Source organism: Micromonospora sp. LA-10, from assembly GCF_051853095.1.
Taxonomy (GTDB): domain Bacteria; phylum Actinomycetota; class Actinomycetes; order Mycobacteriales; family Micromonosporaceae; genus Micromonospora; species Micromonospora echinospora_A.
The window spans coordinates 5,402,373-5,458,964 of sequence record NZ_CP195710.1 but is presented as its reverse complement, the minus strand read 5'-3'; the positions used below and the strand labels follow the sequence as shown (position 1 = coordinate 5,458,964).

General features: G+C 73.7%; 52 protein-coding genes (1 of these 52 cut by a window edge). 29 read left to right on the top strand and 23 right to left on the bottom strand.

The window, feature by feature from the left end; genetic code table 11:
• Positions 1 to 349: 349 nt before the first annotated feature.
• Together ACSDG8_RS25785 and ACSDG8_RS25780 are read right to left on the bottom strand one after the other, a co-directional pair.
• Positions 350 to 583 carry a hypothetical protein gene (locus ACSDG8_RS25785; RefSeq protein WP_210897104.1) on the bottom strand — a complete coding sequence of 78 codons (234 nt, stop codon included), beginning with the start codon at positions 581 to 583 and terminating at the stop codon, positions 350 to 352.
• Positions 584 to 799: 216 nt separating this feature from the next.
• Positions 800 to 2,200: an NYN domain-containing protein gene (locus tag ACSDG8_RS25780; RefSeq protein ID WP_210897106.1), complete on the bottom strand. Its 1,401-nt coding sequence runs from the start codon at positions 2,198 to 2,200 to the stop codon at positions 800 to 802.
• Positions 2,201 to 2,327: 127 nt separating this feature from the next.
• On the opposite strand from ACSDG8_RS25780, the gene ACSDG8_RS25775 reads away from it, so the two are divergent.
• The 5 genes from ACSDG8_RS25775 to ACSDG8_RS25755 all read left to right on the top strand — a co-directional run bounded on the left by ACSDG8_RS25775 (position 2,328) and on the right by ACSDG8_RS25755 (position 7,797).
• Entirely contained in the window at positions 2,328 to 4,085 is a 1,758-nt protein-coding gene (locus tag ACSDG8_RS25775; protein WP_210897108.1) for a DEDD exonuclease domain-containing protein, read from the top strand.
• A gap of 129 nt (positions 4,086 to 4,214) precedes the next feature.
• Positions 4,215 to 6,002: a RelA/SpoT family protein gene (locus tag ACSDG8_RS25770; protein ID WP_210897110.1), complete on the top strand. Its 1,788-nt coding sequence runs from the start codon at positions 4,215 to 4,217 to the stop codon at positions 6,000 to 6,002.
• Between the two features lie 49 nt (positions 6,003 to 6,051).
• The gene (locus ACSDG8_RS25765; protein ID WP_210897112.1) at positions 6,052 to 6,579 is read left to right on the top strand and encodes an NUDIX hydrolase; all 528 of its coding nucleotides are present in this window, start codon (positions 6,052 to 6,054) and stop codon (positions 6,577 to 6,579) included.
• The gene (locus ACSDG8_RS25760; RefSeq protein WP_307856191.1) at positions 6,576 to 7,457 is read left to right on the top strand and encodes a nucleotidyltransferase family protein; all 882 of its coding nucleotides are present in this window, start codon (positions 6,576 to 6,578) and stop codon (positions 7,455 to 7,457) included. Before ACSDG8_RS25765 ends, ACSDG8_RS25760 begins: the two co-directional genes overlap by 4 nt.
• Positions 7,458 to 7,509: 52 nt before the next feature.
• Positions 7,510 to 7,797 carry an Lrp/AsnC family transcriptional regulator gene (locus tag ACSDG8_RS25755; RefSeq protein WP_043329379.1) on the top strand — a complete coding sequence of 96 codons (288 nt, stop codon included), beginning with the start codon at positions 7,510 to 7,512 and terminating at the stop codon, positions 7,795 to 7,797.
• 61 nt (positions 7,798 to 7,858) lie between these two features.
• Here the strand turns inward: ACSDG8_RS25755 and ACSDG8_RS25750 are convergent, their stop codons facing one another.
• The 5 genes from ACSDG8_RS25750 to ctaE all read right to left on the bottom strand — a co-directional run bounded on the left by ACSDG8_RS25750 (position 7,859) and on the right by ctaE (position 13,024).
• Positions 7,859 to 8,524 carry a DUF4142 domain-containing protein gene (locus ACSDG8_RS25750; RefSeq protein WP_210897114.1) on the bottom strand — a complete coding sequence of 222 codons (666 nt, stop codon included), beginning with the start codon at positions 8,522 to 8,524 and terminating at the stop codon, positions 7,859 to 7,861.
• 210 nt (positions 8,525 to 8,734) lie between these two features.
• Positions 8,735 to 10,366, bottom strand: coding sequence for a cytochrome bc1 complex cytochrome b subunit (gene qcrB / locus ACSDG8_RS25745; RefSeq protein WP_210897116.1), 1,632 nt, complete (start codon positions 10,364 to 10,366; stop codon positions 8,735 to 8,737).
• On the bottom strand, positions 10,363 to 11,451 hold the full coding sequence (gene qcrA, locus ACSDG8_RS25740) for a cytochrome bc1 complex Rieske iron-sulfur subunit (RefSeq protein WP_210897118.1): 1,089 nt from the start codon (positions 11,449 to 11,451) through the stop codon (positions 10,363 to 10,365). The genes qcrB and qcrA overlap by 4 nt, the downstream gene beginning before the upstream one ends.
• A 67-nt stretch (positions 11,452 to 11,518) precedes the next feature.
• Positions 11,519 to 12,352 (bottom strand): cytochrome bc1 complex diheme cytochrome c subunit, encoded by an 834-nt coding sequence (gene qcrC, locus ACSDG8_RS25735; protein ID WP_210897120.1) that lies wholly within the window; start codon positions 12,350 to 12,352, stop codon positions 11,519 to 11,521.
• A gap of 72 nt (positions 12,353 to 12,424) precedes the next feature.
• The gene (gene ctaE / locus ACSDG8_RS25730) at positions 12,425 to 13,024 is read right to left on the bottom strand and encodes an aa3-type cytochrome oxidase subunit III (RefSeq protein WP_030500142.1); all 600 of its coding nucleotides are present in this window, start codon (positions 13,022 to 13,024) and stop codon (positions 12,425 to 12,427) included.
• Between the two features lie 108 nt (positions 13,025 to 13,132).
• Between ctaE and ACSDG8_RS25725 the strand changes: the two genes are divergently transcribed.
• From ACSDG8_RS25725 to ACSDG8_RS25710, 4 genes are all read left to right on the top strand, one after another.
• Positions 13,133 to 14,086 (top strand): cytochrome c oxidase assembly protein, encoded by a 954-nt coding sequence (locus ACSDG8_RS25725; protein ID WP_210897122.1) that lies wholly within the window; start codon positions 13,133 to 13,135, stop codon positions 14,084 to 14,086.
• Between the two features lie 104 nt (positions 14,087 to 14,190).
• Positions 14,191 to 14,589 (top strand): hypothetical protein, encoded by a 399-nt coding sequence (locus ACSDG8_RS25720; RefSeq protein WP_210897124.1) that lies wholly within the window; start codon positions 14,191 to 14,193, stop codon positions 14,587 to 14,589.
• Between the two features lie 80 nt (positions 14,590 to 14,669).
• Positions 14,670 to 15,716 (top strand): anthranilate phosphoribosyltransferase, encoded by a 1,047-nt coding sequence (gene trpD / locus ACSDG8_RS25715; RefSeq protein ID WP_210897126.1) that lies wholly within the window; start codon positions 14,670 to 14,672, stop codon positions 15,714 to 15,716.
• Positions 15,717 to 15,847: 131 nt separating this feature from the next.
• Entirely contained in the window at positions 15,848 to 16,054 is a 207-nt protein-coding gene (locus tag ACSDG8_RS25710; protein ID WP_210897128.1) for a hypothetical protein, read from the top strand.
• 1,111 nt (positions 16,055 to 17,165) lie between these two features.
• Here ACSDG8_RS25710 and ACSDG8_RS25705 read toward each other — a convergent pair.
• Entirely contained in the window at positions 17,166 to 17,594 is a 429-nt protein-coding gene (locus ACSDG8_RS25705) for a cytochrome c oxidase subunit 4 (RefSeq protein WP_184686981.1), read from the bottom strand.
• A 10-nt stretch (positions 17,595 to 17,604) separates the two neighbouring features.
• Entirely contained in the window at positions 17,605 to 18,576 is a 972-nt protein-coding gene (gene ctaC / locus ACSDG8_RS25700) for an aa3-type cytochrome oxidase subunit II (RefSeq protein WP_210897130.1), read from the bottom strand.
• 171 nt (positions 18,577 to 18,747) lie between these two features.
• Here ctaC and ACSDG8_RS25695 point away from each other — a divergent pair, with 171 nt between their 5' ends.
• Entirely contained in the window at positions 18,748 to 19,899 is a 1,152-nt protein-coding gene (locus ACSDG8_RS25695; RefSeq protein WP_210897132.1) for a cysteine desulfurase family protein, read from the top strand.
• The gene (locus ACSDG8_RS25690) at positions 19,896 to 20,123 is read left to right on the top strand and encodes a sulfurtransferase TusA family protein (protein ID WP_210897134.1); all 228 of its coding nucleotides are present in this window, start codon (positions 19,896 to 19,898) and stop codon (positions 20,121 to 20,123) included. Before ACSDG8_RS25695 ends, ACSDG8_RS25690 begins: the two co-directional genes overlap by 4 nt.
• A gap of 65 nt (positions 20,124 to 20,188) precedes the next feature.
• On the opposite strand, the gene ACSDG8_RS25685 is transcribed toward ACSDG8_RS25690, so the two are convergent.
• The 4 genes from ACSDG8_RS25685 to ACSDG8_RS25670 form a co-directional block, all read right to left on the bottom strand.
• The gene (locus ACSDG8_RS25685; protein WP_210897136.1) at positions 20,189 to 20,740 is read right to left on the bottom strand and encodes an AAA family ATPase; all 552 of its coding nucleotides are present in this window, start codon (positions 20,738 to 20,740) and stop codon (positions 20,189 to 20,191) included.
• A complete protein-coding gene (locus ACSDG8_RS25680; RefSeq protein ID WP_210897138.1) occupies positions 20,737 to 21,711 on the bottom strand; it encodes a carbohydrate kinase family protein in 975 nt (324 codons plus the stop codon). The genes ACSDG8_RS25685 and ACSDG8_RS25680 overlap by 4 nt, the downstream gene beginning before the upstream one ends.
• Before the next feature lie 180 nt (positions 21,712 to 21,891).
• On the bottom strand, positions 21,892 to 22,260 hold the full coding sequence (erpA, locus tag ACSDG8_RS25675) for an iron-sulfur cluster insertion protein ErpA (RefSeq protein ID WP_210897140.1): 369 nt from the start codon (positions 22,258 to 22,260) through the stop codon (positions 21,892 to 21,894).
• A 139-nt stretch (positions 22,261 to 22,399) separates the two neighbouring features.
• Positions 22,400 to 23,560, bottom strand: a complete 1,161-nt coding sequence (locus tag ACSDG8_RS25670) for a glycerate kinase family protein (RefSeq protein WP_210897142.1) — start codon at positions 23,558 to 23,560, stop codon at positions 22,400 to 22,402.
• 43 nt (positions 23,561 to 23,603) lie between these two features.
• Here ACSDG8_RS25670 and nadA point away from each other — a divergent pair, with 43 nt between their 5' ends.
• The 3 genes from nadA (at position 23,604) to ACSDG8_RS25655 (ending at position 27,026) form a co-directional block, all read left to right on the top strand.
• A complete protein-coding gene (gene nadA, locus ACSDG8_RS25665) occupies positions 23,604 to 24,779 on the top strand; it encodes a quinolinate synthase NadA (RefSeq protein ID WP_210897144.1) in 1,176 nt (391 codons plus the stop codon).
• Positions 24,780 to 24,992: 213 nt separating this feature from the next.
• Positions 24,993 to 26,348 carry a UDP-N-acetylglucosamine 1-carboxyvinyltransferase gene (gene murA, locus ACSDG8_RS25660; protein WP_174530815.1) on the top strand — a complete coding sequence of 452 codons (1,356 nt, stop codon included), beginning with the start codon at positions 24,993 to 24,995 and terminating at the stop codon, positions 26,346 to 26,348.
• A gap of 69 nt (positions 26,349 to 26,417) precedes the next feature.
• Positions 26,418 to 27,026, top strand: coding sequence for a DUF3043 domain-containing protein (locus tag ACSDG8_RS25655; RefSeq protein WP_210897146.1), 609 nt, complete (start codon positions 26,418 to 26,420; stop codon positions 27,024 to 27,026).
• A gap of 94 nt (positions 27,027 to 27,120) precedes the next feature.
• Here ACSDG8_RS25655 and ACSDG8_RS25650 read toward each other — a convergent pair whose 3' ends face one another.
• Positions 27,121 to 27,429 carry an AzlD domain-containing protein gene (locus ACSDG8_RS25650; protein WP_210897148.1) on the bottom strand — a complete coding sequence of 103 codons (309 nt, stop codon included), beginning with the start codon at positions 27,427 to 27,429 and terminating at the stop codon, positions 27,121 to 27,123.
• Positions 27,423 to 28,184: an AzlC family ABC transporter permease gene (locus ACSDG8_RS25645; protein ID WP_210897150.1), complete on the bottom strand. Its 762-nt coding sequence runs from the start codon at positions 28,182 to 28,184 to the stop codon at positions 27,423 to 27,425. Before ACSDG8_RS25645 ends, ACSDG8_RS25650 begins: the two co-directional genes overlap by 7 nt.
• Positions 28,185 to 28,251: 67 nt before the next feature.
• Between ACSDG8_RS25645 and ACSDG8_RS25640 the strand changes: the two genes are divergently transcribed.
• The gene (locus tag ACSDG8_RS25640; RefSeq protein WP_116507606.1) at positions 28,252 to 28,812 is read left to right on the top strand and encodes a helix-turn-helix domain-containing protein; all 561 of its coding nucleotides are present in this window, start codon (positions 28,252 to 28,254) and stop codon (positions 28,810 to 28,812) included.
• On the opposite strand, the gene ACSDG8_RS25635 is transcribed toward ACSDG8_RS25640, so the two are convergent.
• The 3 genes from ACSDG8_RS25635 to ACSDG8_RS25625 are packed head-to-tail and all read right to left on the bottom strand — an operon-like array spanning position 28,796 to position 31,450.
• Positions 28,796 to 29,773, bottom strand: coding sequence for an ABC transporter ATP-binding protein (locus ACSDG8_RS25635; RefSeq protein WP_210897152.1), 978 nt, complete (start codon positions 29,771 to 29,773; stop codon positions 28,796 to 28,798). The genes ACSDG8_RS25640 and ACSDG8_RS25635 overlap by 17 nt on opposite strands.
• Positions 29,770 to 30,570, bottom strand: a complete 801-nt coding sequence (locus ACSDG8_RS25630) for an ABC transporter permease (protein WP_210897267.1) — start codon at positions 30,568 to 30,570, stop codon at positions 29,770 to 29,772. Before ACSDG8_RS25630 ends, ACSDG8_RS25635 begins: the two co-directional genes overlap by 4 nt.
• A 28-nt stretch (positions 30,571 to 30,598) precedes the next feature.
• On the bottom strand, positions 30,599 to 31,450 hold the full coding sequence (locus ACSDG8_RS25625) for an ABC transporter permease (protein ID WP_210897154.1): 852 nt from the start codon (positions 31,448 to 31,450) through the stop codon (positions 30,599 to 30,601).
• A 3,656-nt stretch (positions 31,451 to 35,106) separates the two neighbouring features.
• Between ACSDG8_RS25625 and ACSDG8_RS25620 the strand changes: the two genes are divergently transcribed.
• Both ACSDG8_RS25620 and ACSDG8_RS25615 read left to right on the top strand, forming a co-directional pair.
• Positions 35,107 to 37,665 carry a WG repeat-containing protein gene (locus ACSDG8_RS25620; RefSeq protein WP_439427298.1) on the top strand — a complete coding sequence of 853 codons (2,559 nt, stop codon included), beginning with the start codon at positions 35,107 to 35,109 and terminating at the stop codon, positions 37,663 to 37,665.
• Between the two features lie 109 nt (positions 37,666 to 37,774).
• Positions 37,775 to 38,773 (top strand): aldo/keto reductase family protein, encoded by a 999-nt coding sequence (locus ACSDG8_RS25615; RefSeq protein ID WP_210897156.1) that lies wholly within the window; start codon positions 37,775 to 37,777, stop codon positions 38,771 to 38,773.
• Between the two features lie 51 nt (positions 38,774 to 38,824).
• Here the strand turns inward: ACSDG8_RS25615 and ACSDG8_RS25610 are convergent, their stop codons facing one another.
• Both ACSDG8_RS25610 and ACSDG8_RS25605 read right to left on the bottom strand, forming a co-directional pair.
• Complete coding sequence (locus ACSDG8_RS25610; protein ID WP_210897158.1) at positions 38,825 to 39,619, bottom strand: site-2 protease family protein; 795 nt, start codon at positions 39,617 to 39,619, stop codon at positions 38,825 to 38,827.
• Positions 39,616 to 39,816 (bottom strand): hypothetical protein, encoded by a 201-nt coding sequence (locus tag ACSDG8_RS25605; RefSeq protein ID WP_073831474.1) that lies wholly within the window; start codon positions 39,814 to 39,816, stop codon positions 39,616 to 39,618. Before ACSDG8_RS25605 ends, ACSDG8_RS25610 begins: the two co-directional genes overlap by 4 nt.
• Positions 39,817 to 39,991: 175 nt before the next feature.
• On the opposite strand from ACSDG8_RS25605, the gene ACSDG8_RS25600 reads away from it, so the two are divergent.
• The 4 genes from ACSDG8_RS25600 (at position 39,992) to ACSDG8_RS25585 (ending at position 44,333) form a co-directional block, all read left to right on the top strand.
• Positions 39,992 to 40,201 (top strand): hypothetical protein, encoded by a 210-nt coding sequence (locus ACSDG8_RS25600; protein ID WP_030500114.1) that lies wholly within the window; start codon positions 39,992 to 39,994, stop codon positions 40,199 to 40,201.
• Between the two features lie 48 nt (positions 40,202 to 40,249).
• Entirely contained in the window at positions 40,250 to 42,217 is a 1,968-nt protein-coding gene (locus tag ACSDG8_RS25595) for a bifunctional adenosylcobinamide kinase/adenosylcobinamide-phosphate guanylyltransferase (RefSeq protein ID WP_210897160.1), read from the top strand.
• Entirely contained in the window at positions 42,207 to 42,980 is a 774-nt protein-coding gene (gene cobS / locus ACSDG8_RS25590; RefSeq protein ID WP_210897162.1) for an adenosylcobinamide-GDP ribazoletransferase, read from the top strand. Before ACSDG8_RS25595 ends, cobS begins: the two co-directional genes overlap by 11 nt.
• A gap of 63 nt (positions 42,981 to 43,043) precedes the next feature.
• Positions 43,044 to 44,333 carry a DUF2314 domain-containing protein gene (locus ACSDG8_RS25585; protein ID WP_210897164.1) on the top strand — a complete coding sequence of 430 codons (1,290 nt, stop codon included), beginning with the start codon at positions 43,044 to 43,046 and terminating at the stop codon, positions 44,331 to 44,333.
• A 10-nt stretch (positions 44,334 to 44,343) separates the two neighbouring features.
• On the opposite strand, the gene gcvT is transcribed toward ACSDG8_RS25585, so the two are convergent.
• Positions 44,344 to 45,468 carry a glycine cleavage system aminomethyltransferase GcvT gene (gene gcvT, locus ACSDG8_RS25580; RefSeq protein ID WP_210897166.1) on the bottom strand — a complete coding sequence of 375 codons (1,125 nt, stop codon included), beginning with the start codon at positions 45,466 to 45,468 and terminating at the stop codon, positions 44,344 to 44,346.
• Positions 45,469 to 45,634: 166 nt separating this feature from the next.
• Between gcvT and ACSDG8_RS25575 the strand changes: the two genes are divergently transcribed.
• Positions 45,635 to 47,203, top strand: coding sequence for a leucyl aminopeptidase (locus ACSDG8_RS25575; RefSeq protein ID WP_210897168.1), 1,569 nt, complete (start codon positions 45,635 to 45,637; stop codon positions 47,201 to 47,203).
• Positions 47,204 to 47,267: 64 nt separating this feature from the next.
• Here the strand turns inward: ACSDG8_RS25575 and ACSDG8_RS25570 are convergent, their stop codons facing one another.
• Positions 47,268 to 47,597: a hypothetical protein gene (locus ACSDG8_RS25570; protein WP_013287729.1), complete on the bottom strand. Its 330-nt coding sequence runs from the start codon at positions 47,595 to 47,597 to the stop codon at positions 47,268 to 47,270.
• A gap of 179 nt (positions 47,598 to 47,776) precedes the next feature.
• Between ACSDG8_RS25570 and lpdA the strand changes: the two genes are divergently transcribed.
• Both lpdA and sucB read left to right on the top strand, forming a co-directional pair.
• Positions 47,777 to 49,168, top strand: coding sequence for a dihydrolipoyl dehydrogenase (gene lpdA, locus ACSDG8_RS25565; protein ID WP_210897170.1), 1,392 nt, complete (start codon positions 47,777 to 47,779; stop codon positions 49,166 to 49,168).
• 65 nt (positions 49,169 to 49,233) lie between these two features.
• Positions 49,234 to 51,081, top strand: coding sequence for a 2-oxoglutarate dehydrogenase, E2 component, dihydrolipoamide succinyltransferase (sucB, locus tag ACSDG8_RS25560; RefSeq protein ID WP_210897172.1), 1,848 nt, complete (start codon positions 49,234 to 49,236; stop codon positions 51,079 to 51,081).
• A 62-nt stretch (positions 51,082 to 51,143) separates the two neighbouring features.
• Here sucB and ACSDG8_RS25555 read toward each other — a convergent pair whose 3' ends face one another.
• Complete coding sequence (locus ACSDG8_RS25555; protein WP_210897173.1) at positions 51,144 to 52,079, bottom strand: SDR family NAD(P)-dependent oxidoreductase; 936 nt, start codon at positions 52,077 to 52,079, stop codon at positions 51,144 to 51,146.
• 148 nt (positions 52,080 to 52,227) lie between these two features.
• Between ACSDG8_RS25555 and ACSDG8_RS25550 the strand changes: the two genes are divergently transcribed.
• The 5 genes from ACSDG8_RS25550 to ACSDG8_RS25530 all read left to right on the top strand — a co-directional run.
• Positions 52,228 to 52,794, top strand: coding sequence for a TetR/AcrR family transcriptional regulator (locus ACSDG8_RS25550; protein WP_210897175.1), 567 nt, complete (start codon positions 52,228 to 52,230; stop codon positions 52,792 to 52,794).
• 44 nt (positions 52,795 to 52,838) lie between these two features.
• A complete protein-coding gene (locus ACSDG8_RS25545; RefSeq protein WP_210897178.1) occupies positions 52,839 to 54,164 on the top strand; it encodes a low temperature requirement protein A in 1,326 nt (441 codons plus the stop codon).
• Positions 54,165 to 54,301: 137 nt separating this feature from the next.
• Positions 54,302 to 55,249 carry an LLM class flavin-dependent oxidoreductase gene (locus ACSDG8_RS25540; RefSeq protein WP_439427297.1) on the top strand — a complete coding sequence of 316 codons (948 nt, stop codon included), beginning with the start codon at positions 54,302 to 54,304 and terminating at the stop codon, positions 55,247 to 55,249.
• Between the two features lie 11 nt (positions 55,250 to 55,260).
• Positions 55,261 to 56,271, top strand: a complete 1,011-nt coding sequence (locus ACSDG8_RS25535; protein ID WP_210897182.1) for an aldo/keto reductase — start codon at positions 55,261 to 55,263, stop codon at positions 56,269 to 56,271.
• A gap of 117 nt (positions 56,272 to 56,388) precedes the next feature.
• Positions 56,389 to 56,592 carry the beginning of a TIGR01777 family oxidoreductase gene (locus ACSDG8_RS25530; protein ID WP_210897184.1) on the top strand. The gene runs 696 nt beyond the window's last position, so only the first 204 of its 900 coding nucleotides appear in the window; it begins with the start codon at positions 56,389 to 56,391; its stop codon lies beyond the right edge, outside the window.

The following is a 56,592-nucleotide window of genomic DNA, read 5'->3' as shown; positions in this document are numbered from 1 at the left end:
CCGCCTCGCCGTCGTGCCCGGTCCGCGTCATGCCGTCCCCTCCCGCCGTGACCGCTCATCCTATTGCCCGGCGCGCGCTCGGGCCGGCGTGCCCGAGGACCGTCCCTACCGCGCGGCCCGGCATCTGCTCCGGCCCAGCTAGGGCACGGCTCCCGGCCCGGTCCACGGGACGCGGCGTCGCTCGGGCACAGCTACCGCACGGCTTCCGGCCCGGTCCACGCGGCCCGGTGCCGCTGAGGCCCAGCCACGGCACGGCCCCGGCCCGGTCCACGCGACCCGGCGTCGCTCACGGCACAGCTACGGCACGGCCCCGGCCCGGTCCCCGGGCAGCGGACAGGCGGCGGGAACGTCAGGCGATCCGGCGGCGGCCGGTGCGGCGGGGTGCCGGCGCCCGTCTCGGAGCCGGCGCCACGGCGGGCGCGGGTGGCAGCACCTCGACCTCGAACCCGGCCCGCGCGAACACCTCGATCGCCCGGTGCTCGGCCGGGCCCAGGTCGGCCGGGTCGGAGTCGAGCAGTGCGGTCACCAGGCAGCCGGAGCAGCCGGCGCCGCGGTTGCCGCAGGTGTCGCAGTCGATGAGCATCAACGCCTCCTGACGGGTCGCCGGTGGCGCTCGGGGAAGGGGCCACCACCGTCGGTCACCAGAACGCTAACGCTCGGGTACGACAGAACCGGACAACGAGGCAGCACCCGCCGCGAACCCGAACCAGTACGCCGAAGTGGCGCGATCAGCACGCGCCCGACCCCGCCACCTCCCCGACCTGCAGTCGATCAAGCAAGGAACGCGACGCGGCGAAGGTCAGGAACGCGCCAGGCGCCGCAGCAGCGAGTCGGCGCCCAGCGGGTACGCGCCGTGCCGGCGTACCCCGTCGGCGACCTCGCGGTCGGAGGAGACCACCACCACCGGCCGCCCGGCCGGCTCGGCGCGGACCAGCCGGCGGATCAGCTCGTCGGCGGTCTCGCCCTTGCGGGAGAACAGCACCCGCACGCCGCGCGGCGCCGGGGGCAGGCCGTGCATCCGCTCCGCGCCGTCGAAGACCACTGTGACCTCGTCCCCGGTCTGCGCGGCGATCCCGCCCAGCCCGGTGATCAGCCGCTTGCGCTGCTGCTCCAGCGACATCTCGCCGAAGCCGCGCTTGGTGACGTTGTAGCCGTCCACCACCAGGTGCGCCCGGGGCAGCGCGAGGAGTTGGTCGAGGCGGGCCGGGTCGTCGGTGTCGCGGGCCCGCGTCGACGGCCCGGCCGCCGCGGCGCCCGGCTGCTCGGCGAACGCGTCGGCGACGAAGTCGGCCGGTAGCTTGTCCACCGGGTCGAGCGCCAGTTCCCGGCGCAGCCCCACGGCGGCCTGACCGATGGTCTCCAGCAGCAGCCACAGCCGCGCGTCGTCGACCGAGCGGGCCTCCTTGGCGCTGGCCCGGGCCACGCCGGCGGCGGCCTCCGCCTCGGCCAGCCGGGCCCGGGCGCGGCGCAGCTCGGCGTCCGCGTCGGCGGCGGCGCGGGCCGCCCGGCCGCGCTCGGTGGCGAGCAGTTCGGTGGCCTTGCGCTCGCGGGCCTGGGTCTCCCGCAGGGTACGTGTCAACTGGCGGGCCTCCTCGCGGAGCTGACCCAGCTCCTCCCGGACCCGGGCCAGCTCGTCGCGCAGCTTCTCCGCCTCCACCCGGGCCACCGCCCGGTCGTGCTCGGCGCGGGCGGCCCGCTGCTCGGCCTCGCGGACCAGTTCGGCCACGACCGCGCTGTCGGCCTCGGCGCGTACCGCCTCGCCGCTGGCCTCGATCAGTTCCCGCCAGCCGCGGGGCCGGGCCAGGTAGGCCAGGGCGGCCACCTCGACCGGGTCGGCGGCGGCCGGGGCGGTGCCCTCCACCACAGCCGCGCCGAGGTCGCCGGCGTCGGCCAGCACCCGGGCGGTGATCCGCTGCCGGAACAGCGGGTCGGCGGTGAGCTGGGCGGCGATCGCGGGCGCGCCGAGGCGGGCGCGGCGGTTCGGGGCGAACTTGGCGACTCGCCGCAGCGGCACCGGCACCTCGTCGGCGGGCAGGCCGGGCAGCACGGCGGCGGTGAGCGTCACGATCCGCTGCCGGACCGGCTCGGGCAGGGTCGGCTCGGGCTCGACCGGGGTCGGGGCGTCCTCACCTGCACCGGGCACGCCGACCACCGGCTCCTCCGCGGAGGAGTGGTCGTCGTGCGGCTCGGTAAGGGGCATGAGGCAAGTCTCCCACCCCGAACGGGCCCACCGCCCGGTGAGTGAGCCGATCTCTCATCGTACCCCCGTGGTATCTCCTGGGGCCGCAGTGACGGGAGTGTCGGACCGTGCCGCTAGCGTCCCGCGGGTGACACGAGCGGAGTTCGTCCAGGAGTCGCTGGCCGGCCTGGACACTGCGGCGGGCAGCGGGGTGGACCCGGCGCTGCCGCTCTACGCGACCACCTTCGTGGTGGTCGACCTGGAGACCACCGGCGGCGCGCCGGACGGCGGCGGGATCACCGAGATCGGCGCGGTGAAGGTGCGCGGCGGCGAGGAGCTGGGCGTGCTCGCCACGCTGGTCAACCCGGGCGTGCCGATCCCGCCGTTCATCACCGTGCTGACCGGCATCACCCAGGCCATGCTGCTGCCCGCCCCGCCGATCGAGCAGGTGCTGCCGAGCTTCCTGGAGTTCGTCACCGACGCTGTGCTGGTGGCCCACAACGCGCCGTACGACGTGGGGTTCCTCAAGGCGGCCTGCGCGAAGCACGGCTACCGCTGGCCCAACCCCCGGGTGCTGGACACGGCCGCGCTGGCCCGGCGGGTGCTCACCCGCGACGAGGTGCCCAACCGCAAGCTGGGCACGCTCGCCGCCTACTTCCGCACCGCGACCCAGCCCACGCACCGGGCGCTGGACGACGCCAAGGCCACCGTCGACGTGCTGCACGGGCTGATCGGCCGCCTCGGCGGGCACCGGGTCGACACCGTCGGCGAGGCGATCGAGTTCGCCCGCGCGGTCACCCCCACCCAGCGCCGCAAGCGGCACCTCGCCGACGGGCTGCCCAAGGTGCCGGGCGTCTACATCTTCCGGGCCGCCGACGACCGGCCGCTCTACGTCGGCACGTCCGGCGACATCGCCACCCGGGTGCGCAGCTACTTCACCGCCGCGGAGAAGCGGGCCCGGATCTCCGAGATGCTCGCCGCCGCCGAGCGCGTGGAGGCGGTCGAGTGCGCCCACTCGCTGGAGGCGGAGGTCCGCGAGCTGCGGCTGATCGCGGCGCACGCGCCGCCGTACAACCGCCGGTCGAAGTATCCGGAGCGCCAGGTGTGGCTGAAGCTCACCGACGAGGCGTACCCCCGGTTGTCGATCGTGCGCGACATCGCGCCGACCGACACGGCCTACCTGGGGCCGTTCCGGTCCCGGCAGGCCGCCGAGCTGGCCGCCGCCGGTTTCCACGACGCGGTGCCGCTGCGCCAGTGCACCCACCGGCTGTCCCGGCGCACGACCATGCCCGCGTGCGCGCTGGCCGAGCTGGGTCGCTGCCCGGCGCCCTGCGAGCACAAGATCACCCCGGAGGAGTACGACGACGCAGCGGCGACGCCGTTTCGCACCGCCACCCGCGACGACCCCGGTGTGGTGGTGGACGCGCTGCTCGACCGCATCGAGGTGCTGTCGGCCGCCCAGCGCTACGAGGAGGCGGCCGTGGTCCGCGGCCGGCTGGTGGCGGTGCTGCGCGCGGCGGTCCGGATGCAGCGGCTGGCCGCGCTGACCGGCATCGAAGAGCTGGCCGCCGCCCGCCCGGCGGCCCGGGGCGGCTGGGAGCTGGCGCTGGTCCGGCACGGCCGGCTCGCGGGGGCGGGGGTGTCCCCGCCGGGTGTCCACCCGCGACCGACGATCGCCGCGATCCGGGCCACCGCCGAGACGGTGCTGCCCGGGCACGGGCCGGTGCCGTCCGCGACCGCCGAGGAGACCGAGCGGATCCTGTCCTGGTTGGAGCGACCGGAGACCCGCCTGGTCGAGACGACCGCCGGATGGGCCTCGCCGGTGGCCGGGGCGGGGCGTTTCCGTGACCTGCTGGCGAAGGCGGAGAGCGGCGGATCGCACAAAGTCTCGACCGAACGCTCATGACCAACTGACCGATCGGACTACCTCGGCTCCCTTAGTCTGTTAAAGGAGTGCAGACCTGCCCGATTCGCGGGCTCTGCTCCCGGCCGCCGGTTCCCGGCGGCCGAGGGCCGGGGTGAGGAGGTGTCCCAGGTGGACGTCGACGCCGGACACGGCGCCGCCCTGGGTGGCGCGCTTCCAGCCCAGGGCGAACTACCGCTCACCCGCCGCCTGCGTTCCCTGCTCACCTGGCCGACCGCCGACGGTGACCCGGTCACCACACTGGTCCGCGCCCACCGGGGCATCCACGCGAGCGCCGACGCCTCGGTGCTGCGCCGCGCCTACACGATCGCCGAGAACATGCACCGCGGTCAGTTCCGCAAGAGCGGTGAGCCGTACATCACGCACCCGCTTGCGGTGGCGCAGATCTGCGCCGACCTCGGCATGGACACCATCACGCTGGTCGCCGCGCTGCTGCACGACACGGTGGAGGACACCCGCTACACGCTTCAGGCGCTCCAGGAGGACTTCGGCCGCGAGGTCGCCCACCTGGTCGACGGGGTGACGAAGTTCGACAAGGCGTTCTACGGCAAGGCCGCCGAGGCGGAGACCGTCCGCAAGATGATCGTGGCGGCCGGCAAGGACGTCCGGGTCCTGGTGATCAAGCTGGCCGACCGGCTGCACAACATGCGCACGCTCGGGGTCCGCTCGGCCGCCTCCCGGGAGCGGATCGCCCGCAAGACCCAGGAGGTCCTGGTCCCGCTCTGCGACCGGCTCGGCATCCAGACGCTCAAACGCGAGCTGGACGACGTGGTCCTGCTGCACCTGCGGCCGGAGGAGCACGCCCGGATCGCCCGCTTCGTGCACGACCGGCCCGGCTGGGACGCCTACCTCGCCGACGTGGTGGCCCGCACCCGAGTCGCGCTGCGCCGCAACCGGGTCGACGCCGACGTCTCGCCCCGCCCGCGCCACCTCTACTCGATCTGGAAGGACACCGTCGCCGGCGGCCACGCGGCTCCGTACGACCTGCCGCGTATCGCGATCGTGGTGGACGGTCCGGCGACCGACTGTTACGCCGCGCTGGGCGCCGTGCACGGGCTCTGGCGGCCGGTGCCGGGCCGGTTCAAGGACTTCATCGCCTCCCCGAAGAACAACCTCTACCGCTCCCTGCACACGAGCGTCTGCGGCCCGCAGGACCGCACGGTCGAGGTGCTGATCCGCACCACCGAGATGCACCGCTCCGCGGAGTACGGCGTGGCCGCCCACTACCGCTTCCCCCGGGCCGCGGGCCGGGCCGTCGACCGGGCGGACGAGCTGGCCTGGCTGCGCCGGGTGCTCGACTGGGAGCAGGAGACGGTCGACCCGACCCAGTTCATGGAGTCGCTGCGCTGCGACCTGTCCGAGGCGCAGATCCAGGTCGTCGCCGACGGGCGGCAGGTGGTGCTGCCGGCCGGGGCCACCCCGGTCGACCTCGCGTACGAGCTGGGCACCGAGCGCGGCGACCACTGCCTGGCGGCCCGGATCAACGGCCGGCTCGCCCCGCTCTCCTCCGAACTGGAGGAGGGCGACGTGGTGGAGATCTACACCGAGCGCGACACGGAGAGCGGCTTCGAGGCCGACACGGCTCCGCGCGGCCCGCGCCGGGAGTGGCTGGGCTTCGTCAAGTCCCCGCACGCCCAGATGCAGATCAACCGCTGGTTCGCCGAGCACACCGAGCCGGGCATCTCGATCGCCGACAAGGTACGCCTGGGCCGGGCCTCCATCGGCCTGGCGCTGCGCAAGCACAGCCGGGGTCTGGCCAGCGACCTGCCGCTGCTGCGGCTGTCCGAGGAACTGGGCTACCCCGACCTGGAGACGATGCTGGTGGCGGTCTTCGACCGCATCGTCGAGCCGGACACCGTGGTCCAGCAGTTGATCGACCTGGTCGACCACCGGCAGTAGGCGAAGCCGGTTCGCCCGCGTCCGCTCCGCGGCCACTAGCCTGGACCACATGATCCCCCGCGCGCGTGCCACCGGACGGGCCATCGGCTACCAGATCTTCTACCGGCTTCCGGTTCCGCTGCGGCGGCGGCTGGTGCGGCTGGTCGTGCCGAAGTACATCGTCGGCGCGGTCACGCTGGTCCGGGACGCGGAGGCCACCGGCGCGGGCCGGATCCTGCTGCTGCGCCAGCCGCCCGGCTACAGCTGGACGCTGCCCGCCGGGCTGCTGCAACGCGGCGAGGCCCCGGTGGTCGGCGCCGCCCGCGAGCTGTACGAGGAGTCCGGCGTCCGCCTGTCCCCCGACGCGCTGCGCCCGGCGGTGCCGAACGCGGTGGTGCACGCCAAGGGCTGGGTGGACGTGGTCTTCGAGGCGGAAGTGCCGGCGTCGAGCACCGAACTGAAGGTCGACGGCGCCGAGGTCTTCGAGGCCGCCTTCCACCCGCTGGACGACCTGCCCCGGCTCAGCCGCGCCACCGCCAACCTGCTGGGCTACTACGGCATCGGCCCGCGCGCCGGCGAGACCCCGCCGGCCGCGTGAGCACCCCGGTCCCGTACGCGGGCGCCCCGGCGGCGGGGGTCGAGGTGTGCGCGGTGGTGCTGGCCGCCGGCGAGGGCACCCGGCTGCGCCCGCTCACCGAGCGGGTGCCGAAGGCGCTCTGCCCGGTCGGCAACGTTCCGCTGCTGGACCGGGCGCTGGCCCGGCTGGCCGGACTCGGCCTGGCCGGTCCGGAACGGGTCGCGGTGAACGCCTGCTACCTGGGTGACCAGGTGGTCGCGCGGGTGGGCGACCGGGTCCACCTGTCGGTCGAGCCGGACGCCCCGCTGGGCACCGCCGGTGGTGTGGGCCGGCTGCGCGACTGGATCGCCGGCCGGGGCGTGCTGGTCGGCAACGCCGACGCGTACCTGGCCGATCCCCTGGCCCCGCCCGGGCCGGACATCGCCGCGCTGCTGGACGGCTGGGACGGGCACGGCGTACGCCTGCTCGGCCGGCCCGCCGACGACCCGGACGCCCCCGGGACCTTCGACGGCCACGAGTTCGTGGGTTTCTCGCTGCTGCCCTGGCGGCTGGTCCGCGACCTGCCGGCCACGTTCGGCGACCTGGTCCGGGCGGTGTGGCGGCCCGCGGAGGCGGCCGGCGCGCTGACGGTGGTGCCCTACCGGGGCACGTTCTACGACACCGGCACCCCGGCCGACTACCTGGACGCCAACCTGCACGCCGCCGGCCCGGACGGGCTGGTGGACCCGTCGGCGACAGTGACCGGCCGGGTCACGGCGTCGGTGGTGGGGGCGGGCGCGCGCGTGCACGGCGACGCCGACCGGTCCGTGGTGTGGCCGGGCGCGCGCGTCGCGGCCGGGGAACGCCTCCACCGGGTGATCCGGGCCGGGGGCGACCTGACCGTCCCGGCGGCGCGCTGAGGGCCGCTGGCTCTAGCATGGGCCTCGTCGCCGACGAACGGAGAACCGTCCCGTGATCACCGCGATCGTGCTGATCGACTGCGCCACCGACTCCATCCCCGAGGTGGCCGAGACCCTGGCCAACCTGCCCGGCGTCAGCGAGGTCTACTCGGTGGCCGGGCACGTCGACCTGATCGCCATGGTCCGCGTCCGGGAGTTCGAGCAGATCGCGCAGGTCATCGCCGGCAGCATCTCGAAGGTGCCGGGTGTGCTGAACACCGAGTCGCACATCGCCTTCCGCGCCTACTCCCAGCACGACCTGGAGGAGGCGTTCGCGATCGGGCTCGCGAGCGCCGACTGACACGAGCCGGTGACCGGCCCGCCCTGGTGGGCGGACCGGTCACCGTCGACCGTGCGGTACGTCAGCTCTGGCTGGGCACCGGGGTTTCCGTGGTGCCCGGAGCGGGCTCCTCGGTCTCGGTGCCGCCCGGAGCCGGCGACTCGGTGCCCGGGGACGTGGTGCCGCCCGGGCTGGGCGTGCCGCTGGCACTGGTCTGCGGAACCGGGACACCCAGCGTCTGGGCCAGGGCCACCAGCGCGTCGTAGTGCGCCTGCAGGACCGGCAGCGCGTCCTGCGCGATCTGCACCACCGACTGCTCCGAGCCCTGCGAGATCTCGGTCTGGGTGGCCTGGATGGCCTGGACGTGGCCGGCGAGCTGCGCGGTCACCCAGGCCTTGTCGAACTCGGCCCCGTTGAGGTTGTTCAACTTGTCGAGGACCTTCTGCTGGTCGGTGGTCGGGTCGGCCGGCAGCTGCACGTTGAGCTGCTGGGCGGTCGACTGCACCGTCTGGTCCAGCTGAGTGTGGTCCGTGACGAACATCTTGCCCAGGTCCTTGACCTGCTGGTTCTGGCCCTTCTGCTGGGCCAGGTTACCGGCGGTGATCTCGAACAGGTTGACCTGGTGCACCGCCTGCAGGTACTGCGTGTCCTGCGTCGACGGCTGCGCCGCGGCCTGCGCCGCGGCGGCGGGCGCCAGCCCCACGACCACCAGCGCGGCCATCAGGCCCAGGCGTTTGATTCCCAGCATCTTTCCTCCCCCATGAGACGTCGGACCGCACGGATACCCGGCTGACCGGGGTTATTCCTGCGATTCCACCCGTCCGTGTCGGGGGGCGGCGGGGACCGGTGCACCGCGCGCCGGGCGCCGGGCGGGCACAACCGGACGACAGGTGCGGAAGACGGCAGTGGCGCCCGCCGGATGATCCGGCGGGCGCCACTGTCAGTCGTACCGGGAAGGTCAGCGACGGCTCTCGCCGCTGCCGATCTCCTCCCGCTCCGGCCGGTCCTCGACCGGCGGGTGCCCCGGCGAGACCGGCGCCTCGGCCGGCTTCTCGATCGGGTAGAAGAAGCCCCGGATCGCCGGGCCGAGGGCACCGAGCCGGTTCATCTTCTTCGGCACCACCCAGCCAACGTAGTCCAGCGCCGGCGGGTGACCGTCGTGCCCCTCGGCCGAGGTGAGCGGCTGGTGGACCTCGACGAACCGGCCGTCGGGCAGCCGCTTGATGATGCCGGTCTCCACGCCGTGGGCCAGCACCTCCCGGTCGTGCTGCTGCAGACCCAGGCAGATCCGGTACGTGATGTAGTACGCGATCGGCGGCAGGATCAGCAGGCCGATCCGGCCCGCCCAGGTCATCGCGTTCAGGCTGATGTGGAACTTGTCGGCGATGACGTCGTTGGCGCCGGAGAGCGTCAGCACGATGTAGAAGGCCAGCGCCATGGCGCCCACGGCGGTCCGGGCCGGAACGTCCCGGGGCCGCTGGAGCAGGTTGTGGTGCTTGTAGTCCTTGAGGCGGCGCGCCTCCAGGAACGGGTACATCGTCGACAGGCCCACCAGGATGCCGGGTAGGACCACTGTCGGCCAGAACAGCGGTGGGATGACGTACCCGTTGCCGATCGGGATGTGGATCTCCCAGCCCGGCATGAGTCGGGTCGAGCCGTCCAGGAACATGACGTACCAGTCGGGCTGGCTGGCCGCCGAGACCACCCACGCCTCGTACGGGCCGAACAGCCAGATCGGGTTGATCTGGAACATGCCGCCCATCAGCGCGATCACGCCGAAGACGACCATGAAGAAGCCGCCCTGCTTGAGCGCGTAGCGCGGGAACATCCGCTCGCCGACCACGTTCTCGTTGGTCCGGCCGGGGCCGGGCCACTGGGTGTGCTTCTGCTTGAACACCAGGCCGAGGTGCACGCTGATCAGCGCCACCAGCAGACCCGGGACGAGCAGCACGTGGGCGATGAAGAAGCGGCTGATGATGATGGTGCCGGGGAACTCCCCGCCGAAGATCGACGAGCTGACCCAGGAACCGATCACCGGGATCGACAGGATGATCGCGGAGGCGATCCGCAGACCGGTGCCGGACAGGCCGTCGTCCGGCAGCGAGTAACCGGTGAAGCCGGCCAGGAAGCCGACCCAGAACAGCAGCGAGCCGATGATCCAGTTGGTCTCACGCGGCTTGCGGAACGCGCCGGTGAAGAACACCCGCAGCATGTGCACCACGATCGCGGCCATGAACAGCAGCGCCGCCCAGTGGTGCATCTGCCGCATGATCAGGCCACCCCGGACATCGAACGAGATGTCCAGGCTGGAGGCGTACGCGGCCGACATCGGGGTGCCCCGCAGCGGCGCATAGCTGCCGTTGTAGATGACCTCGGTCATCGTCGGCTCGAAGAAGAACGTCAGGAAGACGCCGGTCAGCAGCAGGACGATGAACGAGAAGAGCGCGATCTCGCCCAGCAGGAACGACCAGTGGTCGGGGAAGACCTTGTTCAGCAGCTTGCGCAGGGGCGTGGCCACCTGGAAGCGGTCGTCCACCGCCCGCGCGCTCTTGGCCGGCAGCGCGGCGGCATCAAACTTTCGGCGCTTCATGGCCGCTCCCAGAAGTCGGGACCGATGGTCTCGGTGTAGTCGGACTTCGCCACGAAGAAGCCCTCCTCGTCCACCTCGATCGGCAGCTGCGGCAGCGGCCGGTTCGCCGGGCCGAAGATCGGCTTGGCGTTGTCGGTGATGAGGAACTGGGACTGGTGGCAGGGGCAGAGCAGGCGGTTGGTCTGCTGCTCGTAGAGGCTGGCCGGGCAGCCGGCGTGCGTACAGATCTTGGAGTACGCGACGTAGTTGCCCCACATGTAGTCGCCGTGGCCCTTGCGCTCGTTCGCGGCGCGCGACTTCTGCGCGTCGTCCTCCCGCAGGTGGATGAGCAGGGTGGGCGAGTCGGCGTGCTTGTTGCTGACGCCGCCGTCGATGCCCGGGAACACGGTGAGCTGGCCACCGACGCTGACGTCGGCGGGGCGGATCGGACGGCCGTCCTCACGGATCAGCCGGATCTTCTTGCCGCCCTCGCCCGGCTGGAAGCCGGTGGTGAACATCTGGTTGTTCTTGTGCGGCTGCTCGATCAGGCCACCGATCAGCGGCGCGGCGGCCACCGCGCCAACCGGCGCGAGACCGGCGAGCAGCGAGATGCCGAGCAGCGGCCGGCGGCGTACGCCCATCTCGTCGGCCAGGTAGAGCATGGTCTCACCGGTGATCTTGCGACCGTCCGGGTCGTCGACCTGATCGTGCCGGTCCTGGATCGACACCTCCTTGGGCAGCAGCTTCTTGCCCCAGGTCAGGATGCCGAAGCCGATGCCGAGCAGCGCCAGGCCGAGCGTCACGCCGAGCAGCGGCGTGTAGAGCTTGTCGCCGCCGCGACCCGGCTCCCACTGCCACGGCCACCAGATGTAGACCACCAGGAAGGCGGTCGCGAAGACGCCGGTCAGCAGGAACATCAGGGCGACGGTACGGGTCAGCCGGCGCTCGGCCTTGCTGCCCGGGACCACCTGCGGCTCGTAGTGGACGATCTCGATGTCGTCCCGCCGGGCGCCCTCCTGAACGACCTCGAACCGGGAGAGCCGGGGGTCGTTCACGTCGAGCGGCTCCGGGCCACGCTGGGCCTGGTGCTCGGTGTGGGTGCTCATGCCGTCACCTCGCTACGGGTGACGCCGGGGGTCGGCGCCACAGCACTGGAACCATTGATCCGTCCGGTCACGACTTGCCCGCAATCCACAGGCTCGCGAAGACCAGCGCGACGATACCGACCAGGAAGATCGCGATGCCCTCGGTCGACGGGCCGTAGCGGCCCAGGTTGAAACCGCCCGGGTCGCCGTCGTGCTTCAGCGTCTCCTGGATGTAGGCGATGATGTCCGCCTTCTCCTCGGGCGTGATCTGGTTGTCACCGAACACCGGCATGTTCTGCGGGCCGCTCAGCATCGCGGCGTAGATCTGCCGGTCGCTGGCCGGCGCGAGGCTCGGCGCGTACTTGCCGGAGGACAGCGCGCCGCCGCCACCGCCGAAGGCGTGGCACTGCGAGCAGTTGATCCGGAACAGCTCGCCACCGGTGGCCAGGTTGGCGCCCTCACGCAGGTTGCCGTTGGGCACCTCCGGACCGCCACCGAGCTCCTGGATGTACTGCCCGAGCTGGCGCACCTGCTCGTCGGTGAACTGCGGCGGCTTGCGCATGGCCTGGGCCTCCTGCCGGGCCATCGGCATGCGACCGCTGCTCACCTGGAACTCCACCGAGGAGGACCCGACGCCGATCAGGCTCGGACCACGGCCCTCGACGCCCTGGGCGTTGCGACCGTGACAGGTCACACAGCTCACGTCGAACAGCGCCTTACCCTCGTTGCCTGCGGCGGTCAACGGCGGGTTGTCCTGCGCCTGCACGCCGGGGGCGAAGACGGTGTAGGCACCGCCGGCCAGCATCAGCGCGGCGAACAGCCGGACCGCGGCGCCCAGCCGGCGGCGGCCCCTGCTGCGCGCTACGGGCCGCCCGCGCAGCCGCGCGAGCAGACCGCGTCGGCGGTCGTTGTCAGAAGTCATGACCTGTGTCCTTAACCGGTTGGACCTTGTCTCAGGGGACGGAGCAGCGGCGCGGTTCGTGACGCGCCAAGATCACTGGAGCCAGTAGATCATGGCGTAGAGCCCGATCCACACGACGTCCACGAAGTGCCAGTAGTAGGACACGACGATCGCCGAGGTCGCCTGCGCCGGGGTGAACCGGCCCATGGTGGTGCGGATCATGAAGATGATGAAGGCGACCAGACCGCCGGTCACGTGCAGACCGTGGAATCCGGTGGTGAGGTAGAACATCGACCCGTAGCCGTCTTCGTTGATCTTCACGCCCTCGTGCACCAGGGTCCGGTACTCGTTCAGCTGACCGAGTACGAAGATCAGACCCATGATGAACGTGATCGTGAACCAACGCCGCAGGGCGTGGACGTCGCCGCGCTCGGCCGCGAACACGCCGATCTGACAGGTGATCGAGGAGAGCACCAGGATCACCGTGAACGTGGTCGCGTACGGGATGTTCAGCACCTCGGTGTGCTTCTCCCACTGCTCCGGCGCAGCCGCGCGGATGGAGAAGTACATCGCGAACAGCGCCGCGAAGAACATGAGTTCGCTGGAGAGCCACACGATCGTCCCGACGCTGACCATGTTGGGTCGGGTCAGGGAGTGGATCCGGCTCTTGTCAATGGCTGGGGCCGCAGTCACGCGGTCATTATTGCCCCTGACCGGGACCGACGATCAGCGGGGTGCCAAACCCGCCCCCTCCGTGGCCCGATCGTGGTGGTCCGCTTCGCCTGACCTACCCTGAAAAGCGTGCTGCACGTCGATCAGATCATCGCCGTCACCTCGGCCGTTCCGGCGACGCTGGCGGCGGGAGGCGAGAGCGCCCCGCCGCCGTTCACCGTGGCCCGGGTGTTCACCGAGACCCGGCTGGACAGCTGGCTCACGCTGGGCATCGTGCTGGCCGCCGGCCTCTACCTCTACGGGGTGCACCGGCTGCGGCTGCGCGGCGACCGCTGGCCGGTCATCCGTACCGTGTCGTTCCTCGGCCCCGGCCTCGGCGGCATCGCGTTGGTCACGCTCACCGGGCTCGGCGCGTACGACACCGCCCTGCTCTCGGTGCACATGGTCCAGCACATGGTGCTGTCCATGATCGCGCCGATCTTCCTGGCGCTCGGCGCGCCGGTCACGCTGGCGCTGCGCACGCTGCCGGTACGCCCGCGCAAGCGTCTTCTCGCGATCGTGCACAGCCGCATCGCGCGGATCTACAGCTTCCCGCTCGTGGCGTTCACCATCTTCGTGGTGAACCCGTTCGCGCTCTACTTCACCGACCTCTACGAGTTCACCCTGCGTCACGAGTGGGCGCACGAACTGGTCCACGCGCACTTCATCGCCACCGGCTGCGTCTTCTTCTGGCCGCTGCTCGGCCTCGACCCGCTGCCCGGCCGCTGGCCGTACCCGGCGCGCGCGCTGCTCATGCTGCTCTCGGTGCCGTTCCACACCGTGCTCGGGCTCACCATCATGCAGAGCACCACGCTGTTCGGCGGCGACTGGTACCCGTCGCTCAACCTGTCCTGGTCCGACCCCTGGAACGACCAGGTGGTGGCCGGGGGCGTCCTCTGGGCCGGCGGCGAGTTCGTCAGCGTCACCATGCTCGCCGTCCTGGTCGTCCAGTGGGTCAGACAGTCCGAGCGCGAGGCCCGCCGGCTCGACCGCGAGCTGGACCGCCAGGAGGCCCGCGAGCGCGCCGCGGAAGCCAGCGCCTGAGGCCCCTTCAGGGGTACGCCCCGAGCCCGCCCGGGCGGGGCGACAGGCCGAACGTGACGCCCGCTACGATCAGCGGGCAGCTACGAGGTGGGAGCCACGTCACGATGAGCGATCGTCTTTGCACCGTCCTGCTCTACAGCGACGACCCGAAGGTCCGCGACCGGATGCGGCTGGCCGTGGGCACCCGGCCGGCGCCCGGCATCGAGATCGAGTTCGTCGAGGCCGACGAGTACGCCGCCTGCGTCCGGCTGGTCGACGACTACGAGATCGACCTGCTGCTGCTCGACGGTGAGGCGAGCCCGGGTGGCGGCATCGGCATCGCCCGCCAGATCAAGGACGACCGCGACGACGCGCCGCCGACCTGCGTGGTGCTGGCCCGCGCCGCCGACCGCTGGCTGGCCGCGTACGCCGAGGTCGACGCCACGCTGACCCACCCGCTGGACCCGGTGATCGCCGGCAGCACGGTCGCGGAGCTGCTGCGCCGCACCCACGCCGCCGCCTGATCCCCCGGCCTTCGCGCGCCACGGCGACGCGGCCGTGCCGCGCCCCAACCGCTTTCCTCACGCCGCTCGGGAGGCCCGTCATGGGCGAACGGACCTGGCCGCTTCTGCTCAACGCGCTGCTGCGCGGCGAGGAGCTCTCCACCGCCGACACCGCGTGGGCGATGGGCGAGATCATGGCCGGCTCGGCGACCCCGGCGCAGATCGCCGGCTTCGCCGTGGCGCTGCGCACCAAGGGCGAGACGCCCGCCGAGCTGGGCGGCCTGGTCGAGGCCATGCTGACCCGCGCCGTGCCGGTGCGCCTGCCCGACGAGGTACGCGACACCGCGCTGGACGTGGTCGGCACCGGCGGTGACCTCGCGCACACGGTGAACATCTCCACCATGGCGGCGCTCGTGGTCGCCGGGGCCGGCGTCCGCGTGGTCAAGCACGGCAACCGGGCCGCCTCCTCCTCGTGCGGCACCGCGGACGTGCTGGAGGAGCTCGGCGTACCGCTGGACCTGGCGCCCGAGCAGGTGGCCCGCTGCGTCACCGAGGCCGGCATCGGCTTCTGCTTCGCCGCCCGCTTCCACCCCGGCATGCGCCACACCGGCCCGGTCCGGCGCGAGATCGGCGTACCCACCGCGTTCAACTTCCTCGGCCCGCTGACCAACCCGGCGCGGCCCCGCGCGGGCGCGGTGGGCTGCTTCGACCGGCGGATGGCCCCGGTGATGGCCGCCGTCTTCGCGGCCCGCGGCGACTCCGCGATCGTGGTACGCGGCGAGGACGGCCTGGACGAGTTCAGCACCGGCGCGCCCACCCGGGTCTGGGTGGCGCAGCAGGGCATCGTCACGGAGGCGCTGCTGGACGCGGCGGAGCTCGGGGTACCCCGGGCCACCCTGGCCGACCTGCGCGGCGGAGACGCGGCCTACAACGCCGACGTGGTACGCCGCCTGCTCGCCGGCGAGACCGGCCCGGTGCGGGACGCGGTGCTGGTCAACGCCGCCGTGGCGCTGTCCACCCAGGGCCCGCTCGACGGCGATCTGCACGAGGCGCTGCGGGCCAACCTGGGCCGCGCCGCCGAGGCCGTCGACTCGGGCGCCGCCGCGGCCGCGCTGGAGCGCTGGCTGGAGGTCGCGCGCGCCGCCTGACGCGGGCCTGGCGCGGGTGTTGTCGTACCCGCGTGCCAAACTACACGGGAGTTATTTTCCGTTTTCGGTCTTTGGTCCACCGGCCCGCGCCCCGTCGCCCCGGCCGGTGCCCGGAGCGAGAGGAGCCACCCGTGTCTGACCGCGAGCTGCACTGCGACACCTGCGAGGACGTCGTGCTGTTCGAGGCGCCGCCCTGCGGCGACGGGCACGGCGTCGACTGCCCGGAGCTGATCTGCACCGGCTGCGGCGCGGCCGTGGTGATCGCCACGTTCGCCTTCCGGCCGACGCGCCTGTCCAGCCGCCGCACCCGCCGTCCTTCTCACCCCCAGGCCGCCTGACCTCCCCTTCCGCCCTTGCGGCGCCTTCCCCTGCCGCACCACGCCGCACTCCTTCCGCGCTGCGCCGCGTCGTTTCTGCACCACGTCGTTCCCGCGCCGCGGCACTTCTGCGCCATCTCGTTCCCGCCACGCGCTTCCGCGACGTCATTCACGCGTCACGCCCTCTCCACGCCACGTCGTTCGTGCGCCAGGCCCTCCCCTGTGGCCACACGGCGCCGCACCCTTCCGCGTGCGACGCGCACTCCCCTGTGCCGCAACGCGCCCCACTCTTCCGCACCACGCCCCACCGTTGCGCGCTGCGCCCCACCGTTCCGCGCTGCGCCGCCCCTCCGGGCTGCCCCTCCACGCCGCGCCGCGGCACCGCGCGGCCACCTCCCCTCCCCGCCACGTGCACCCGACGGTCCGCGGCTCGTGATCAAGGAGTTTGTGTCCCCACAGTCGTCCAGCCGGACACAAACTCCTTGATCACCGCTTGGTGGCCGGCAGGTGGTGGGGGCTCCCCACCCGAAGCGGTGATCAAGGGGTTTGTGTCACCGACGGCGCGCGAAATTGCCTCAAACTCCTTGATCAACGACGCCGGGCGGGAGCGCGCAAGGCGGGAGCGCAAGATGGCCGACGCGCGGGGCGGCGGACGCTGGGCGGTGACGGTGAGCGTCCGGCGGAAGGGCGTCGGCCCTGGGGGGTAGGGCGTTGGGCGGTGCCTTAGGCGTGAGTGTCGGCGGTGACCTCGTGACGGCACCCGGTCTTGGGAGCGGCCCGCGGTTCCGCCCATCGGGACCAGCCGCGCGAGTGAGATCTTGGTAGGAAATGGCCCCTATAGGGGCGCTTTCCTTCCAAGATCTCTTGTGGTCCTGGCAAGTGGAACGGCGCTCCCGGTGAATGGAACAGTCGTGCGGGCGTGAGCCCGAGTGGCGCATCGGAGCCCGAGCGGAAGAGCGCCAGACCGACCGTACGGGCGGTGATCATGAGGTTGACGGGGACAAAAAGGACCGCCAGTGCCGCCAACTTCATGATCAACGCGAACAGCGCAAGGCGCCGAGGGAGGCGGGAGGGGGAAAGCGGCAGGCCCGCTCCCCCGGGAGGGGTGCGGGCCTGCGGCTGGTGCTTCGGGTCAGTGCTCGGCGGTGCGGCGGGTGCCGGAGTAGTACTCGAAGAGCAGCCCGCAGGTGGCGAAGACCACCGCCACCATGCCCAGTCCCAGCAGCCAGAACTGCCAGAACACCAGGCCGAGACCGGCGATCGCGGCGGCCAGCGCCAGACCGAACGGCCAGTAGCTGCCCGGGCTGAAGAAGCCGACCTCACCGGCGCCGTCGGCGATCTCGCCGTCCGGCCGGTCCTCGGGGCGCAGGTCGATACGGCGGGAGACGAACCAGAAGAAGCCGCCGCACATGGCGCAGAGCAGGAAGGAGAGCAGCAGCGCCACGGTGCCGATCCACTCGATGTGGCCGTTGCTGTCGGCGTACGTCCAGGCGCCGTAGAGGATGGCCGCGCCGAGGAGGAACGTGGCGATGGTGAGGAAGATCTTCCACTCGGTCTTCATGCCGGACCTCTCAGCTTCCCGCGCCGGCCTGGGCGTCGGACGGGTTGAAGTTGTTCACGTCGCGCCGGGTGTCGAACGGCTTCGTCTCGGTGGCGTACTCGGGCTCACCGATCTCGCCGAGCGCCTCCTGGGTCGACTTGCCGGCCTTCTTGGCGGCCAGGAACTGGTCGTACTTCTCCGGCGAGACGACCCGCAGCTCGAAGTTCATGAAGGCGTGGTAGCTGCCGCACAGCTCGGCGCAGCGGCCGACGAACGCGCCCTCCTGCTCGATGCTGGAGACCTCGAACGTGTTGCGCACGTTGCCCGGCATGACGTCCCGCTTGAACAGCAGCTCCGGCACCCAGAACGAGTGGATGACGTCGCGGCTGGTCTCCTCGAACCGGATCGAGCGGCCGCTGGGCAGCACGAGCACCGGGATGACCTCGCTGGTGCCGAGCACCGAGGCGACGGTGTTGGCGTCGCGGCCCTGGCCGTCGCGGTAGTTGAACTGCCAGTTCCACTTGAACGCCACGACCTCGACGGTGACGTCCGGGTTCTTCGACTCCTTGATCACGTCGGTCTGCACGACCGCCGTGTAGTAGAAGAGCACGGAGACCACGAGGATCGGCGCGATGGTGTAGAGGAACTCCATCGGCAGGTTGTAGCGGGTCTGCACCGGCAGCTCGTTGCCGCGCTTGCGGTAGCGGACCACGCACCAGAAGATCAGGCCCCAGACGAACACACCGACGGCCAGCGCCGCGATGCAGGACGCGATCCACAGGTCGTACATGCGGTGCGACTCGGGCGTGATGCCGCCCTGCGGCCAGCCGAACCCGCCGAACGCCTTACCGACGTCACAGCCGGTGAGCGAGACCAGCAGCGCCGCCGCGCCGAGACCGAGCCCGGCGATTCGACCAGCACCACGCCGCCGACGTCCACCGGCCCCCGGGGAAGCGCTGTCCCGTACGGCCGAGCGCCGTACCTCCGAACTCCTTGCGACCACCTGGTCCTGCCTCCCTAGCGCGCCGCGGCGGTTGTTCTCCTTGACACCGACGGCAAAGGCGTCACCGACGGTCGCAGATTACTCGACCATGACCGGCCAGGCCGTCTTGGGGTCGCTGTCCACCCCCATCGGGGGGATCTTGGGCGTAACCGGGCGATAGCGTGGACCGTCATGAGCGCCTCCCCGGTCTACCTGGACGCCGCCACCGCGGCCCCGCTGCATCCGGTCGCGCGGCAGGCGATGCTGGCCGCCCTGGACGACGGCTGGGCCGACCCGGCCCGTCTCTACTCGGCGGCCCGCCGGGCCCGCCAGCTCCTCGACGCCGCGCGGGAGGCCGCCGCGCAGACGCTCGGCGTCCGCGCCGACGAGCTGTCCTTCACCCCCAGCGGTACGGCGGCAGCGCACGCCGCAGTGCTCGGTGGTCTGGCCGGGCGGCGGCGGGCCGGGGCGACGCTTGTGCACTCGGCGATCGAGCACTCGGCGGTGCTGCACGCCGCGCAGCGGCACACCGCCGCCGGCGGCGCTGCGGTGTCCGTACCGGTGGACCGGCTGGGCCGGGTGGAACTGGACGCCTGGGCGGCGGCGGTGGCCGCGCCCGGCGTGGCCATGGCCGCGCTGATCGGGGCCAGTCACGAGGTGGGCACCGTGCAGCCGGTGCCCGCCGCGGCGGAGTTGTGCGCCGAGGCGGGCGTGCCGCTGTACGTGGACGCGGCGCAGCTCGCCGGCCGGGCGCCGCTGCCGGCGGGCTGGTCGGCGCTGACCGCCAGCGCGCACAAGTGGGGCGGGCCGCCCGGCGTCGGGCTGCTCGTGGTGCGCAAGGGCGCCCGCTGGGAGACGCCGTATCCGGCCGACGAGCGGGAGTCGGGGCGTACCCCCGGGGTGGTGAACCTGCCGGCGGTGGTCGCGGCGGCGGCGAGCCTGCGCGCGGCGGCGGCCGACGCGGCGGCCGAGGCGGCGCGGCTGGGCCCGCTGGTGGACCGGATCCGGGCGCGGGTGGCGGCCGAGGTGCCGGACGTGGAGGTGGTCGGCGACCCGGTGGACCGGTTGCCGCACCTGGTGACGTTCTCCTGCCTGTACGTCGACGGCGAGGCGCTGCTGCACGCGCTGGACCGGCGCGGGTTCGCGGTGTCGTCCGGCTCGTCGTGCACGTCCTCCACGGTGCGCCCGTCGCACGTGCTGGAGGCGATGGGGGTGCTGTCGCACGGCAACGTGCGGGTGTCGCTGCACCGGGAGACCACCGAGGCGGACGTGGACCGCTTCCTGGCCGAGCTGCCCGGGATCGTGGCGGACCTGAGGGCGCAGGCGGGGGTGACGGACCTGTGAGCGCGACAAGCGAGCCGGACGAGGTGCTGGACTGCCGGGGGCAGCGCTGTCCCCTGCCGGTGATCAATCTCGCCCGGCTGGTGCCGGGGTTGCCGGCGGGCGCGGTGGTGCGGGTGCTGGCCGACGACCCGGCCGCGGCTGTGGACATCCCGGCGTGGTGCCGGATGCGCGGGCACGAGTTCCTCGCCGCGCACGAGGGTCCCGCCTACGACGTCCGGGTGTAAGGAAGGGCCCCTTCTTAACGCCTCCGGTAGAGGAAGGGCCCCTTCTTAACGCACGCCGGCGGCCGTCAGCTCAGGTAGGCGAGGATGCCGGGCAGCGGGTCGGCCGCCACTGCGGTGTCGACCACCAGGCGCGGGCCGATCAGCGGCTCGTACTCGGCGCGGCGGCGCAGCGTCAGCTCCCAGGTGCCGTCCTCGGGCGGGCGCGCGTCGACCCGGCGCCGGTGCTCCTCCTCGTCGCCGCAGTGCACCTCGATCACCCGCAGCGGCACGCCGGCCCGTTCGGCCACGTCGTGCCAGAGGCCGCGGGCGCTGGCGACCGGGTTCACCGCGTCGACCACCACGCTGAGCCCCAGGCCGAGCTGCACCTCGGCCAGTCCGGCGACCGCGCCGTACGCGGCCATGCCGGGCACGTCACCGGTGAGGCCGTAGCGGTGCAGGGCCCGCTCGACCGGGTCGACCGGCAGGACCGGGGCACGCAGGGCGACGCCGACCCGGGCGGCCAGGGTGGTCTTGCCCACGCCGGGCAGCCCGGCGAAGGCGACGAGGACCGGGCCGCCGGAGCCGGGGCGGACCGCGTTCGGGTCCACCCCGCCCGCCGGGACGGCCGGGCCGGTCACAGCAGGTGCGGCCGGACGTCCTCGGCGGCCGCGTCACCGTACGACTCGGCGAGCCGCTTCACGAACAGGTCGCGGCGGACCTCGTACTCCTGGCCGCCGAAGTTCTCCAGCACGTGCGTGGCGAGCAGGCAGCCGACCTGGGCGGCGCGCTCCAGGCCGACGCCCCAGTCGAGCGCGGCGAAGAATCCGGCCCGGAAGCCGTCGCCGACGCCGGTCGGGTCGACCGCCTGGATCTCCCGGGCGATCGGCACCCGGATCGTGCCGATCTCCCGGCCGGCGATCTCCACACCCTGCTTGCCCAGCGTGGTGACCCGGACCTTGACCCGGTCGAGCAGCTGCTCGTCGGTCAGTCCGGCCTTGCTCTGCAGCAGCGACTTCTCGTACTCGTTGGTCATCAGGTAGTCGGCGCCCTCGACCAGGCCGAGCACGTCCTCGCCGTCCATCCGGGCGAGCTGCTGCGACGGGTCGGCGACGAAGGCGTAGCCCCGGTCCCGGCACTCGCCGGAATGGCGGATCATCGCGGCCGGGTCGTTGGCGCTGACCAGCACCAGGTCGAGCCCGCCGAGGCGCTGCGCCACCGGGGCCAGCTCGATGTTGCGGGCCTCGCTCATCGCCCCGGCGTAGAAGGAGGCGATCTGGCACATGTCGGTGTCGGTGGTGCAGACGAAGCGGGCGGTGTGCGCCACCTCGCTGACGTGCACCGAGTCGCAGTCGACGCCGTGGCGCTCCAGCCAGGAGCGGTAGTCGGCGAAGTCGGCGCCGACCGCGCCGAGCAGCACCGGGCGAAGCCCGAGCTGGGCCATGCCGAAGGCGATGTTGGCGGCGGTGCCGCCGCGCCGCAGGACCAGCTCGTCGACGAGGAAGGAGAGCGAGACCTTGTCGAGCTGGTCGGCGATGAGCTGGTCGGCGAACCGGCCGGGGAAGCTCATCAGGTGGTCGGTCGCGATCGAGCCGGTTACGGCGATCTTCATGTCAACCCTCGTGGTCGGGAGCACGGCGCGGTCAGCCTACCGGCCCCCGGACCGGACGGACGGCGGTCGGTCACCAACCGGTCGATCAGCGCACATCCGGACGTCACACGCGGGGGGTACGACGAAACGGCGGGCCGCCCCACCCGGGACGGCCCGCCGTTTCGTCGTCGGTGCGTCGACTCAGCTGAAGGAGTCGCCGCAGGCGCAGGAGCTGCCCGCGTTGGGGTTGTCGATGGTGAAGCCCTGGGCGTCGATCCGGTCGGCGAAGTCGATGGTCGCGCCCGTCAGGTAGGGGGCGCTCATCCGGTCGACGACGACCTCGACACCGTCGAAGTCGGTGACGACGTCACCGTCGAGCGACCGCTCGTCGAAGAACAGCTGGTACCGCAGGCCGGAACAGCCACCCGGCTGCACGGCGACCCGGAGCCGCAGGTCGTCGCGGCCCTCCTGCTCGATCAGGGCCTTGACCTTCTGCGCCGCGACGTCGGTGAGGACGACGGTGCTGGGGGCCTTGGCCTCGGTCGACTCGGTCTGCGCTGGCGTGGTCACGTGGAAGTCTCCCTGCGCGGTATTGGTCCGGACGTCCTGGCCAACGCCGCACGTCCGCCAGTGATTCCCGGTGTGGTCCGTCTTTCGATCGTACGCCGCCGTCGGCGTCACCACCCGGCGGCGTGACCAGCGGAACCGGTCAGCGGCTCCACTGCCCGGCCAGCCGGGCGCCGAGCGCGCGCAGTCCCTCGGCCGGCCGCGTCATCGCCGCGTCCGTTCCCCCGTGCTCCTCGCCGCCGAAATGCTCCACCAGGCTGTACGCGTCGGTCACGCCCGCCGCCGCGGCTTCCCGCCGTCCGGTGCTCACCCGTCCCGCCAGCACCACGCAGGGCACGCCCCGGTCCCGGGCGGCTCCGGCCACGCCGGCGACCACCTTGCCGCGCAGCGACTGGTGGTCGAACGAGCCCTCGCCGGTGATCACCAGGTCGGCGGCGTCGAGCGCGGCGTCCAGCCGCACCGCGCGGGTGACCAGCCCGATGCCGGATTCGCACCGGCCGCCCAGCGCCAGCACCGCCGCGCCGAGGCCGCCTGCGGCGCCGCCGCCGGGCAGCGCGCCCAGCCCTGGCGGGCAGCCCGGCAGGCGCTGCGTCAGCACCTCCGCCCAGCGGGTCAGCGCGGCGTCGAGCAGCAGCACGTCGGCCCGGTCGGCGCCCTTCTGCGGGCCGAAGACGCTGCTCGCGCCGTGCAGCCCGAGCAGCGGATTGTCCACGTCGGTGGCGGCGACGAGCGTCGCGCCGCGCAGCCGGGGCTCGCCGTCGAGCGCGGCCACCGCGGTGAGCGCCGCGCCGCCGTACGGCAGGGCCCGGCCGGCGTCGTCGAGCGGCGTGACACCCAGCGGTACGAGCATCCCGGCGCCGCCGTCGTTGGTGGCCGAGCCGCCCAGCCCCACCACCACAGTGCGCGCGCCCGTCTCGACCGCGGCGGTGACCAGCAGCCCCAGCCCGTACGAGGTGGTGGCCTTCGGGTCGCGTTCGGCGTCGGCGAGCAGGTGCAGGCCGCACGCCTGGGCGCTCTCCAGGTACGCCGTGCCGTCGTCGGTGAGCAGGATCTCACCGGTGGCCGGGCGGCCCAGCGGGTCGACGGTGGGCACCGGCAGCCGGCGTCCGCCGAGTGCCTCGGCGAGCACCTCGACGAACCCGGGTCCGCCGTCGGCCAGCGGCCGGACCAGCAGTTCGTCGCCGGGGGCGACGTCCCGCCAGCCTTCGGCGACCGCGGCGGCCACCTCGGGGGCCGACAGCGTGCCGGCGAACTTGTCCGGGCAGAGCAGCACGCGCATGCGCAGCAGTGTGGCAGGCCACATCCGAGGCGGCTGCGGCGCGGGCGCGCTGTGGGACCATGGGGGCGTGACTTCGACCTGGGTTGAGCCGTCCAACACCGCCACGGCGCTGCTTCTCCTCGGCCGCGGCAGCGACCCCGCCACCGAACGTGGCGTGGAGTGTCCGGGTGATCTTCCCGCGCCGAGCGACCCCGACCTGGTGGCGCGCGCCGCCGCCGCGAAGGCCGCGCTCGGCACGAAGGTGTTCGTGCTGGGGCACCACTACCAGCGCGACGAGGTGATCCAGTTCGCCGACGTGACGGGCGACTCGTTCAAGCTGGCCCGGGAGGCGGCGGCCCGGCCGGACGCGGAGTACATCGTCTTCTGCGGCGTGCACTTCATGGCCGAGAGCGCCGACATCCTCACCTCGGACGCGCAGAAGGTGATCCTGCCCGACCTCGCGGCCGGCTGCTCGATGGCCGACATGGCGGTGCTGTCGCAGGTCGAGGCCGCGTGGGACACGCTCACCGACCTGGGCGTCGCGGGCGACACCGTTCCGGTGACGTACATGAACTCCTCGGCCGACATCAAGGGTTTCGTCGGCCGCAACGGCGGCGTGGTCTGCACCTCGTCCAACGCCAAGCGCGCGCTGGACTGGGCGTTCGAGCAGGGCGGCAAGGTGCTGTTCCTGCCCGACCAGCACCTGGGCCGCAACACCGCGGTGCTGGAGATGGGCTTCTCGCTCGACGACTGCGTGCTCTACGACCCGCACAAGCCGGGCGGCGGGCTGACCGCCGAGCAGCTACGGGACGCGAAGATGATCCTGTGGCGCGGGCACTGCTCGGTGCACGGCCGCTTCACGCTCGACAGTGTCAACGACGTACGCGAGCGGGTGCCGGGCGTGAACGTGCTGGTGCACCCGGAATGCCGGCACGAGGTGGTGAACGCCGCCGACCTGGTGGGCTCGACCGAGTTCATCATCAGGACGATCGAGGCGGCGCCGGCCGGTTCGGCGTGGGCGGTTGGCACCGAGCTGAACCTGGTCCGCCGGCTCGCGCTGGCCCACCCGGACAAGCAGATCATGTTCCTCGACCGGGCGGTCTGCTACTGCTCGACGATGAACCGGATCGACCTGCCGCACCTGGTGTGGGCGCTGGAGGAGCTGGTCGCCGGCCGCGTGGTCAACCAGATCACCGTCGATCCGGACACCGCCCGACACGCCCGGTCGGCGCTGGACCAGATGCTCGCGCTTCCGGGAGCCTGATCACCCTCGGTCACCCCGCTGGCACGGAAACGCACCGGACACCCCGGTTCGTGCCCTCGCTGGTGATGTGACCGATTCCATTTTCGTCACGGAGGGCTATGCTGCCGGGGCGATGACACACGCGGCCCGTTTTCCCATGACCGCGTTCCGGGTAGCGATGAACTCGTGGACCCATCACTAGACACGGCAGCACCCAACGCGCTGGAGGTTGCGTTGACCGACGACGTCCTGGTCGTACACGGAGGCACTCCGCTTGAAGGGCGGATCCGCGTGCGCGGCGCGAAGAACCTGGTGTCAAAGGCGATGGTGGCCGCCCTGCTCGGCGACACACCCAGCCGACTGTTCGACGTGCCGCGTATCCGTGACGTCGAGGTGGTCCGCGGTCTGCTCGGCCTGCACGGCGTCAAGGTCAGCGACGGCGACGAGGAGGGCGAGCTGGTCTTCGACCCCTCCAACGTCGAGAGCGCCAGCACCGACCAGATCAACGTGCACGCCGGTTCCAGCCGGATCCCGATCCTGTTCTGCGGCCCGCTGCTGCACCGGCTCGGCCACGCGTTCATCCCCGACCTGGGCGGCTGCCACATCGGCCCGCGCCCGATCGACTTCCACCTCCAGGCGCTGCGCGAGTTCGGCGCCACCGTCGACAAGACGCCGGAGGGCCTGCACCTGTCCGCGCCCAACGGGCTGCACGGCACGAAGTTCGCGCTGCCGTACCCGAGCGTGGGCGCCACCGAGCAGGTGCTGCTCACCGCGGTGATGGCCGAGGGCGTCACCGAGCTGCGCAACGCGGCGGTCGAGCCGGAGATCATCGACCTCATCTGCGTGCTGCAGAAGATGGGCGCGATCATCAAGGTGCACACCGACCGGGTGATCGAGATCCAGGGCGTCAAGAAGCTGCACGGCTACACCCACCGGCCGATCCCGGACCGGATCGAGGCGGCCAGCTGGGCGGCGGCGGCGCTGGCGACCCGCGGGCACGTCGAGGTGCTGGGCGCCCAGCAGGCCGACATGATGACCTTCCTGAACATCTTCCGCTCGGTCGGCGGCGAGTACGAGGTCACCGACCTGCGCCCGCCGCGCGGCGGCAGCGCGGGCCAGGAGGGTGGCATCCGCTTCTGGCACCCGGGCGGCGAGCTGAACGCGGTGGCGCTGGAGACCGACGTACACCCGGGTTTCATGACCGACTGGCAGCAGCCGCTGGTGGTCGCGCTCACCCAGGCCCGCGGCCTGTCGATCGTCCACGAGACGGTCTACGAGCAGCGGCTCGGCTACACCGAGGCGCTGAACACGATGGGCGCCAACATCCAGGTCTACCGGGACTGCCTGGGCGGCACCCCGTGCCGCTTCGGCCGGCGCAACTTCAAGCACTCCGCGGTGATCGCCGGGCCGAGCAAGCTGCACGCCGCCGACCTGGTCATCCCGGACCTGCGCGCCGGGTTCAGCCACCTCATCGCGGCGCTCGCCGCCGAGGGCACCTCCCGGGTGTACGGCGTGGACCTGATCAACCGCGGCTACGAGGACTTCGAGGCCAAGCTGGCCGACCTCGGCGCGCACGTCGAACGCCCCTGACCGTCCCGGTCCCGCGCCCGGTGCACCCGTGATGTGCACCGGGCGCGGCCGGTTGGCTACCCTTGCCGCGTGCCGTCGCTGTTTCGCCGCAAGTCCACCGACCTCGTCGAGGAATCCGTCACCACTGTGACGACCGACGAGGAGTCCTCCGCCGACCGCCCCCGGGGCTACACGCCCAGCAAGAAGGAACTCGGGCAGGTCACGCCGAAGCGCCCGGTCGCCGGCCGCCGGCCGACCGCGCCGGCCAAGCCGCTGACCAAGGAGGAGGCCCGCGCGCAGCGCCGCGCCGCCCGCGCCGAGGCCGCCGCCGAGTTCCGTCGCGAGGGCGGCCCGCGTGACCGGGGCCCCGAGCGGCTGCTGGCCCGCAACGTGGTCGACTCCCGGCGTACGGTCGGCACCTGGTTCTTCGGCGGCGCGCTGATCGTGCTGGTCGGCTCCAACCAGGCCATGCCGCCGATCGTGCGGCTGCTGTCCAACCTGCTGTGGGGCGCGCTGGCGCTCGGCGTGCTGATCGACTCGGTGCTGATCTCCCGGAAGATCAAGCGGCTGATCCGCGAGCGCTTCCCGAAGAGCACCGAGAAGCTCGGCTCGATCTACTTCTACGCGATCATGCGGTCGATCACGTTCCGCCGGATGCGCGCTCCCGCGCCCCGGGTGAACATCGGCGACAAGGTCTGACCGGCCTCGCTTCGAATCGGCCCCTTCCCGCCCCGGCGGTGAGGGGCCGTTCTCGTGCGGGAACCGGCCGACGTCTTGCGGGCAGCGGCCGCGCTCAGGCCACGCCGAGCAGGCGCAGCAGCGCGGTGGTGGCCGCCGCCGCGACCACGACCAGCACGAACGGCGCCCGGCGCCAGGCGAGCACCAGGCCGACCAGCACGCCGGCGGGCCGGGCGTACCCGGCGAAGCCACCGGCCTCGGTCAGCGCCGCGGTGGCGGCGAGCGCGGCCAGCAGCGTGGCGGCGCCGACCGGCAGCAGGTGCCGGGCCCATTCGGGCAGGTCCAGCCGGTCCCGCAGCAGCACCCCGGCGACGCGGAAGCCGTAGGTGCCGGCGGCCAGGGCGAGGATCACGGCGATCAGCACGAGACCTCCCCGGCCCGTACGCTCCGGCCGTCAGCCGCTTCGTTTCCGTCCGGCGCGGCATCCGGCTCGGACGACGCGGCGGGCGGGCGGCGGCGGGCCAGCAGGGGCAGGGTCAGCGCGGCGAGCGCGAGCAGCACCGGCAGCCCGGCCGGCAGCAGCGGCGTCGCCAGCACGGCCAGGCCGGCGCCGAGCAGCGCCACCCGGCGGGTCTCCCGGTCACGCAGGCTGGGCAGCAGCAGGGCGGCCAGCCCGGCCGGGAAGGCGGCGTCGAGTCCCAGGGCGGCCGGGTCGCCGGCCGCGCCCCCGGCGAGCACGCCGAGCGCGGTGCCGGCGTTCCAGGCCAGGAACAGCAGCACCCCGGCTAGCCAGAACGCCCGGCGCCGCCCCGGTCCGGCCGGGCGGGCCAGCGCGAACGCGGTCGCCTCGTCGGTCATCAGGTGGCTGCCGAGCATCCGTTGCCAGCGCCGGGTGCCGAGCGCGCCGCCGAGGGCCAGGCCGAACGGCAGGTGCCGAGCGTTGAGGAGCAGGCCGGCGAGGACCGCCGCGAGCGGGCTGCCCGCCACGACGAGGCCCACGGCCATGAACTGGGCGCCACCGGCGTAGACGATCGCCGACATGGCCAGCGTGGCCCAGGCGGGCAGGCCGGCCGCCACCGCCACGGCGCCGAACGACGCGCCCACGGCGAGCATCGCCGCGCCGATGGCGGCGACGTCGCGGAGCACCCGGGCGTCGCCCGTTCGGTATGCCGTACGCATGTCCATTATCCTGAACGCGAGAACGCTTGTTCGTCAAACCGAACAAACCGACCGTTGGAGCGAACACATGGCGATCGACCCCGCTCCCCCACTCGCCACCATCGCGGCAGCGCTGCGCCGCGAGCGCGAACGGGCGGGCCTGTCGCTGACCGAGCTGGCCCGCCGCGCCGGCATCGCCAAGTCCACGCTGTCCCAACTGGAGTCCGGCGCCGGAAACCCCAGCGTGGAGACGCTCTGGGCGCTCGGCGTGGCGCTGGACGTACCGTTCAGCCGCCTGGTCGAACCGCCGGTCGCCGCCGTGCGGGTGGTACGGGCCGGTGAGGGCCCCCGGATCCGCTCCGAGCACGCCGACTTCTCCGCCACCCTGCTCGCCGCCGGGTCACCGCACGTGCGGCGGGACGTCTACGTGATGGAGCTGGAACCCGGTGCGGTACGGCTCGCCGAGGCGCACACCCCGCGCAGCGTCGAACACGTCGTGGTCGCCGCCGGGCGGATGCGCGTCGGTCCCGAGACCGACCCGGTCGAGCTGGGACCCGGCGACTACGCCACGTTCCCCGGTGACACCCCGCACCGGTACGAGGCGCTGGCCCCCGGCACCTTCGCCGTACTCGTCATGGAGCACCCGTGACGGCGGCGGGCGCCCGGTAGAGCCGGGCCACGACCTCCTCGATGTCCGGCTCCACGATCGCGATGTCCCGCAACGTGGCCAGGCCGGCCAGCCCGGCCACCACCTCGGCGACGGTCGCCTGTTCCAGCGCGAAGACCAGCCGCCGCCCGTCCGCCTCCACCCGCTGCACCGGCGCGCCGGGAAGCAGCGGCGGCTCGGGCAGCGCCGCGTCCAGCTCGGCGACCACCATCCGGCGCGAGCCGTACCGGCGGTGCAGCTCGGCGATCGACCCGTCGTGCACCACGCGCCCGTGGTCGATCACCACGAGCCGCCGGCAGAGCCGCTCGATGTCGGCCAGGTCGTGCGTGGTGAGCACGAGCGTGGTGTCACCGGCCCGGCCCAGCTCGGCCAGGAAACCCCGCACCGCCTGCTTGCTCACCACGTCCAGGCCGATCGTCGGCTCGTCCAGGAACAGCACCTCCGGGCCGTGCAGCAGCGCCGCGGTCAGCTCGCCGCGCATCCGCTGTCCGAGCGAGAGCTGCCGGACCGGCGTGTCCAGGAACCCGTCCAGGTCGAGCAGGTCCCGGCAGCGGGCCAGCCGGGCCGCGTGCTCGCCGGCCGGCACCCGGTAGACGTACCGCAACAGGTCGAACGAGTCCCGCAGCGGCAGGTCCCACCACAGCTGCGAGCGCTGCCCGAACACCACCCCGATGCGCAGCGCCAGCCGCGTCCGGTCGGCCACCGGGCGCAGCCCGCACACCCGGGCCCGCCCCGCCGACGGCGTCAGCACGCCGGTGAGCATCTTCAGCGTCGTCGACTTCCCGGCGCCGTTCGGGCCGATGTAGCCGAGCATCTCGCCGCGCTCCACCCGCAGGTCGACCCCGTCGACGGCGGTCACCGTCCGCTTCTCGCGGCGCAACCGCCCGGCCCGGACCCGGACCGTGAACTCCTTGCGCAGCCCGTCCATCTCGATGACGCTCATGACCCCGTACTCCGGTAGTGACGGACCCCGACGCGCCAGGCCAGGGCGGCCAGCGCCGCCGCGACCACAGCGACGCCCGGCGCGGCCCAGCCCGCCCAGGACGGCAGGCCGAGCGGGTCGGCGCGGCCCAGCAGCGCCAGCGCCGGGTGGTAACTGACGAAGGCGAACCCCATCCCGTACGCGAACAGCGCGCGGAACCAGCCGCCGTACACGGTGACCGGGTACGAGGTGAAGTCGCGCCCGCCGTAGGTCACCGAGTTGGCCAGCTCGCCCGAGTCGACCCAGTAGAACGACACGGTGGCGGTCAGCACGAAGACCGAGGCGAAGAAGACCACGGCGGCCAACGGCGCGACGACCGCCAGCGCCACCCGGGCCGGTGTCCAGTCGATCCCCGCCGACGCCAGCGCGAACAGCAGCACCGCCAGCCCGAACACGGCCCGGGACAGCTTGCGCAGCGGCAGGTCCATCAGCAGCAGCTGCGGCAGCGCGCCGAGCGGGCGGACCAGCACGGCGTCGAAGAGGCCGGTGCGCACGTACCGGGGAAGCCGTTCGATGTTGCCGACCAGCAGGTCGGCGGTGGCGAAGCCGCACGACGACAGCCCGACCACGACGAGCGTCTCGCGCAGCGTGAAGCCGCCCAGCTCCCGCGTCACGCCGAAGAGCACCAGGACGGTGACCACGTCGAACACCGTCGCGCCCACGTTGCCGACCAGGTCCACCACGAACGAGGTGCGGTACGCCGCCTGCGAGCGCGCCTGCGCGCCGAGCAGCGCCCGGTACGCCCGCAGCTCAGCCAGGTCAAGCGCCCTGGGCGCGCTGCCGCGCTCAGCCACCCTGGACCACCAGACGGCGCTCGGCGCGGCGCTGGACCAGCCGACACAGCGCCAGCAGCACCACCACCCAGCCGGCCTGCACCCCGACCAGGGCGAGACCGGTGGACACCGGCTCCCGCTCCACCAGCACGTCCAGCGGCACCTGGAGGATGCTCGGGAACGGGGTGGCGTACCGCAGGACCGCCTCCAGCGGACCCGGCAGGAACCCGAGCGGGAAGTAGAGCCCGGCCAGCACGCCCGAACCGAGCGTCCACAGGATCATCGGGCCCCGGACGTCCTGCAACCAGTACGCGGTGGCGTTGACCAGATAGCGGCAGCCGAAGCAGACCACCACCGCGAGCAGCGCGGAGAGCAGGAACAGCGGCACCGTGGCCCAGTGCCGGGGCACGTACACCGCGAAGAACAACGGCCCGATCACCAGCGGCGGCACCAGCCGGGCCAGCGCCGCGAACCCGGCCCGGCCCAGGTCGGTGGCGAGGTAACTGGTCACCGGATGCACCGGCCGCAGCAGGTCGGCGGCCACCTCCCCGGTGCGGATCCGGTCGGCCAGGTCGGTCCAGCCCCAGACGGCGACGACCGCCAGTAGCCCCTGGCCGGCCCAGACGAACGTGGCGAGCTGCGCCCGGTCGTAGCCGGCCACGGTGCCGGCCGCGCCGGTCGCGGCGAGGAAGATGTAGCAGCGCAGAAAGCCGAACACGGTGTTGGTGCACAGCCCCGCCACGGCGGCTTGGCGGTAGGTGGCGTGCCGCCGGAACCCGGCCGCCGCGATCGCGCCGAATGTCCGAAACCATGGGGTAACGTGTGCGCCGGTGGGTGGTGCCACAGTGGCGGTGACCGAGCCCACGCCGTTACCCTCCTTCCGCAGCCACGACGTGCTGGACCGGGCGACTGTACCGGCACGTCCGGGCCCCCGCGCGAGAATTTCCAATGAGGTGACACCGCCGTGAGCGAGCGACGCGAGCCGGCCCCGGGGCCGTCCCGCGCGAGCGGCGGGAGGGGTTGCCGATGAGCGGCTGGGGCAGCTGGCGCGAGCCGGCCGAACCGGCCTGGGCCGCCGAGCCCACCCACGAATGGCAGCCGCAGTTCCCCGGGCAGCGCTACCCCGGTGACATCGGCATCGAGAACCTGACGCCGCGCCGCCGCGCCGTGATCGGCCGGGCCGAGGTACGCCCGGTCAGCCCCGCGCCCGACGCCGACCCGTACCCGGTCAGCCCGGCCGGCGCGAACCCGATCAGTCCCGCCGGCGCGCACCCGGTCAGCCCGGCCGGGTTCCACCCGGTCAGTCCCGCGCCCGACGCCGATCCGTATCCGGTCAGCCCTGCGGGCGCGCACCCGGTCAGTCCCGTCGGATTCCATCCGGTCAGCCCGGCGTCCGGTGACGCCTACCCGATCAGCCCCGCCGGTCCCCGGCCGGGCCGTGCGGCGCACGGCGGGAGCGGGCATCCGGTCCGCCCGGCCGGCCCCCGCGACGCGCATCCGGTCAGCCCGGCGGGTCCGCACGGCCCGCATCCCGCCGGCCCGGCGGGTCCACGCGACGAGCGCCCGGTCAACCCTGCGGGGCCCCGCAGGGCCGATCCGGTGAGTCCCGCGGGTCCGCGCGGCGACGTGTACCCCGTCAGTCCGGCCGGTCCAGGCGGCACGTACCCGACCAGTCCGGCCGGCCCACGCGGCACGTACCCGACCAGTCCGGCCGGCCCACGCGGCGGGCACCCGGCCGGTCGAGACGGCACGTACCCCATCAGTCCGGCCGGCCCACGCGGCGCGCACCCGGCCGGTCCACATGGCACGTACCCGACCGGTCCAGCCGGTCCGCGCGGGGCCGAGCCGGCGAGGTCCGGCGGTCCACGCGGTGACGGCCCGGCCGCTTCCCGCGGGGCGTACCCGGTCGGGCCTGCGGGTCACGGCGGCCAGCGCCCTGCCGGCAGCCCTCCGGACGATCGTCGCGGGCACCCTGCGGACGGGGGACGGCCCTGGCCGGAGGATCGGCACCGCACCGGCCCGCCCACGCCGCCCGAGCAGCGGCTCGACCAGCGCTGGGTACGTCCCGATGCCGCACCGCGTCGGCCGTCCCAGCCCGGCTGGATGCCGGAGCCGAACGAGTTCCCGCACCACGCCGAGCGCCCTGCCGACCGCCCGCACCAGGCCGACGGACGCCGCGCCCCGGTCGAGGGCCAGGCCGCCGCGTCGGAACAGCGGTGGGGCTCGGCGCCCGACGCGCGGCGGGACCGCTCCCCCGCCGGGCGCCGCGAGTCCATGCCCGACGGACGCCGCGACCGCTTCCCGGACGAGCGCCGGGATCCGCCGTTCGACGGGCGGCGTGACCACGGTGCCGGGCGCCCGGCCGATCGGCGCGACGACGCTGTGCCGCCGCTGGAGCGGGGCGCGGCCGGGTGGGGCCAGCCGGGCCGGGACGGTTGGCGCGGCACCGACGGTGACGGCTGGCGTGACCCGAGCCGCCGTCCCCCGGCGGAGCGGCGTGAGCCGGTGGACGGCCGTGCCCCGGCAGATCACCGCCCGCCGACTGACGGCCGTGCGTCGACGGACGGCCGTCCCTTGGCAGGTGGCCGTGCGCCGGGCCGGGAGGCCGCCGCGTACCCGGACACCCAGCGCCGCGCGCCCGAGAACGGGCATCCGCAGACCGAGCCCGACCGGTACGGCGCACCGCGTCCCGGCGCCGACCAGCGGTGGCAGGGTCAGCGCCCGCCGGCCGACCGGTCCCGCCCGCACCAGGGCGAGTGGCCCATCATCGAGCCGCGGTCCCGTCCCGAGCCGGACACGCGCCGGCCGGACGAACGGCAGCGCCCACAGGCGGAACGGCCGGCGCCGCAGCGGTACCCGATGCAGCCGTCCGACGCCGCCCACCCCGACGCACGCCACCCGGAGCAGGGCAGTTCCGTCCGCCCAGGCTCGCGGGACACCCGGCCGACCGGTCCGGGCAGCCAGTCCGACCTGGCCGGTCACCGCGACGAGGTGCGCTCGCAGCCCTCCGCCACCCGGCCACCCAGCGCCATGCCCCGTCCCGAGCCCGATCGGCCACAGCCGGACGCCGCCGCCCGTCCCGAGACCCGCACCCCGCAGTGGCCGACGCGGCCGGACGCCCTCCGGCCCGGATCGCCCGACCGGAGTCCCGCGCAGCCGGAAGACCGCCGGGCGTCGCAGGACACGCGCAGGCCGGCCCCGCCGGACGAGCGCCGGTCCACGCCGCCGAATGAGCGCAGCTCGACGTCGTCCGACGAGCGCACTTCGGCAATGCCGGACGAGCGCAGACCGGCGTCGTCGGACGAGCGCAGGCCGGCGTCGTCGGACGAGCGCAGGCCGGCGTCGTCGGACGAGCGCAGGCCGGCGTCGTCGGACGTGCGCGGGCCGGACGAGCGCAGCTCGACGTCGTCGGCCGGGCGCAGGCCGGCTCCGCCGGAAGAACGCAGGTCGTCGCCGCCAGCGCAGTGGCCGGTGCGGCCGGCCAGTTACCCGCCGCCCCGGGTCGCCGAGGGCCGGGAGACGGCGCCTGTCGAACCGGCCGCACACACCCGCCCCGACGACCGTCCCCGGGTCGCCCCGGGACGCCCTGATCCGGTGCCGCCGCCGGCGGCGCCCGGCCGTTCCGGGGAGGGCTCGGCCACGCCTCGGACCGGCGACACCCCGCGTCCGGCGTCTCCTGCGCCGCAGGCCGGCGTGCCCGTCGTGGGCACTCCCGCTTCCGGCGCGGTCACCCCCGCCGCGCCGCCTTCCGACGCGCCCGTTACCCGGGCGCCCGCTTCGGTCGTGCCGGTTTCCGGAGCGCGGCCTTCCGGGGTGCGCGATTCCGCCCCGCCCGTCTCCGGCCCGCCGCAGGACCGGACCGGCGAGCGTCATGACCCGCCTTCCACCGGCCCGGTGAGCCCGGCCCAGGCCGCGACGGCTCGTCCGGCACCGCCCGCTTACCCGGGTTCCGCGCCCGCACAGCAGAGCACCGACAGGCCGGCCGTACCCACGCCGGCTCGGCCGGCCGAGCAGCGAACCGAGGCCAGGCCCGCCGACTCGGTAGAGCAGTCGGCCCCGATCGCGCCCCGGCCCGCCGCCGAACCCGTCGCCACCGCCAAGCCCGTCACCACCGCCGAACCGGCCGCCGGACCGGACACCGGAGCCACGCCGGGTGCGGATGCCGGTCGTCGCGAGTCCGAGGTGAGCGCCCCCTCCAGGTCTGCCACCGGGACCAACCAGCCCGACGCCGACGTCAGCGCCCCCCGGCCCCTGCCCGGCACCGCGCGGACGGCAACCGGCCCGTCCATCGACCCGACCGACGAGCAGCCGGAGCGAGCCGAGCACCCCCACGCGGAGACGGCGACTCCGTCCTCCCCGGCCACGAAATCCGGCCCCGAGGCATGGTTCCGCCCCAGCCAGCCCGTCGAGGCCCCGAAGCCGCCGGAGATCTTGGAAGATTTCGGCCCCTCTGGAGGCCATTTCGTACCAAGATCTTCGGCGGACCGAGCTGAGCCGGCGACGACGCCTCCAGGGATGCCCGTGGGAGACGGTGCCGCGACGTCGGCCCGTGCCTCCGCGGTGGCTGCGGGCGGGGTGGTCAGCGCCTCGACGCTGCCGGGGACCGGCGTCACCACCCCATCCGACGCCGCAACCAGCAACGACACCCCGGCCGCCACCAGCACCAGCACGTCCACAAGCACCGCCGACACACCGACCGACCGCGACCCCACCGCCGACGCACCGACCGACCGCGACTCCACCGCCGACGCACCGACCCGCCCCACACCGACGGCCGACGCGCCGGCCGGTGGCACACCGGCGGAGCGAGGAACTACCACCGAACCGGCGGCCGGGCGCCTGGACACGCCGGCCGGGCCCGCCACCAGCGGCGAGAACGCGCGCAACCGCATGCTCGCTGACACCGGAAGCGACGAGCCGGTCACCGACGCCGAGCCGCCGGTCACTGTGGAGGCAGCACCCGGCGCGACCGCGCCCGCATCGGATACCGCGCCGAACGGCGCCACTCCCCTCGTCGACGCCGGAGCCACGCAGGGCGCAGCGGCATCGGAGGCTGTCGGTGGGGCACCGACAGAATTGACGACCGCCGCCGACCTGGACGGGCCCGCTCACACCGACAACAGGGCTGCCGCACCGGAACCGGTCAACACGCCGGTCAACAGCGACCGCAGCGACGTCACAGCCGCGCAACCGGCATCCGTCGGCATCGGCGCCGACGCCGAGCGCATCAGCATCGCAACCTCGCAACCGGAGCCCGTCGGCCTCCGCGCCGAGGCCGACCGCACCGGCATCTCGTCCTCGCAGCCAGAACCCGCCGACGTCGAGCGCGCCGACATCTCGTCCTCGCCGCCAGCACCCGCCGACGCCGAGATCGCAGGCCCGCCGCCGGTCCCCGCCGACACCGAGGCCGACGGCGATCGCACCGAGACAACCTCGCCGCCGGAGCCCGCCGACGCCGACCACACCGACGTCACAGCGCCGCAACCGGAGCCCGCCGACACCCCGGCCGCCGCGCCGCCCGACGCCTCCGACAGCGAGCCCACACCGGCCGACGCGACCGGTGACCCGGACCGCGCAGACGCCGAAGCCATCGACGATGATCCCGTAGCCCACACCGACGCCGCAGCCGTCGACCCAGAGCACGACCGCGAGCCCGCACCACCCGAGCCGACCGACGCGCCGACCGGTCAGACCGATGACGCGCCGACTCCCCGTACCCAGGAACCGGAGGCCGAAGCGGACGCCGCGCCGGTGGCACCGCCGCCGCCCCCGGCGGACCCGGAGCAGGCCCTCGCCGCGGTCGGCTGGCGGCTGGATCCGCGTACGCTGCGCGAGGAGGCGCCCGATCCGGCGCAGTTGCGGCTCATCCGGGACGGCCTGACCGGCAAGCTCGACACCACACTGGACAACCGTGGCCGGGCCCGGTTGCTGAGTCTGCGGGCGGTGGCGTCGCGGATCCTCGGCGACCTGGACGACGCGCTCGGGGACGCGCGGCTGGCCGTCACGTACGCGGAGTCGACTGGTGAGCTGCGGCGTACCGCGCTGGCCCGCGCCCGTCTGGCCGAGGCGCTGCGGTGGCGGGGTGACCACGCGGAGGCCGACCGGCTCTTCGCCGAGACGAACTCGCCGGAGCTGCCGGACCCGCTGCGCGCGTTGCTGCACGAGCACGCCGGGCGGAGCTGCTACGACCAGGGCCGGCTGACCGAGGCGTGCCTGCACTTCGAGCGGGCGCTGGACCTGCGGCACGGCGAGGACGCGGCGATGAACGCGCGCGTCGAGGTGGCGCTGGACGCGGTCGCGGAGCGGGCCGCCGCCGACGGTTTCGGTCCCGCGCCGCGCCGGCCCGAGGAGGTGCTCGGCGCCCCGCGTCTCCCGGTGGCGACGTTCGACGAGGAGCAGCAGCTCTGGGGGTACGCGAACGCCGACGGCGAGATGGTGATCGCCCACCGGTACGCCGAGGCGCAGCCGTTCCACGAAGGGCTGGCCTGGGTACGCCGTCCGGAGGCGTCGCGCTGGGCGCTGATCGACACGTCCGGCGCGGCCCTGATCGAGGCGAACAACGGCTACCGGGCGGTGGGTGCCTTCTCCGAAGGGCTGTCCTGGGTGTCGATGGACGGCAAGGGCCGCTGGATGGCCGTCGACCGGATGAACATCGTGCGGATCCCGCCCGGATACGAGGAGGTCAGGCCGTTCCGCAACGGACTGGCAGCGGTACGGCAGAACGGCGGCTGGGGCGCGGTGGACCTCACCGGCGAGGTGGTGGTGCCGACCCGGTACCACGGTCTCGGCACGCCGCTGGCCGACGGGCGGAAGGTGGACGGGTTCACCGCCGACGGTCTGGCCGTGGTGGAGCTGGCCGGTCGCCGGGGTGTGGTGGACCGCGCCGGGCGGGTGGTGGTCACGCCGGCGTACCCGAGCGTGGTGGTGCATCCGGTGGCGTTCCTGGTCGCCACGGAGTCGGGCCGGTGGGGCGCGCTGGACCGGCGCGGCGAGCCGCTCATCGACCCGGTGCATCCCGGCCGCGCGGCGGTGGTCGCGGAGATCGACCGCCTGCTCGCCGACGCCAGCCCGGTGCTCTGACCCGCGCCCGGCGCCACCCGGACCGGCGGCGGCCCCGGCCGTGCCGCCCGCGCCGCAGGCGGGGAGCGCCGGACGGCGTCCGGTACCGGGCAGGACTAGGGTCGGGAGCATGGAATTCCGTCACCTGGGCCGCTCCGGCCTGATGGTCAGCGAGATCTCGTACGGCAACTGGATCACCCACGGCTCACAGGTCGAGGAGGACGCCGCGCTCGCGTGCGTCCGCGCCGCTCTCGACAGCGGCATCACCACGTTCGACACCGCCGACGTGTACGCCGGCACCCGGGCCGAGTCGGTGCTCGGGCGCGCGCTCAAGGGTGAGCGCCGCGAAGGGCTGGAGATCTTCACCAAGGTCTACTGGCCGACCGGGCCGGGCCGCAACGACAGGGGCCTGTCCCGCAAGCACATCATGGAGTCGATCGACGGCTCGCTGCGCCGCCTGCAGACCGACCACGTCGACCTCTACCAGGCCCACCGGTACGACTACAGCACGCCGCTGGAGGAGACGATGGAGGCCTTCGCCGACGTCGTACACGCCGGCAAGGCGCACTACATCGGCGTCTCCGAGTGGAAGGCGTCGCAGCTGCGCGAGGCGCACGCGCTCGCCCGCGAGCTGCGCATTCCGCTGATCTCCAACCAGCCGCAGTACTCGATGCTGTGGCGGGTCATCGAGACCGAGGTGATCCCGGCCAGCGAGGAGCTGGGCATCGGTCAGATCGTCTGGTCGCCGATGGCGCAGGGCGTGCTGTCCGGCAAGTACCTGCCGGGCCAGCCGCCGCCCGCCGGCTCCCGCGCCACCGACGAGAAGTCCGGCGCGAACTTCATCGCGCGGTTCCTCAACGACGACGTGCTCACCCGGGTGCAGCGGCTCAAGCCGCTGGCCGAGCAGGCCGGGCTGACGATGGCGCAGCTCGCCGTCGCGTGGGTGCTGCAGAACCCGAACGTCGCCTCGGCGATCGTCGGCGCGTCCCGGCCCGAGCAGGTGCACGACAACGTGAAGGCGGCGGGCGTGAAGCTCGACGCCGACCTGCTCAAGGCGATCGACGAGATCGTCGAGCCGGTCACCGAGCGGGACCCGGCGAAGACCGAGAGCCCGGCGCAGCGTCCGTGACGCCGCGTCGTTCCCGGGCCGGCTCGCTCCGGCCCGGGAACGGCCGGTCGGCTACTGCCAGAAGCGGATCAGGGCGAACCCGATCTGGTACAGCTCCCGTGGCAGCCCGAGCGCGTCGCCGACGGCGAACACCGCGCCGAAGAACGCCCGGTTGATCTGCGGGCTCCACAGCAGCGCGAACAGCAGGATGAAGCCGTACGGGGCGAACAGGTCGTACATCCGCCGGTAGGCGGGGCTGAGCCAGGGCTGGAGCATGTTGCCGCCGTCCAGGCCCGGCACCGGCAGCAGGTTGAGCACGCTGGCGGTGAGCTGGAGGAACGCGAGCAGCCCGACGCCGGCCCAGAACTCCAGCGGCCCGCCCAGCTCGGGGCCCCACGCCACCGCCGCCACCAGTATCAGCGTGAACAGCACGTTGGTGGCCGGCCCGGCCAGGCTGACCAGCGTGTGCCGCAGCCGGCCGGGGATGGCGTGCCGGTCGACCCAGACCGCGCCGCCGGGCAGGCCGATGCCGCCGAGCAGCACCACGACCACCGGCAGCACGATCGACAGCAGCGGGCTCGTGTACTTCAGCGGGTTGAGCGTCAGGTAGCCCCGGTGGGCGATGTCCCGGTCACCGGCCCGGTACGCGACCACGGCGTGGGCGTACTCGTGCAGGCACAGCGAGACCAGCCAGCCGGAGACCACGAAGAGGAACACGTCGAACCGGACGTTGCCGTACCGGTTCCAGGCCATCACCCCGCTGGCCACGAAGAGCGCGACCAGGGCCAGGAAGATCGGGCTCGGCCGGAACGCCGCCCGGGGCACGCCGAGGACCAGCGGCTCGCCCGGGCGGTCGTAGCCGGTCATTCGGCCGGGGGTTGCAGGCTCATCCGGTAGTCCACCCGGTCGTCCTCGACCAGCACGACGGTGGTGACGCCGGATGCCGCGAGCTCCCGCCAGGTCTGGCCGATCCACGACTCGGCGTCCGCCTGGCTCGTGAACGACTCACCCGGCCCGTCGACCGCGTCGCCGTTCGTGCCCTCGTACCGCCAGCTCCACGCCATGCCGCGTCTCCCCTCGCCGCCGTCGTCCCGCAGGACGCCAAACCTCCGCAAGCCTAGTCGCCCGCCCACGACGCTTCACCCCTCGACCGGCGCGGGCCGACGCGCGGGTGCCCGCAAGGTTCGGCCGTCACCAACGGGGTATCCACGCCGGACGTCGTCAGCGAGGGAGGACACCATGCGGCCGTTGCGGGAGATGGACACCGAGGAGGTGCGGGCGATGGCGGTACGCGGCGGCATCGAGGCGGCCCACGAGATGGACCGGGAGGAGCTGCTCGACGCGCTCCTCGCCCGCCCCGGCGAGGGAGCCTGGCAGGAGGATCCGAAGCCGGTTGACGTGAATCCCAACGACTATCGCTTCGAGGCCCCCGAGCGCCGACCGCGATGAGCCACCTCTCACTGCCCCACCCGGGCGGGGGCATCTAAGGTACGGAGCATGTCCGTTGACGGGTGGCACACCCTCCTGGTGCTCGGCGGTATCCGCTCCGGCAAGTCCGAGTTCGCCGAGTCGCTGGTCGCCGACGCGCCCACGGTCCGGTACGTGGCCACCGCCCCCGCCGGGGACCCGGAGGACACCGAGTGGGCGACCCGCCTCGCGGCGCACCGCGCCCGCCGGCCGGGGAGCTGGACCACCGAGGAGACCGCTGCGGACCCGGGCCGGCTGGCCGAGGTGATCGCCACCGCCGGGCCCAACGAGACGCTGATCGTGGACGACCTGGGCGGCTGGGTGACGGTGCTGCTCGACCCGGCCCACCAGCCCGCCGACGACACCGCCACCATCGCCGAGCTGGCCGCTGCGGTCCGGTCCAGCGAGGCCCGGCTGGTGCTGGTCAGCCCGGAGGTCGGGCTGTCCCTGGTGCCCACCACGCCGCTGGGCCGCGCGTTCACCGACGCGCTGGGCGCGACGAACCGGGCGGTCGCCGACGCCTGCGACGCGGTCGCGCTCGTGGTGGCCGGGCAGGCCGCGTGGCTCAAGCCGGCCGCCCCGGCCCCCGCCCACGCGGCGCACACCGTCCCGCCCGCCGGCACGTCGCCCGAGGCAGGGGCGCCCGAGGCCACGCCGGCCCAGACCGTGCCGACCGAGGCCGCGTCCGTCCGGGCCGTACCGGCCGATCTCGGCGCCGGGGACGTGACGCTGCCCGAGGTGCTCACCCCGGCCGCCGCCCCGGTGCCGGCCGCGGCCACGCCGGAAGCGCCCGGTGCGGGTGACTGGGCCGCCCCCACCATGGCGCTGCCGATGATCGCCACCGGCCTGGTGATCCAGCCGGGCATGGAACTGCCGATGCCCGACGACTACACCGGTCCGCAGGCGGTCGACCGGCTCGCCACGCTCGACGTACCCGGCGCCGGTCTCGGCGTGCTGGAGCAGGTGGTCGGCTTCGCCGCGGCCACCCAGGGCACCTCCACCCCGCGTCCCTGGGACGCCGTGCGGGTGCTGCTGATCCACGGCGACCACGCCGGCGGCGCGTCGGCCGGCGCGGTGCCCGGCGAGTCCGCCCGCCGCGCCCGGCAGGCCCGCGCCGGCCGGGGCGCGCTGGCCCGGCTGGCCGCCGAGAACCGCGCCGATCTCCAGATCGTCGAGGCGCCCACGTCCGCGCCGATCGAGGACGGCCCGGCCCTGCCCGCCGACGAGGTCGAGGCGGCGCTGCGCTACGGCTGGCGGCTCGCCGAGCAGGCCGCCGACGCGGGGGTACGGCTGCTGGTGCTGGCCGCCTGCGGGGCCGGCGCCGAGGCGGCCGCCGCGGCGGTGCTCGCGGCCACCGCGGGCGCGGAGCCGCCGACGGTGCTCGGCCGGGTGGTCACCGAGCAGGGCGAGATCGACGACGCCGCCTGGATGGTCCGCTGCGCTGCGGTACGCGACGCGCTGCACCGCACCCGCCGCTCCGCCCGGGAGGCCAAGGACATCCTGGCCGAGCTGGGCGGCGGCGACATCGCGCTGGCCACCGGCGTCCTGCTGGGCGCCACCGCCCGGCGGCTGCCGGTGCTGCTGGACGGTCCGGTCGGCACCGCCGCCGCGATGGTCAGCCGGGACCTGGCCGGCCAGGCCCGGCACTGGTGCCTGCTGCCCGACCACGGCGGCCGCCCGGGCGTGCGCCTGGCCGCCGACGTGCTCGGCCTGACGCCGCTGGTGGACCTGCGGCTCGACCTGGGCGAGGGGGCGACCGCGCTGGCCGCGCTGCCGCTGCTGCGCTCCGCGCTGACGCTCGCCGCCACGCTGCCGGTACACCCGTCACTCGGCGGCGACGACAGCTACGACAGCGACGCCGGCAACAGCTCCGGCGACGGCCGCGACGCCGGCCGGACCGACGACGAGCCGGACTTCGCCGAGCCGGAGCCGGCCGGGCCGGGCCCGACCACCACCGGGTCCGACGAGCCGGTGGCCCCCGGCCGACGTGCCGACTGAGGCGCGGCTCGCCGACGGCATCCGGCTGGCGCTCACCACGTTCACCACCGCGCCTGTACGCGCCGGACGGGTCGACCGGGCCGCCGCCGGCACCGCGATGGCGCTCGCCCCGCTGGTCGGCGCGCTGCTCGGCGCCGTACTCGGCGGGGTGCTGCTGCTCACCGGCGCGCTCGCGCCACCACTCGTCGCCGCCGTGGTCACGGTCGGGCTGGGCGCGCTGCTCACCCGAGGGCTGCACCTGGACGGGCTGGCCGACACCGTGGACGCGCTCGGCTCGTACCGGCGCGGTCCGGCCGCGCTGGAGATCATGAAGCAGCCGGACGTCGGCCCGTTCGGGGTGGTCGCGCTCGTGGTCGTACTCCTGCTCCAGAGCGCGGTGCTCGCGGAGCTGGCCGGGCGGGGCGCGCTCGCCGCGTTCGCCGCCGTGGTCGCGGCCACCGCGGCCGGGCGGCTCGCCGTCGGCCTGGCCTGCCGGCGCGGCGTGCCGGCGGCCCGTCCCGAGGGCCTGGGCGCGCTCGTGGCCGGCACTGTCGGATGGGGCGCGCTGGCGCTCGGCGCGGTCGCCGTCGCGCTGGCGGCAGTGCCCGCCGTCGAGGACCGTCCGTGGCAGGGGCCGCTCGCCGTGCTCGGCGCGCTCGCCGTCGCGGCCGGGCTGCTCCGGCACCTGGTACGCCGCTTCGGCGGCATCACCGGCGACGTGCTCGGGGCGCTCGTGGAGATCGTCACCACGCTGTCCTACCTGGGACTGGTGCTGACCGGCTGAGCGCCACCGGTCCATGCGGGTAGCGTTCGGGGCGAGTGCACCGGCGCGGTCGAGGGGGACGGCATGCTCATCACGGACGACTTCCTGCCGGTACCGGTGCCCGAGTCGCTCGACGCGACCTATCTGGTACCGATCACCGGGCTGCCGAAGGTGAGCCCGAAGACGGCCGTGGAAGGGCTGGCCGGCCGGCTCGCCGAGCCGGTGCACGGGCTGGCCAAGCAGATGCTCGACAGTCCGCTGATGACCGTGGACACCCGCACCGTGGACGAGTTCCCCGAGCTGCCGCCGGACCTGCTCACCGCGTTCGGCGCCACCGAGGAGCAGCTGGCCCGGCTGGCCGCCGCCACCCACCTGGTGGTGGTGCAGGCCGAGTACCGGCCGGGCTGGCCGCCCGCGCACGAGTGGGCCGCCCGCGCGGTGGCCGCGGCGGTCGCCGAGACGGTCGGCGGGGACGTGGTGGACGTCTTCGGGCTCCAGTTCCTCGACCCGGCGGCGGCGCTGCGCTCGCTGCCGGACGACAGCGGCCGGATCCGGCTCGTCGACTGGGTGCTGGTGCCCTACTCGTCGGACGCCGACGGGCTCTGGTTCACCACCAAGGGGCTGCGCCGGTTCGGGCTGCTGGAGTTGCAGGCCCAGGGCGTGCCGGACCACCTGACCCGGGCGTGGGGCGCGGTGATGACCGGCGCGGCCCGGCGGCTGCTGCGGGACTGGACCGACGGCCTGTCCGGCGAGGAGGTGCCGGCGTTCGTGCAGCTGCCGGTGCTGGCCACGGTGACCGGGCACGACATCGCCGTCGCGTACGGCAATCCGGAGCAGCACGGCGCGACCGCGCCGGTGCTGCTGCGGCTGGAGCTGGACCCGGCCACCGACCCGGACGCCGACTCGTTCCTGAGCCTGAACCCGCCGCCCGGGCATCCGGGGCCGCCCGGCCGCTACTTCGCCGCCGCCTGCGCGACGCTGTTCAACGGCATCCAGCCGGACGTGCGCTACACCCGCACCGGTGACGCGATGAGCCGGGCGGTGGAGACCGCCCGGGAGGCGCTCGGCGACATCCGGGCCCGGTTCCTGGCCGGGCGGCTGCCCGAGGAGAGCCAGCTCGTGGTCAAGTACGGGCTGCCCGGCGACGACGGCCCCGAGTACGTCTGGGCCGGGGTGACCTCGTGGGACACGCCGGAACGGATCGTCGCGGCCAGCGCCAGCGACGCCAACACCGACCCGAGCGTGCGGATCGGCTCGCCCGTGGTGGTGGAGGCGTCGGACGTGGTCGACTGGGCGGTGCTGGACGGCACCGGCGTGCTGGAGGGCGGCTGGACGCAGGCAGTCCTCGACGCCGGGGAGCGCGGCGAGGACTGACCCGCGCGGCTCAGCGCACCGAGGGCTGGACGAACGGCGGCCTGGTCAGGCGCATCCGGGCGCGGCGGCCGCGGATGTCCACCTCCAGCTCCTCGCCGTCGGGCAGCTTCGGGTCGGTGTCGACCAGCGCCAGCGCGATGCCCTGCTTGAGCGTCGGGCTGAACGTGCCGCTGGTGACGGTGCCGACCTGCCTGTCGCCGGCGTACACGGCCATGCCGGGGCGCGGGATGGCCCGGTCGACGGCGGTGAGGCCGCGCAGCGTACGGGCCGGGCCGGCGGCCTTCTCGGCGCGCAGCGCGTCGCGGCCCCAGAACGCCGGCTTGTCCCAGCCCACCGCCCAGCCGGAGCGGCCCTGCACCGGGGTGATCTCCGGGGAGAGGTCCTGCCCGTGCAGCGGGTACCCCATCTCGGTGCGCAGCGTGTCCCGGGCGGCCAGGCCGCAGGCGCGTACGTCGTCGGCCGCGGCGAAGATCGCGTCCCAGACGGCGACCGCGTGCTCGGACGCGACGACCAGCTCGTAGCCCAGCTCGCCGGTGTAGCCGGTGCGGCACACGGTCAGCTCCACCCCGTTCAGGGCGGCGGTGGAGAAGCTCATGTAGTCGTGCCCGGTGGGCAGGCCGAGCGCTCCCAGCAGGTCCGCCGAGCGCGGGCCCTGGACCGCGAGCACCGCGTACGCCTCGTGCTCGTCGGTGACTGTGACGCCCTCGGGCGCGGCGGCGCGCAGCCGGCGGGCCACCTCGGCGGTGTTCGCGGCGTTCGGCACCAGGAAGACGTGGTCGTCGGCGTACAGGTAGGCGATGATGTCGTCCACCACGCCGCCGGTGGCGTCGTCGCAGCAGAGCGTGTACTGCGCCTGGCCGGGGGCGATCCGGCCGAGGTCGTTGGTGAGGCAGGCGTTGACGAAGTCCGCCGCGCCCGGCCCGGTGACCCGGATCTTGCCCAGGTGCGAGACGTCGAACACGCCGACGCCCTCGCGGACGGCCGTGTGCTCCTTGAGCACGCCGCCACCGGCGTATTCCAGCGGCATCTGCCAGCCGCCGAAGGGGGCGAACTTCGCGCCGAGCGCGGTGTGCCGCTCGTGCAGCGGGGAACGGCGCAGCCGGGTCTCGGCGGCGTCGGAGGTCACCTCGGTCATGGGTGGCAACTTACCGGCCGGGACGACTGTGGTTAGCATCGGCGGGATCCCGTCGGCGCGCATCGGCGGGACAGCCACGCCTCCCGGCGGGTAGGTTGCCGCCGGAGAGACCTTCATCGCCGGTACGCGACGACGCGACCGGCCCGGCCCGCCCGGAGTAGCTTTCGTGACATCGCCCAGTACCACCCTCAGCCTGGTCGACACCGACCCCGCCGAACTCGCCGTCGACGCGATCGTGATCGGCGTGCACAGCCAGACCACCGAGCCGGGCAGCGGCGCACCCGCCCACGCCCTGCTGCTGGCCAGCGGCGCGGAGAGCATCGCCGCCGCGTTCGACGGCAAGCTGACCGAGACGCTGGCTCTGCTCGGCGCGACAGGTGGCCCGGGCGAGGTGATCAAGCTGGCCACGCTGGGCACTGTGACCGCGCCGCTGGTCGTCGCCGTCGGGCTCGGCCCGGAGCCCTCGGGCGCCGCCCCGGCTCCGGAGTCGCTGCGCCGGGCCGCCGGCGCGGCCGTACGGGCGCTGGCCGGCGCCCCGCGCGTCGCCCTCGCCCTGCCGCTGCCCGACGACGCCGACGCCCCGGCCGCGCTGCGCGCGGTCGCCGAGGGCGCGCTGCTGGGCGGCTACCGGTTCGCCGGCTACAAGACCAAGCCGCAGCCGGCCCGGCGCGAGCCGGTGGCCGAGGTGCTGGTGGCGGTGCCGGACGCGGCCGACGCGACCGCGCAGGCCGAGGTCGCCCGGGCGCAGGCGGTGGCCGGCGCGGTGCGGACCAGCCGGGACTGGGTGAACACCGCGCCGAACGAGCTGCGTCCCCCGGCGTTCGCCGACGTGGTCTCCGCCGCCGCCCGCGAGGCGGGGCTGGCGGTCGAGGTGCTGGACGAGGCGGCGCTGAAGGCCGGCGGTTACGGCGGCATCCTCGCCGTCGGTCAGGGCTCCGAGGCCCCGCCGCGGCTGGTGAAGATCACCTACACGCCCGAGGGCGGCGGCAACGGCAAGCGGGTCGCGCTGGTCGGCAAGGGCATCACGTTCGACACCGGCGGCATCTCGATCAAGCCGGCGCAGGGCATGTGGGAGATGAAGTCGGACATGGCCGGCGCGGCGGCGGTCGGCGCGGCCATGTTGGCGGTCGCGACGCTCAAGCCGTCGGTCACCGTCACCGGCTACCTGCCGATGGCGGAGAACATGCCGTCGGGCACCAGCTACCGGCCGGGCGACGTGATCAGCATGTACAACGGCAAGAAGGTGGAGGTGCTCAACACCGACGCCGAGGGCCGGATGGTGCTGGCCGACGCGATGGCGCGGGCCTGCGAGGACGGCGCGGACTACCTGTTCGAGACCTCCACGCTGACCGGCGGTCAGGTGATCGCGCTGGGCAAGCGGATCGCCGGTGTGATGGGCACCGCGGAGCTGTGCGAGCGGGTGCGGGTGGCCGGTGACGCGACCGGTGAGCCGGCCTGGCCGATGCCGCTGCCGGACGACGTGCGCAAGGGCATGGAGTCGGACGTCGCGGACATCTCGCAGGTCAACGCCGGGATGGACCGGGCCGGGCACATGCTCCAGGGCGGGGTGTTCCTGCGCGAGTTCGTCACCGACGACGTGGCGTGGGCGCACATCGACATCGCCGGTCCGGGCTACCACTCGGGTGAGGCGACCGGCTACTGGACCAAGGGCGGCACCGGCGTGCCGGTGCGTACGCTGCTGCACCTGGTCGAGGACGTCGCCGCCAACGGCTGACGTGTAAGGAAGGGCCCCTTCTTAACGCCTCGCGTTGTAGAAGGGGCCCTTTTTAACACCCGCGTCAGAACAGCTCGGGACGGCGCTTGCGGCGCTCGTTGTAGTCGCGCATGCGCTGCGGATACCCCATCAGCCGCACGTCGTAGATCGGAATCGCGATCCGGTGCGCCCAGCGGCGGGCCTCGTCCGGCCCGCCCACACGCCGCCGGGTCCACTCGCCGTCGTCGGCGATCAGCATGATCGTGGTCTCGGTGACAGTCGTACGGGGTTCGATGTACGCCTCGACGCCCTTACGGGTCCGGACGAAGTTCTCCAAGTGGTCCAGATCGGCGCGGTCTGCGGCACGGTCGCGGCTCGCCGGGGCGGCCCGCTTTCGTCGTCGGAACAACCCCACCGAATCCACTCCTCCCCCAGCGCCGTCATCGAGGACGGTGCCAAGGGTACGTGTCACCGACGTGTCGTTGGGCACCTCGGTACGCGCCCGGTCCGTGGTGGTGACAAGATGACCGAGGTGGGGTGTGCCTGTTACTCCGCCGTAACCCCCGATGCAGTGACGCGACCTGGGAGTTGGATGTGAGCGAGCCGAACGACACGACCTTCGACATCGTCATCCTCGGAGGTGGTAGCGGCGGCTACGCGGCGGCGCTGCGTGCCGCCCAGCTGGACCTCTCCGTCGCCCTCATCGAGAAGAGCAAGCTCGGCGGGACCTGCCTGCACAACGGGTGCATCCCGACCAAGGCGCTGCTGCACGCCGCCGAGATCGCCGACCAGACCCGCGAGTCCGAGCAGTTCGGCGTGAAGGCCGAGCTGGTGGGCATCGACATGAAGGCGGTCAACTCGTACAAGGACGGCGTGATCTCCCGCCTGTACAAGGGTCTGCAGGGCCTCGTGGGCAGCAGCAAGAAGATCACCTTCGTGGCGGGCGCCGGCAAGCTGGTCGGCAAGAACGTCGTCGAGGTCGACGGCAAGCGCTACACCGGCCGTAACGTCGTGCTGGCCTCCGGCTCGTACGCGAAGAGCCTGCCCGGCCTTGAGGTCGACGGCGAGCGGATCATCACCAGCGACCACGCCCTGACCCTGGACCGGGTGCCGTCCTCGGCGATCGTGCTCGGCGGCGGCGTGATCGGCGTCGAGTTCGCGAGCGTCTGGAAGTCCTTCGGCGTGGACGTGACCATCGTCGAGGCGCTGCCCCGCCTGGTAGCCGCCGAGGACGAGGAGTCGTCGAAGGCGCTGGAGCGGGCGTTCCGCAAGCGGAAGATCAACTTCAAGGTCGGCAAGCCGTTCGAGAAGGTCGAGAAGACCGACAAGGGCGTGAAGCTGACCATTCAGGGCGGCGACACGGTCGAGGCCGAGCTGCTGCTGGTCGCCGTGGGCCGTGGCCCGAACACCGCCGGCCTCGGCTACGAGGAGCAGGGCGTCAAGATGGACCGCGGCTACGTGCTGACCGACGAGCGGCTGCGCACGAGCGTGCCGAACGTCTACGCGGTCGGCGACATCGTGCCCGGCCTGCAGCTCGCCCACCGTGGCTTCCAGCAGGGCATCTTCGTCGCCGAGGAGATCGCCGGCAAGAGCCCGGCCGTGATCGACGAGGCCGGCATCCCGCGCGTGACCTACTGCGACCCGGAGCTGGCTTCGGTCGGCCTGACCGAGGCGAAGGCCAAGGAGCAGTACGGCGCCGACAAGATCAAGACGTACAACTACAACCTGGGCGGCAACGGCAAGAGCCAGATCCTCAAGACCGCGGGCCACGTGAAGCTGGTCCGGGTGGACGACGGCCCGGTGGTCGGCGTGCACATGGTCGGCGCCCGGGTCGGTGAGCTGATCGGCGAGGCGCAGCTCATCTACAACTGGGAGGCGTACCCGGCCGAGGTGGCGCAGCTCGTGCACGCCCACCCGACGCAGAACGAGGCTCTGGGCGAGGCGCACCTGGCCCTGGCCGGCAAGCCGCTGCACGCGCACGCCTGACACGACAACCGCGGCGTCCGGCGACGGGCGAGAATCCCACCAGGGAATGAAGGAGTCTGGAGAACATGCCGGTATCGGTCACCATGCCCCGGCTCGGCGAGAGCGTCACCGAGGGCACCGTCACGCGCTGGCTCAAGCAGGAGGGTGACACCGTCGAGGTCGACGAGCCCCTGCTCGAGGTGTCGACCGACAAGGTCGACACCGAGATCCCGTCCCCCGCTGCGGGCGTGCTGAGCCGGATCGTGGTCGGCGAGGACGAGACCGCCGAGGTCGGCAGCGAGCTGGCGGTCATCGCCGGTGAGGGCGAGGACGCGGAGGCGGCCCCGAAGCAGGAGGCCGAGCCGGCCACCGAGCCGACCGCCGCCGCCGAGGGCACCGGCCCGGAGCCGGAGCAGGCCGAGCAGGCCACCGCCGCGCCGGGCGCCGAGGCCGAGCAGTCGGCCGTCGAGGAGCCGGCCGAGCCCGCCGCGTCGTCGGGCGAGGGCACGCCGGTGACCATGCCGGCCCTGGGCGAGAGCGTCACCGAGGGCACTGTCACCCGCTGGCTCAAGCAGGTCGGCGAGACCGTCGAGGTGGACGAGCCGCTGCTGGAGGTCTCCACCGACAAGGTCGACACCGAGATCCCGTCGCCGGTCGCCGGCACGCTGCAGGAGATCAAGGTCGCCGAGGACGAGACCGCCGACGTCGGCGCCGTGCTGGCGATCGTCGGGGTGGCCGGCGCCGCGCCCGCGAAGGCGGAGCCGAAGCCCGCGCCCAAGCCGGAGCCCAAGGCCGAGGCGAAGCCCCAGCCCAAGCCGGAGCCGAAGCCGGAGCCGAAGGTCGAGGAGCCGACCCCGGGCGCGTCCTACAACGAGCCGGCTGCCGAGACGGAGCAGGCTTCGCAGCCGGTCAAGGCCGAGGAGACCGCGCAGCCGGCCGCGCCGGCCGCCCAGCAGCGCGCGAGCGTTCCGGCCGAGTTCGGCGAGGACGCCGCCGGTTACGTGACGCCGCTGGTGCGCAAGCTCGCCGCCGAGCACGGCGTGGACCTGGGCTCGGTCAAGGGCACCGGCGTGGGTGGCCGCATCCGCAAGCAGGACGTGCTGGAGGCGGCCGAGAAGGCGAAGGCCGCCAAGCCCGCGCCGGCCGCCGCCGCTCCGGCCGCGAAGGCGGAGGCGCCGGCCCAGCCGGCCGCGAAGCCGCAGCCGAGCGCCAAGCGGGGTACGACCGAGAAGCTGCCGCGCATCCGGGCCACCATCGCCAAGCGGATGCAGCAGTCGCTGCACGAGACGGCCCAGCTGACCACCGTGGTCGAGGTGGACGTCACCCGGGTCGCCAAGCTGCGGACGCGGGCGAAGGAGTCGTTCCAGGCCAAGCACGGCGTGAAGCTGTCGTTCCTGCCGTTCTTCGCGCTCGCCGCCATCGAGGCGCTCCAGACGTACCCGATCATCCAGGCCAGCATGGACCTGGAGGGCGGGACGATCACCTACCCGGCCGCCGAGCACCTGGGCATCGCCGTGGACACCGAGCGCGGGCTGCTCGTGCCGGTCATCCACAACGCCGGTGACCTGAACATGGGCGGCATCGCCAAGCGGATCGCCGACCTGGCCGAGCGCACCCGGGCCAACAAGATCACTCCGGACGAGATGGCCGGGGCGACCTTCACGCTGACCAACACCGGCAGCCGGGGCGCGCTGTTCGACACCCCGATCGTGCCGTCGCCGCAGTCGGCGATGCTCGGCACGGGCGCCGTGGTGAAGCGCCCGGTCGTGGTGAACGACCCGGAGCTGGGCGAGGTCGTCGCGATCCGGTCGATGGTCTACCTGGCCATGTCGTACGACCACCGGCTGATCGACGGCGCCGACGCGGCCCGCTTCCTCACCGCGGTGAAGGAGCGGCTGGAGGCCGGCAACTTCGAGGCCGAGCTGGGTCTGTAGATCCGAGACGGCGAAGGGGGCGCGCGGCGACATGCCGCGCGCCCCCTTCGTCGTCTGCGGGCTCAGCCCTTCAGGTGTTCCTCCGAGACCGTCCAGAGCTGCTCGGCGGCCTCCGGGTCCCGGGCGTACGGGGCCCAGCCGGTCCGCGTGCCGGGCTGGTTCGGTCCGGCCTCCTGGCAGTCCTCGAAGTACCGGCCGCCGACGCCGTCGAGCAGCGGTGAGGTGGCAACCAGCACCGAGGTCGCCGCGCCCTGCTCGGGGGTCTTGAAGGACGCCGCGGCGCCGCTGCGCATCCGCGCCAGCTCCTCCTCGCTGATGTAGCGCTGCAGGTTGGTCCGGATCGCGCCGGGCATCAGCGCGTTGGCGTAGATGCCGTCGTCGGCCCAGCGCCGGGTCGCCTCCACCGCGAAGAGCACGTTCGCGGTCTTGGACTGCCCGTACGCCAGCCACGGGTCGTACGGCCGCTGCCGGAAGTGGATGTCGGAGAACACCACCGGTGAGCGCAGGTGGGCGGCCGAGCTGACCGAGACGATCCGCGCGCCCCCGGCCGCGGCGAGCGCCGGGCGCAGTCCGGTGGCCAGCGCGAAGTGCCCGAGGTGGTTGGTCGCGAACTGCATCTCCCAGCCCTGCTCGGTTCGCATTTCCGGGGAGGCCATGATGCCGGCGTTGTTGACGAGCATGTGCAGCGGCCCGTCCCAGTTCCGGACGAACGCGGCCACCGACGCGAGATCGTCCAGGTCGAGCGGGGCGACCAGGATCCCGTCGTTGCCGGTGGCGGCGGTGAGGTCGGCGGCGGCGCGCTGCCCGGCCTCGGTGTTGCGGACCGCGAGTGTGACGTCCGCTCCGGCGGAGGCGAGCGCGCGGGCGCTCTCCACGCCGATTCCGGAGGCGCCGCCGGTGACGACGGCCCGCCGGCCGGTCAGGTCCAGGTCGCGGACCACGTCCAGGGCGGTGGTCTCGGAGTCGAACGGGGTCGTGACTGGTGTCGGGGTTGTCATGGTCCATCCTTGTCGACGGCGACGCGGACCGATGTCCGCCCGCTACGATGAGAAGCGGAGGATCCTCCGTTACTTGCTCAGCATAACCGGAGGGGACTCCGGTTACCCTCGACCCGGGCCTGCGACCCGGTCGAGCCGAGGAGGAACCGTGCCCGACCGTCCGCTGCGCGCCGACGCGCTGCGCAACCGGCAGCGCCTGCTGGACGCCGCGGTGCAGGCGTTTTCCCAGGCGGGCGCGGAGGTAACGCTCGATCGCGTCGCCAAGGAGGCCGGCGTCGGGATCGGCACGCTCTACCGCCACTTCCCCAGCCGGGAGGCGCTCATCGAGGCGGCGTACCGCAACGAGCTGGAGAAGCTCTGCGACGCCGCGCCGTCGCTGCTCGCCACCCGGCCCGCCGACGTGGCGCTGCGGGCGTGGATGGACCGGTTCGTCGACTACCTCGCCACCAAGCGGGGCATGGCCGACGCGCTCCGGCTGGTCATCGCCTCCGGCGCCAACCCGTACGCGCACAGCCGGGACCGGCTGCTCGCCGCGCTCGGCGAACTCCTCGCCGCCGGGGCCGCCGCCGGTGTCCTGCGCGCCGACGTGGCCGCCGCCGACGTGCTCGCCAGCCTCAGCGGGGTCTCCCTGGTGGCCGGCGAACCGGACCAGCGCGCCCAGGCCGGACGCCTGCTCGACCTGCTCATGGACGGTCTGCGCCACCGGCCGGGCTGACCGAATCGGCCACCCGCCCCGACCTGCGCTGACAGACTCGGCCGGTGGGGTCGTACCGGTGGCGGGGGCGCCTGGGGCCGGCGGTGCCGGTGGCCCCCGGCGCCCGCGTCGACCGGTTCGAGATCTTCTTCGACCTGGTCTTCGTCTTCTCGTTCTTCATCATCACCCGGGCCACCGCCCTGCAGGTGACCGGCGGGGCGCTGCTGCACGCGCTGCTGGTCCTCGCCGTGCTCTGGTGGTCGTGGGTCGTGCACAGCGTGGTCGCCACCCGGGTACGCCTCGGCGAAGGCTTCGTCCCGGTGCTCATGACCGTCGGCATGGCCGCGCTGTTCACGTTCGCGCTGTCCCTGCCGCAGGCGTTCCGGGACCCGACCGGCAACGCGGCCGGGCCGATGGTCGCGGCGCTCAGCTACACCGTCCTGCGGCTGATCCACCTGCTGCTGTACCGGCACGCGGTCCGGGACAGCCCGAACGAGCGCCGGCAACTCCTGCGGTTCGCCCCGGAGCTGATCGGCAGCACCGCGCTGCTGCTGGTCGCCGCGCTGCTGCCGCCGAGGATCGACGACCTGTTCTCCGCGGCGGTGCTCCGGGACGTGCTGTGGGCGGTGGTCATCCTGCTCCAGTACGGCAGCGGCATCATCGCCGGCACCTGGGGCTGGGGCGTCGCGTCGGCCGAACACTGGACCGAGCGGTACGACCTGATCCTGATCATCGCGCTGGGCGAGTCCGTCATCTCGGTCGGCGTCGGCAGCAACCTGCTCGGCCAGCCGCCCACCTGGCCGGCCGTCGCCGCCGCCGTGCTCGGCATCTTCTTCACCGCCGCGCTCTGGTGGGCGCACTACGACATGATCGGGCCGGCCGCCCGGATCGCGTTGCACGTCGCGAAGGACGGCCCGCGGGTGGCGATGGCCCGGGACGCGTACGCCTACCTGTTCCTGCCGATGATCGCGGGCATCATCCTGTTCGCCCTCGGCGCCGAGACGATCGTGCACGGCATCGCCGACCCGAACGTGCCACCGAGCGAGCCGGCGCACGGTCCGGGCGTGCCGCTGCTGTTCGGGGGCGTGATCTGCTACCTCTGCGGCAACATGCTGTTCCAGCTGCGTACCCTGCGCACGCTGAGCTGGACGCGGGTCGCGACGGCGTTGCTGCTCGGCCTGACCATCCCGGTCGCGGAGCGGGTGCCGGGGCTGGCCGCGCTGGGCATGCTCACCGCCATCACCGTCGGGATGGTGGCCGTCGAGGTGATCGTCTTCGACGAGGGCCGGCGGGCCCTGCGCAAGCTGGTCTTCGAGGAACGCGCCAGCCACGAGGCGCACGAGGCGGCCTGGCGGGCCCGCTGGCACGACCGGCCCGACGAAGGCGAGTGAACCGGCACCCGGCTGTTAAGAAGGGGCCCTTTCACCTCCTCAGGCGTTAAGAAGGGGCCCTTCCTTACGGTTCGGCCGTTGGCAGAATCGGCGGGTGCGGGGTGGCCGGCGGCCCGGCGCGCGCCGATGCTGAGGCGATGGCGACCTTCTCCGTCCAGGCCCAACCGACCGATGCGGCGAGCTGGACCGAGCTGGCCCGCACCGTCGAGGCGGCCGGCTTCGACGCGCTGTTCGCCGCCGACCATCCCGGCGACTGCGCGTCGCCGTTCGTCGCGCTGGCCGCCGCGGGAGCCGTGACCAGCACGCTGGGCCTCGGCTCGTACGTCTCCAACGCCGGCGTCAGGGAGCCGATCCTGCTGGCCACCGACGTGGCCACGCTGGACGTGGTCTCCGGCGGGCGGGCCCGGCTCGGCCTCGGCGCCGGGCACACCCCGGCCGAGTGGCGGGCCGTCGGGCGCGAGCGCCCGGACGTCGCCGGCCGGGTCCGCCGCTGCGTCGCGGTGGCCGAGGCGGTTCGGGCGCTGCTGGCCGGCGACGAGGTCACTGTGGACACCGGGGAGCTGACCGCGTACGCCGCCCGCCTCAAGCAGCCCCGGCCGGTTCAGGACCGGATCCCGCTCACCGTCGGCACCGCGAACTCGGCGCTGCTGCGCTGGGCCGGCGCGCACGCCGACGTCGTCGGCCTGACCGGCTTCGGCCGTACCCTGCCCGACGGCCACCAGCACGCCGTCCGGTGGCGGGCCGACCAGATCGAGGCGCAGCTCGCGCACGTGGCGGCCGGATCGGCCGGCCGGGAGACGCCGCCGGCCCTGGAGGCGCTGGTCCAGCATGTCGCCGTCACCGACGACGCCGAGGCGGCCGCCGCCGTGACGGCCGCCGAGACCGGACTCACCCCGGCGGAGGTGCTGGCCACCCCGTTCGTGCTGATCGGCACCGCCGACGAGATCGTCGCGGCGGTGGCCGGGCACGAGCGCCGCTGGGGCGTCACCCGCTTCGTGGTACGTGCCGGCGCCGTCGACGCGCTCGCCCCGCTCCTGCCCAGGCTGGCGGGAAAAGCGCTGGACTTCGAGCACACTCGAAAGTGAACACTGGGCGCATGACGACGACACGACGGCTGGGCCGCAGCGGCATCGAAGTCAGCGCGATCGGCATGGGCTGCTGGGCGATCGGCGGCCCGCTCTGGGACGGTGCGCAGCCGCTGGGCTGGGGCGAGGTGGACGACGACGAGTCGGTGCGCACCGTCCACCGGGCCCTCGACCTGGGCGCGACGCTGTTCGACACCTCCAGCAACTACGGCGCGGGGCACAGCGAGCGGGTGCTCGGCCGCGCGCTCGCCGGCCGCCGGGACCGGGCCGTCATCGCCACCAAGTTCGGCTACCCCACCGACGAGGCGACCCGGCAGGCACTCGGCGAGGAGGCCACCCCCGAGTACGCGCGGAGCAGCCTGGAGGGCTCGCTGCGCCGCCTCGGCACCGACCACGTCGACCTCTACCAGCTCCACCTGGGTGGCCTGCCGGTGCCGCAGGCGCTGGACCTCGTCGGCACGCTGGAGGACCTGGTCGCCGGGGGAAAGATCCGGGCGTACGGCTGGAGCACCGACGACCCCGCCTCCGCGCGCGCCTTCGCCGAGGCGGGACCGCACTGCGCCGCGATCCAGCACGACCAGTCGGTGCTGCGGGACAACGCCGCCATGCTCGCGGTCTGCGCGGAGTTCGACCTGGCCAGCCTCAACCGAGGGCCGCTCGCGATGGGCCTGCTCACCGCAAAGTACCAGGACGCGCCGACCGCCCGGGGCGACGACGACGTCCGCGGCGTGGCCCCGGAGTGGCTGGACTGGTTCTCCGGCGGCGTCCCGCGTGCCGAGTGGGCGCAGCGGGTGGCCCGGGTCCGCGAGGCGCTGACCGCCGACGGTCGCACCCTGGCCCAGGGCGCGCTCGGCTGGCTGCTCGCCCGCAGCCCGCAGACGCTGCCCATCCCCGGCTGCCGGACCGTCGCGCAGGCCGACGAGAACCTCGGCACGCTCGCGTACGGGCCGCTGCCGCAGGAGGCGTTCGCCGAGGTGGAACGCCTGCTCGCCGACCTGCGTACCGTCCCGGCCGACGCCTGACCCATCGGCCGCATCGGCCGCCGCCCCCTTTCGCAGGGGCGCGCAACCGGCGGACGTGACGAGTGAGTGATTTCGCTCGGCGCATCCGGATCGGCATCCGTGCCCGAAGATGGAAGCATGCGGATCCTCATGGCCGGCGTGTCCGGCTTCCTCGGCACCCGACTGGTCGACTGCCTCACCGCGGACGGCCACCAGGTCACCCGCCTGGTCCGCCGCCCACCACGCACACCCGCCGAACGCCAGTGGAACCCGTCCGCCGCGCAACTGGACCCGCAGTGCGTCGCCGAGGCGGACGCGGTGGTGAACCTGGCCGGGGCCGGG

Bases quoted from the DNA above. Each gene is read 5' to 3' on its own strand.
- ACSDG8_RS25785 (WP_210897104.1), bottom strand. From the start codon at position 583: ATGCTCATCGACTGCGACACCTGCGGCAACCGCGGCGCCGGCTGCTCC.
- ACSDG8_RS25780 (WP_210897106.1), bottom strand. From the start codon at position 2,200: ATGCCCCTTACCGAGCCGCACGACGACCACTCCTCCGCGGAGGAGCCG.
- ACSDG8_RS25765 (WP_210897112.1), top strand. From the start codon at position 6,052: ATGATCCCCCGCGCGCGTGCCACCGGACGGGCCATCGGCTACCAGATC.
- ACSDG8_RS25750 (WP_210897114.1), bottom strand. From the start codon at position 8,524: ATGCTGGGAATCAAACGCCTGGGCCTGATGGCCGCGCTGGTGGTCGTG.
- qcrB (WP_210897116.1), bottom strand. From the start codon at position 10,366: ATGAAGCGCCGAAAGTTTGATGCCGCCGCGCTGCCGGCCAAGAGCGCG.
- qcrA (WP_210897118.1), bottom strand. From the start codon at position 11,451: ATGAGCACCCACACCGAGCACCAGGCCCAGCGTGGCCCGGAGCCGCTC.
- qcrC (WP_210897120.1), bottom strand. From the start codon at position 12,352: ATGACTTCTGACAACGACCGCCGACGCGGTCTGCTCGCGCGGCTGCGC.
- ACSDG8_RS25720 (WP_210897124.1), top strand. From the start codon at position 14,191: ATGAGCGATCGTCTTTGCACCGTCCTGCTCTACAGCGACGACCCGAAG.
- trpD (WP_210897126.1), top strand. From the start codon at position 14,670: ATGGGCGAACGGACCTGGCCGCTTCTGCTCAACGCGCTGCTGCGCGGC.
- ACSDG8_RS25705 (WP_184686981.1), bottom strand. From the start codon at position 17,594: ATGAAGACCGAGTGGAAGATCTTCCTCACCATCGCCACGTTCCTCCTC.
- ACSDG8_RS25695 (WP_210897132.1), top strand. From the start codon at position 18,748: ATGAGCGCCTCCCCGGTCTACCTGGACGCCGCCACCGCGGCCCCGCTG.
- ACSDG8_RS25680 (WP_210897138.1), bottom strand. From the start codon at position 21,711: ATGAAGATCGCCGTAACCGGCTCGATCGCGACCGACCACCTGATGAGC.
- ACSDG8_RS25670 (WP_210897142.1), bottom strand. From the start codon at position 23,560: ATGTGGCCTGCCACACTGCTGCGCATGCGCGTGCTGCTCTGCCCGGAC.
- ACSDG8_RS25645 (WP_210897150.1), bottom strand. From the start codon at position 28,184: ATGCGTACGGCATACCGAACGGGCGACGCCCGGGTGCTCCGCGACGTC.
- ACSDG8_RS25640 (WP_116507606.1), top strand. From the start codon at position 28,252: ATGGCGATCGACCCCGCTCCCCCACTCGCCACCATCGCGGCAGCGCTG.
- ACSDG8_RS25635 (WP_210897152.1), bottom strand. From the start codon at position 29,773: ATGAGCGTCATCGAGATGGACGGGCTGCGCAAGGAGTTCACGGTCCGG.
- ACSDG8_RS25615 (WP_210897156.1), top strand. From the start codon at position 37,775: ATGGAATTCCGTCACCTGGGCCGCTCCGGCCTGATGGTCAGCGAGATC.
- ACSDG8_RS25610 (WP_210897158.1), bottom strand. From the start codon at position 39,619: ATGACCGGCTACGACCGCCCGGGCGAGCCGCTGGTCCTCGGCGTGCCC.
- ACSDG8_RS25605 (WP_073831474.1), bottom strand. From the start codon at position 39,816: ATGGCGTGGAGCTGGCGGTACGAGGGCACGAACGGCGACGCGGTCGAC.
- ACSDG8_RS25600 (WP_030500114.1), top strand. From the start codon at position 39,992: ATGCGGCCGTTGCGGGAGATGGACACCGAGGAGGTGCGGGCGATGGCG.
- ACSDG8_RS25595 (WP_210897160.1), top strand. From the start codon at position 40,250: ATGTCCGTTGACGGGTGGCACACCCTCCTGGTGCTCGGCGGTATCCGC.
- ACSDG8_RS25585 (WP_210897164.1), top strand. From the start codon at position 43,044: ATGCTCATCACGGACGACTTCCTGCCGGTACCGGTGCCCGAGTCGCTC.
- gcvT (WP_210897166.1), bottom strand. From the start codon at position 45,468: ATGACCGAGGTGACCTCCGACGCCGCCGAGACCCGGCTGCGCCGTTCC.
- sucB (WP_210897172.1), top strand. From the start codon at position 49,234: ATGCCGGTATCGGTCACCATGCCCCGGCTCGGCGAGAGCGTCACCGAG.
- ACSDG8_RS25555 (WP_210897173.1), bottom strand. From the start codon at position 52,079: ATGACAACCCCGACACCAGTCACGACCCCGTTCGACTCCGAGACCACC.
- ACSDG8_RS25540 (WP_439427297.1), top strand. From the start codon at position 54,302: ATGGCGACCTTCTCCGTCCAGGCCCAACCGACCGATGCGGCGAGCTGG.
- ACSDG8_RS25535 (WP_210897182.1), top strand. From the start codon at position 55,261: ATGACGACGACACGACGGCTGGGCCGCAGCGGCATCGAAGTCAGCGCG.